We start from the raw sequence: 56,568 nt of genomic DNA, 5'->3' as shown, positions 1-56,568 counted from the left end.
CCTTTCCCATAATGGACACATCCTTTCTTAACTAAATATTATTTTACTTAGTTCGATTTAATGTGTCCACTACTTTATACTAACACCAATAAGGTAAATGTAGATGTAAAATATCTTGTTAAAGAAGATGGATTAATAGAAATAACAGGAGAGTATTTTGGAACCGAGGGAATTCCTAATATACCTGAATTTGGTATGATGTTCATATTAAAATCAGATTTAGATAAAGTATTATGGTATGGAAGAGGGCCAAGTGATAATTATACAGATAGAAAAGATGGATGTAAAATAGGAATATATGAAGGGTGTGTAAATGACTTAGTTCCATATTTAAGACCACAAGAGTATGGAAATAAATCAGATGTTAGATATGCAAAGGTATTTTCAGATAATGGATTTGGTTTAATATTTGAAGGTGAGAATCTTAACTTTAGTGCATTACCATATACTCCACATGAGATAGAAAATGCAGCGCATAGTTTTGAATTACCACCGGTATATCATACTATAATTCGTGTATCACAAGAACAAATGGGAGTTGGAGGAGATGATACATGGGGAGCTCCAGTTCATGAAGAGTTTACTATTTCAGGAGAAGAAAATCACAAGTTTAAATTTATATTTGGAGTAGATTTAGAGAAAAATCAAGGTTAAAACACAATCTTTTTAGCTAAAAATTAAAAATGACAAGTGGCAAGTTACGGAATAAAATCAATCTCCATGTATAACTTGCCAATTGTCACTTGCAACTAAATAAAATCTTTTTCGATTTATTATTAATCGTAGTGTAGATTCATTTTAGCACAGTATTCTTCAGAGCATTTTTTACAAAGTACCTTTAAGTTTTCATCTGAACCAGAAGAATTAATATTATATACATCAATATTTGCAATACTACCACATTCTTCACACATATATTTAGCATTTTCGAATGCTAAATGACGTTTTTCTTTTGATAAGACTATTGGATTAAATTCAATAGTGTCTTCAGATAATTCTTTTTTATTATGCTTTAGTACGAAAATATTGTTTTTTTCTGATAAAGTATTTTTAAACTTAGAGAAAAGTTTTGTAACTAAGTGAGTTTTTTCTTTAGTACGAGTACTTTTCATTTTCATGTAATATTCTTTTAAAACAGTTACAACGAGACTAATAAAATAAAGTCCTAGTATAACATAAATTAAATTAAACATAATAATCACCAATAATATTTTTACCAGGAATATCATTTTTAATACATATATTTAAATATGTAATTAAATTAATTAGAAAGCTAAAATTAAATGATTAGAGTTTAGGGGGAGTAGGTACTAGGATGACTTTAAAAGTATAATAATTAGAACGGAGAATTTGAGCTTGCTATTAATAAAAGTAAGCATTAATAGTAGTTCAAATATTAAAAATAGACTTGTCTTTTTTGAAAATATTAGTATAATAATTATATTGATAAATTAATTAATATAATTGAATATACTTTGTGTTCATCGGAGGGTATATATTACATTGGTAAATATGCTGGATAAGATGCGGAGATAATCCGTTCTTATCCAGCTTTTTTAATTTTTCTAATTATATAAGCTTTCTATTTTGAAATAAAAAAACTTACTATAATGGGAAGCTGTAATTATTATAAATTTATATTTTCGGAGGTCTTTATGAAACAAAAAACATTATCATTAACTGAAGGGGCAATAGGTTCAACACTTTTAAGGTTTGCAGTACCGTTTTTATTAGCAAGTTTATTACAAGCTTTATATGGTGCAGTTGACTTATTTGTTGTAGGACAATATGCTGATTCCGCTGCTGTTTCTGCTGTAGCTATAGGGAGTCAACTTATGCAAACTATAACAGGTATCGTACTTGGAATATCTATGGGAGGAACTGTTTTAATAGGTCACTGTATAGGAGAAAAAAATGATAAGGGAGCAGCGAAAGCTGTTGGTACAATAACTATTTTATTTATTATGATAGCTGCTATTTTAACTCCAATTATGATATTTGGAACTAATTTATCAGTATCTTTAATGCATACACCAACTGAAGCTATAAACTATGCTAGACAATATATCTTTATATGTGCTTGTGGGATTCCTTTTATAGTAGGATATAATGCAGTAAGTGGTATATTTAGAGGCGTAGGAGATTCAAAAACACCTATGTATTTTATTGCTATAGCATGTGTAGTAAATATAGTCTCTGACTTTATATTAGTTGGGAAATTTAACATGGGGGCTTCAGGAGCGGCTATAGCAACTATTTTAGCACAAGCTATAAGTTTAATAATATCATTAATATTTATTAAAAAGAGAGGGTTTTCTTTTGAATTTAATAAGGAATATGTAAGAGTTGATAAATATTCATTAAGACGTATTTTAAAAGTAGGGTCACCATTAGCACTTCAAGATGCATTAGTAAATATATCATTTTTATTAATAACTGTAATAGTTAATAGTATGGGATTAATAGCGTCAGCATCGGTAGGGGTTGTTGAAAAGATAATAATATTTGCAATGCTTCCACCAACGGCTTTTGCATCAGCAGTAGCAACAATGACAGCTCAAGATATGGGAGCAAATAAACCTGACCGCGCAATAAAAGGATTAAAGTATGGAATAGGATACTCACTTATATGTGGAATATTAGTATGTGTATATTGTCAGTTCTTACCTCATACAATTACAAGTATATTTACTAAGGATGTAGAGGTTATAGCATCAGCAGCTATGTATTTGAAGTCATATTCTTTTGATTGCATATTAGTAGCATTTATATTTTGTATGAATTCATATTTTAGTGGGTGTGGTAGGTCTATGATTGCTTTTATTCATAGTATGATTGCAACATTTGTAGTTCGTATTCCAATGTCGTATTTAATGAGCAAAGTGCCTAATACGTCATTATTTAAAATGGGCTTAGCTTCACCAGTAGCATCCATTGTCTCAGTAGGTATATGTTTTGGATATTTTATATGGTTAAAAAAATATAATAGCCAGGCTAAATCTACAGAGGAATATATTACTATGCCATAAAAAATGGTTGTTTATAAAAAATACCTTCGGCATGAATATTATTTCTGCCAAAGGTATTTTAAGTTACACTAAGATTATACTTCTTTTACTTTAGTTAATAATTCTTTTAGTAACTTAACTTCTAATATACCACCTTCTTTTTTGATTAAATTGCAGTGATATTTATTTAAAGGTGCTATTTAATAAGGTGTATCTTAGTAAGGTATTTTTTATTTATCTGAGCTATGAAGTAATTTTCTAAGTTTAAACTTTAAATTTTTGAATCTAGGATTAGATCTTAGATTTGATATTTTCATAAATAATCATCTCTTTTCTAAATATTAAAGTATTCAATTTAAAGTGATTTATTATTGAATTTCAATTTTAGTATTATTCACAGTCTTTTCTTGTTTAGGTAATCTAATACTTAAAACTCCATTATCAAACTTAGCTTGAATTTGTGCTTTATCTATATTATTTACGCAGAAGCTTCTTGAAACTTCACCATAATGTCTTTCTTTTCTTATGAAGTTGTCTTTAGTCTCTTCATGTTCTTCTTTTCTAACTGCATGAATAGTTAAACAGTTGTTATTGTATTCTATATTTATATCATTTTTTTCTACTCCTGGTAATTCAGCTTGAATTAAATATTCGTCTGGAGTTTCTCTTATATCAGCTTTAAAGTGATTAGCTTCAGTAAATGGTGATAATATATCATCATTAAAGAAGTCTTGGAACATATCATTGATTGTTAATCCTCTGTTTCCTCTGTTATTAAATTTGAAAGGTACTAAACCATACATACAAAGACCTCCTTTAATAATTTATTTTTTATATCTTATTTCTTTGTACAGTTATATTATACGAATAAGGTCAAAGAAAGTCAAAGTTGAAATGGAAAGCTTTTGTAAGAAAGAATAATCAATTAAAAGTTATATGTATTTATTTAGTATTTTTAATTTTTTTCAATAAATTTTGCTTAAATTTGAGATGGAAAAATAAAAATCATTAATAAATATTTTTTTCATAGAATTATTAATATAGAACTATACAGGGAGAATAAGTTATGGATAAATCGATAAAATATTACGAGGTATTAATGATAAGAAGAAATAGTGAATTTTTTAGAAAGTATAAATTGCCAGTAGGATATACAATTAAACCTTATGAAAAAGGGATGGAAGAAGAATGGAGCAAGCTTCAAACAGAAGTGGGTGAATTCAAAGATGTATCCGATGCTAAAAGATATTTTGAAGATGAATTTATTAAGGAAAATGTTGATTTAAGTAATTATTGTTATTTTGTAGAGAGCCCTAAAGGAAAAGTAGTTGCAACTGCATCATTATGGTTTGGAAAGCATTTTGATGAAGGAATAAAGTATAGATTACATTGGCTTTCAGTTCATCCTGATTATAGAGGAAAGGGATTAGGAAAAGCTCTTATATCATATATTTTGAAAAATGAAAAATTAAAAGGTGAAAAGTATGTATATTTAAAAACACAAACTTGGAGTTATAAGGCTATAGCTTTATATTTAAAGTTTGGATTTAAGCCTTATTCAGGAATTAAACCTGATAATTGGGATTGTTGTCATATGGATTTTGAAAATTATAATAATGAGGCATGGGAACTTATATGGAGCAAAATTAAGTAAATGTAAATGAAAAAATAGCAGACTACTTAATAAATTTTTATTATAGTAATCTGTTTTTTTATTTAACTTTAGTAAAACATAATTGGAATATAAATATTAGAAACTCAACATATAATATATAAAGTTATAAATTAGGGGGAGGAATTATGGCTATAAATATAGGTATTAAAGGACTTAGAGGGTTATTCCCAGAGTATTATCTAGATATGTTATATGAGATATATACTCCAAAAGAAGTTGACTTAATATTAAAAAGTTATTTAGTAGGAAGAAGGACAACCTTTAGGATAAATAGGTTAAAAAAAGGTAGCGATAAGACTTTGGAGGAACTAAAAAGAAAAAATATTAAAGTAGATAAAAGCACTTGTTTTAAAGACGTATATATATTGAAAGAAAAGCAAGAAAGATTACTACAGAGGTTAGAATCATATAGAAAAGGATATATATATATGCAAAATTTATCTAGTATAATGCCAGCAGAAATATTAGATGTAAATGAGAAAGATAAAGTACTTGATATGTGTGCGGCACCAGGTGGAAAAACTTTGAAGTTATCAGAAAAGATGAATAATAAAGGTGAAATAATTGCAAACGAAGTTAACAAAATTAGATATGAAAGATTAAATTTTAATATAGAAAAGCATGGAGCTAATAATGTTACTACATTAAATCTAGATGGTAGAAAGCTAATGAATATTTATAAGGAATATTTTGATAAGATATTATTAGATGTACCTTGTTCAGGAGAGGGGACAATTAATATTAAAAATACTAAGAAGCTTAAATTGCTAAAGAATGGACCATTTATAAAAGTACAGAGAGAACTTATTCAATCAGCTTTTGCAACATTAAAAAGAGGTGGTGTTATGATGTATTCAACTTGTACAATTTCACCACAAGAAAATGAGGAAGTAGTAAATTATTTATTAAAAAAGAATAAAGATGCAGATATTTTGCCTATAAATATAAATATTCCTAATTATAAAAAAGGAGCAATTTTTTATAAAGATAAGGTGTATGATGAGAGAATAAGTAGATCTATCAGAATTATTCCAAATGAATTTATGGAAGGATTTTATCTTTGTTTAATATGTAAAAAATAATAAAATACAATTTTGAGAAGTGATTACGGTAAATTATTGCTTACTGTAATCACTTTTGTTCTTAGTTTATAACTTGCTGGACTAATTTTTCGGTGATACAATTATTTAATAACTTATATTAGTTGGGGGAAGAAAATGAGAGTTTTAAATAAATTTATTAAGATAGTATGTGGAATACTTATATTTATACTTTTATTGACATTAGGATTTTACATTGCTCAAAAGATTAGAGTATTTGGAAAAACATCAACAGATATAATCAATCCACAAACACAGACTTTTGAAGAAATAATAGAACTTTCTGATGAAATTACTATGGAGAAAAAATTATTTTCCTTTAGAAAACATTATTATATTCTTAGTGATGGAGTTTTAATAGGCGAAGTTAAAGGAAAATTCTTTCCTATCTTTGGAGATACTCTTCAGTTAAAGGATATTCATGGCAATCTTATAAAGAAGGAAAGTCAAATAAAAAGGTTAGGATTAACACAAGTAAAACTTTTTAATATATCAATTAATAGATTAGCAAAGGTAGAAGATGCTAACGGAGATACAACTGGATATATAGGTGAGGAAAAGCAAAGAGACTTTTGGAGATTAAAGCGTGTACAATACTTCTATGATGAAAATCATAATAAACAGGGGAGAGCTATTCCAGATGCGATACTGTTCTGTAAAGATTATAAAATTTATGATAATGAGAATAATGTAGACTATGTCATAGATGGAAGATTTTTTAGTCCAACACATAGATATAATATTGAGATAAGAGATAAAAGTGATATTGATGTAGAAGAGGCTATATTTTACACTATAATTGAAAATTCTATAATAAGTAGTAAAATGAAGGAGTCTTCTTCAAGCTCTAATAAAAGTAAGTAAATTGTAGAAACTATTTTTAATGAAGAAGTGTAATAGTTACTATTTTGTCTATAAGATAAAATAGTAACTATTAATATTTTAAGATATATAACATATGAAATATAAAATTAACGAAGGTTAGGATAGTGATAAAAATGAAAAAATGTTTATTTTGCAAAAAAGAATTATCAAAAGATTATTTTGAAAATAAGATTGGATACTTTTGTTCAGAAGATCACTTTGATGAATACTTAAAATCACTTAGTAAAGAAGAATATGTAGAGCTACAAAATTCATTCTGTGTATGTAGCGACGATTAGAAGTAAAATTCTTATTTCTTAAGTTTATTTAGCTTAATTATAAATAGTAATTCTATCTAAAAATAATGGAGTAAAATTCATCTATATCTTCAAAAAAGTTAAACAAAATTCAAATTTGGAACAAATTACATTATTAAATGGATATTTTTGTCTTGGGAGTATTAACTATTCTTGCTATATTAAGAAAGAAAAGATTACTAACATAGGAGAAAATTTCTTAAGATATGAAAGAAGAAGATAAAAATTGCATATTAGATAAACTAAAGAAGATGACCTACAATAAGGAAATATATTTAATCAAGGAAATATTAAATGAAGCTTATATACATATTAAAGGAAAACTATTTGAGGAGTATTTAGCATTTCTTTTTGAAGGTAATGGATTTATAGCAACAGTTAATGGAGGCTCATGGGATGGGGGAGCAGATATACTTTTATCAAGAAAGAATAATCCTAATAAAGTAGTATGGATAGTACAAGCTAAAAATGTAAATAAGCCATTAACTAATACAGTGATAAGAGAAGAATTAGTTAAGTTTGAAAAAGAATCTAGCAAAAGATATAACTGCAAATATTTTATGATAATATCCTTAAATGGATATGTTGAAAAGATTAATATATTTAATAAAACTAACATGACTTTAGAAAGTTTTGATTACATTGAAGAGCTTATAAATAATTTTTCAGAAGTTGATAATGGGCAAGTATTATTGCCAGATTTAAGACCTCATAATAGATATACATATAAAGAAATAAAGGCAATATTAGAAAATAAAAATAGAGTAGCTGTACCTAATGCTACGGGAACAGGAAAGAGTTTTATTATACTTCAATTATTATTTGACTATATAAAGAAAGATTCTATTCTTTTAGCACCTACAAATGAAATTATTGAGAGATTGAAGAGACTAGCCCCTTGGAGTATGACAAGGTGTAAATTTTATACATATAGTAAGTTTTCAGCTATGTACTCTAAAGGGAAGATAGATAATTTAAAGGTAGATTTAATAATTTTAGATGAGCTTCATAGAGCTGGGGCATTAAACTGGGGGAAAGCTGTAAGCTACATTTTAGATAAAAATTCAAGTGCAAAAGTTGTAGGATTATCAGCAACTCCAATAAGATTTTTAGATAATAATAGAGATATGATTAGTGAGCTTTTAGATGGTGTATCTACAACACCATTAAGCCTTTCAGAAGCTATAGTAAGAAGGATTTTACCTAGTCCTATATATGTTTCAGCTATGTATAATCTTGATAAAGAAATAGATAAAAAGATGAAGCTAATGAAAAAATATAATATATCTACAGAGGATAGAAAAAAGTATATAGAAGAGCTTAATATTTATAAAGCTTTATACGAAAAAGAAAGTAAAGCAGAGCATGTTATTAAGAAGCATTTACCTAAAGTAGATAATCTAAAATTCATAGTTTTTTGTGAAAATAATAAACACCTAAATGAAATGAAGGATGAGGTAATAACTTGGTTTAATAATATTTTAGAACCTACTGTAAAAGTTAAAGAGTACATAGTGACATCAGAGAATAATAATACTTTAGAGCTTTTTGATTTTGAAAATAATGATTGTAAAGAAGAAGTAAAACTATTATTTTCCATAAGTAAATTAAATGAAGGAATTCACATTAAAAATATAAGTGGAATTATTATGCTTAGAACAACTAAATCTCCAACTATATATTATCAGCAACTTGGACGATGTCTAACAGCAGATTCAGCTAATAAAACTCCTATTGTGTTTGACTTTGTAGATAATATAGATAATTTAGAGCTTATGAAGTTTAGAACTCAGTTAGAAGAAGCTAAAGCTTTACATAATGAGTATAGAAAAAGTATAGGGGTAGAAAGTGATGAGGTGCGTTTAGCGTTATATGATGAGCATTTTGAACTAATATCGCAACTTAAAAATATAGAGAAAAAGATAACATATAATTGGGAAGAGTATTTTGACGCATTATGTGAGTTTAAAAGCTTATATGGGAACATAAATGTACCTAATTCAGAAGAGTATAGTAGATTATATAGTTTTATAAGTCTTCAAAGAACTCTTTATAATAAGAGAATTTTAAATCCAGAATTCATAGAAAAGCTTGATTCAATAGGGTTTATATGGGATCAGAGATTTTATAATTGGAAAGAAAATTTAATTAAATATGATAACTTTATTAGTAGTTGTTATAGAAAAAGGATTCTTTACTACAAATTAATTAATGATAAATACTATATTCCAGTTTATGAAAGTGATGTGGATACAATAAATAATACAGCTTTGATAAAGTGGATGGATAAACAGATAAAAGAGTATAAATTAGGAGTTTTAGATAAAAGAAAAGAAGATTTATTAATAAATGAATTTAAGGTTATTTCTGAATTTGAAGAAAATGCGTGGATTTTAAGTCTTTATAAAATAATAGAATTTTATAATTATATAAAAGAAAAGTACAATATAGATTGTTATGTTAATAAGATAGCCCCACCAAAAGAAAACTTTATAAATTTACTAGTAGCGTTATATGGTAATGAAAATATAGTAAGAAATACTGTAGATAAATCATTACCAAAAGAAGGACAAGTTATTAATGATAAATATATAAATGATGAAAGCTGGAATAGAGGTTTCATTGTAAATTTACTTAAATCAGAAGAATTTAATGAGGTTTTAAATGGTTTTATTGATGATTTAAATATTGTATATTTTCAAGATTTAATAGATTCAAACGAAGAATTTATGAATAGATGGTATAGCTACAATAATGATAATAATAATTTAGAAGTCAATAAGCTAAGGCTACTTAGTATAATTAATATGGATTCAAAAGCTAGTTAATAATATTGTAACGAATTAATAAAATTAATAGTTAAAAGAGAAGAGTTAATAATTTAGTATTTAAATTATTAACTCTTAATTGTATTAGTTTGCACTTTATTTAAATTTTTCTTTCTTTTCTTGTGTTTTCATTTCTTTTTCTAACACAAAAGTCATAATAATTCTTATTATAAATACTACAGCAAGGATTACTAGTTCTTCCTTGCTTCTTATTATTACGGTTTTTAAAATTTCAGCTGATAATTTAAAATCTAATGCTGTAACCATAACATCAGCAAATTCATATTTAACCTTATAATCTTTTTTTGAGAATTTACCTCTAAAGTAGTTGATAAAGGCAGTGAAAGTACCTAGAGTTAATATAATAATTCCCATTAATTCAAAAAGATGAATTAAAATCGGTAGATAAATATCAAATAATTCTTCAAGCATAATTACACCTCAAAATAAAGTTATATTTTAATTTGCCCTAATATAAAAAAAGTATGAGGCTAAAAGAGTATAAAAGTAATATAGTTTTATATTAGCCATAATGATATATTTATATAGAGAGGTATTTTAGTTTTCATAATAAGCAAGGGTATAAATTTAAAAGGTGGAGAAATAGGGATGAGAATAGATAGTATTATATTTGATTTAGATGGGACGTTGTGGGATGCAACTTATAGTATTTTAGACGTATGGAATAATGTATTAAAAAATAATTATCAAGAAATTAATAAGGTTATTACAATTGAAGAGATTCAAAGTATAATGGGATTAACATCTGAGGAGATAGTTGAAAGATTACTACCAAATATTGATAAAAAATTAGGATTAAAAATATTTGATGAGTGTGCAGCAGCTGAATGTGATTATTTAAGAGTAAATGGTGGGAATTTATATGATAATGTTGAAGAGGTGCTTATTGAACTTAATAAAAAGTACAAGCTATTTATTGTTAGCAATTGTCAAAATGGTTATGTTGAAGCCTTCTTGGAAGCTCATAACTTAGAAAAGTATTTTATTGACTTTGAGAATTATGAAAGAACTGGCTTACCTAAAGGGGAGAATATAAAGTTAGTAATTGAGAGAAATAATTTAAAAAATCCTATATATGTTGGAGATACAGAAGGAGATTATAATGCAACAAAGTTATGTAATATTCCATTTGTTTATGCAAGATATGGATTTGGCAATGTAGAGGATTCACAATTAATAATAGATAGATTTGAAGAATTAAAGAGCTTAATAGAAAAATAAAATATTATTAATATAGGTTAAGGAAGCTAAGCAAAATGCATAGCTTCTTTTATTTTATAAATAATCATTAAATTATAAAATAAAAAATTTAAATTTTAATAAAAAAGTACCTAAATAAAAAATCTTAATTGTATTTAATAGTGTCAGAAGGAAATGAAATAAAAAAGTTCTTAAACATTGTATTAGACAATGTAAAAATAAATTGATGAAAATGAGAAAAGTGATACCTAAATAAAAAATACATTAGGTATTTAATACTAAAGAGAGTAAATGGAGGAATTTAAAATGAAAATGAATAAAATTTTAGCAGGATTAGTATTAGCAGGGGTATGTGGAGTTGGGTTAACAGCAATGGCTTCAAGTAATGATGGATCAATGAATAAAACAGTAGAAGTAAAGCCAGTAAATACAAATACTTCAAAATATACTGGAGGAAATGTTACTACATCAGAAATAGAAAATTATCTTGTAAATAAGTATGGAGCAAATTGGGCAACAGATTTATTAGCAAAAAATGGTGACAGATGGGATGAAGTTTTAGAAAATGAGTTAGAAGCATATTTTGGTATAAAGTATGATGATTTGATTGATTATGTTATAGAAAGAGAAGAAAATGAGTTAGGTATTGATGATATAGATGACTATGATTATTATACATCAGAAGAAATAGGTAAAAGAGATGAGATAATAAAAGCTATAGAAAGTAAATATGGAACAAATTGGGCTAATGATTTATTTGCTAAGAATGGTGAAGCATGGGATGAGATTTTAGAAAATGAATTAGAAAATCAATATGGACAAAAATATGATGATGTAATAGAGGATATAATTGACTTAAAAGAACATGAAGCAGGATTAGATTTAGATCATGATGATTATGACTATGATGATTATGATGACATTGATGATATAAATGACTTTGATGATATAGATGATCACTATGATAATGATTAATTGAATTTTAGCAGAGTATTATGTTAACAATATCTCTAGGAGGATACTCCTAGAGTTTTGTTGTAAGGAAAAATAGAGAGGTGGTATAGATAATTAAATGGAATTTATAGAAGAGAATATTAATGATATTAAAAATACTAGTATAGATAAATTAATCCAAGACTATATGGCGTTTATAGTAAAAACTGTAAGTTCAATTACTGGGAGATACGTATCCGTAGAAAATGATGATGAATTAAGTATAGCACTCATTGCATTTAAAGAGGCTATAGATAAATATGAAGAGAGCAGAGGCAGTTTTTCATCTTTTGCAAAGCTTGTCATAAGTAGTAGAGTGAAAAATTATCTAATAAAAGAGAATAGAAATAATAAAGTTGAATCAATAGAAGCTCTTAAAGATAAAGGGATTGACATATCTGAAGTAGCAGAGACAGTGGTTGAAGAAAGTGATGAATTATCAAATGAAATAGGTAAACTGAAAAATGAAATAGAAGCCTTTGGCTTTACTTTTGAAGATTTAGTGGATGAGGCGCCTAAACATGAAGATACAAGAAGAAATGCCATAGAATTATCAGAAAAGGTTAGCAAGGAAAAGCCATTAACTAGTTTTATGTATGAAAAAAGAAGACTTCCTATAAAGCAAATTTCAGTAAAGTTTTCTGTTACAGAAAAAGTGATTAAAAGAAGTAAGAAATTTATAATATCCGTAGTAATTATTATTGATAAGAATTTTAGAAACTTAAGATTATGGATAAAGAGATAGGAGGTGCAGTATGTTTAAAGGGATAGTTATGGAAATAAAAGATGACTATGTTATTGTTATGAAAGAAGATGGAACATTAGCTAGAATAAAGAATAAAGATGGATTAAAGATAGGAAACCCTATATTCTTTTTTGAAGAAGACATTTATGTGAAAAAAGAAGCAGCTAAGGTAATTCCATTTAAAAAGTATATAGTACCATTAGGCGCAATTGCAGCTTTATTTATAATTTTAATTAATCCAATAATGAATATTTTCACTACTAAAATGAATAATGTTTATGCAGTTTTAACTTTTGATATAAATCCTAGTATAGAATTTAATTTAGATGAAAAAGGAATTATAAAGAGTGTAAAAGGTATAAATGATGAGGCTATTGCATTAGGTTTAGATAAAATAAAAGGAATGACTTTTGAAGAAGGAACAATAGCATTAAGAGATTTATTAAGTCAAAGCAATTATTTAAATAACAATAATGCAGTTTTAGTAGGATTTTCTTTTATTGGAAATGAGAATATTGATTATGAAAAAGATATTCAACAGGTTATTAAAAATACATTTAAAGGTACTGATGTAGCATTTTTAAAGGGAGAAAAATCAGATTTAGAAAAGGCTCAGAGCCAAGGAATTAGCTTAGGTAAATATGAGGCCTTAGTAAAACTTGATGAGGATAATTTTGAAGATGCAATAGAAAATTTAACAACTCAAGAGATGTTAGAATTATTGCGAAATGTTGATGGAAGCATATTTTTAGATGAAGATCAGCTTGAAGAACTACAAGATGAGTTAGAAGATAGGCTTGAAGATGAAATAGAAAATGAAGATGAAGATGAAAATGAAGATGAAGACGAAGACGATGAATATGATGAGAATGATGATATTGATGATGACGAAAAGAATGAGGATTAATGGTTGATCTAAATTCTTTAACTTGATATGATTAAAGCATTAAAAGGTTAGAGTGATTTTAAAAATTACCCTAACCTTTTTTATTGAAAAAATATATTTATATAAGGTTTGTCAAATTTCCATTTGACTAAGTCAAACTTTTCACCAAATTGCTATGAAATTTACTTAATTGATGATTTTCCTGTTAAATAGTCAATTTCTATTTTGATAACGGTAGTTGAGGCTTTAGCTTTTTCTACGTAAGCTTTTCCTTTTTCTAAATATTCTGGAGAGTATTTTTTTATAAATTCTATAAGAGCAGCTTCTTTAACTGTTCCTATAACCCAAGAAGCAGTACCGAAGGCAACTACACTTTTATATTTAGTGGTGAATTTCTCAGGGATTATACATGTATCAGTAACTACACAAAAAGATACTTTAGAATTATTAGCGATATTATCAAGTTTATGGCCGTAAGGAGAAGAATGAAAATATATAGCATTATCATAGTATACATAATTTAATGGAGTAGCATATGGCATACCATATTCATCCACTGTAGCTAGAGTTCCATATTCAGCTGAATTTAAAATAGTAGTTATATCATTATCAAAAATTTCTCTAGATTTTTTACGAATTTCTCTAAACATAATTTGACCTCCCAAAACTCATAAGAGATATTAATATAATTATATTTATTTTAAAATAATTAAATTACTTAAATAGAAGTATAGTATTATCTTATAAGTATAAGATTTATATAATAATAAAGTTGTTAGAAAATTCAATAATAAGAATAATTAAATTGCAAAGTCAATTCATAAACGGCTGTTAAAGTATTAAAAAAAGTATTATTTTATTATAAATATAATACGAAAATGAATGTTACCCACAAAATTCTTGTAGACAAATGACGAAAAATGATATATCTTTTAATTAGATATTATTAAGGGGGGAGACCAAATGGTACTTATAGGAATTTTAATAGTAATAATCGGATTTGCGTTGAAGTTTGATAGTATTGCAGTAATAATAATTTCAGCTATCGCAACAGGATTAGCAGCACATATGGACATAAATGAGATTTTAATAATCTTAGGAAAGACTTTTGTTAATCAAAGGTTAATGACTATATTTATTCTTACCTTACCGGTAATTGGTATATCAGAAAGATATGGTTTAAAAGAAAAAGCAGTTCAATTAATTAAGCAAGTTAAGAATCTTTCAACAGGAAAATTATTAACACTTTACTGCTTATTAAGACAAATTGGAGGAGCAATGAGCTTAAGAATAAGTGGACATCCTCAATTTGTTAGACCTTTAATAAACCCAATGGCTCAAGGTGCAGCTATAGGTAAATATGGTGAAATCGATAAGAAGACTGAAGAGAAAATTAAAGCTGCAGCAGCTTCAATGGATAACTACGGTAACTTCTATGGACAAAACCTTTTCTTAGCAAGTTCAGGAGTTTTACTTGTTGCAAATACTTTAACTGAATTAGGATACCCTACAAACGGTATTGATGTAGCAAAAGCTTCAATAGTAATAGCAGTAGTTGCATTTGTATTTGTTCTTGTACAAAATATGATGTTAGACAAGAAATTAGACAAGCAATACGGAATTAACAGTAAGACTAAGAAATAGGAGGAGACGTAATATGGATTTCGCAGCATTTTCAAATATGTTATTAGAGTTATTTTACATAATAATTGGTATTATGATGCTTAATACAGCAGTAGTAACTTTAAAAGATAAGAATCATAAAGCAAAATACGGAACAGCATTATTCTGGTCATTACTAGGAATAATATTTATATTCGGACATAAATTACCTTACAATGTTGTTGGAGGAATGCTTGTTGTTATAGGTATCCTTACTTTAGCCAAACAAGTTAATCCTGGAACTATAAAAGCATTAGATGCAAAGTTCGGAGAAGAACAAGCTAATAAATTAGGGTTAAAGGTATTTATACCTTCACTAGTAATAGCTGTATCAGCTTTACTTATAGCACAATTTACACCAATATCAGGAACAGCTTCAATAGGGGTTGCAGCAGTTCTTGCAATAATTGTAACATTCTTCATAACTAAAGCTTCACCAAAAGTATTAGTTGAAGAATCAGATAGAATGATTCAATCAGTTGGATCAACAAGTATATTACCACAATTATTAGCAGCTCTTGGAGCTTTATTCACAGCAGCTGGAGTAGGTGATGTAATATCATCAGGTATATCAAGTGTACTTCCACAAGGAAACTTATTAATAGGTGTAGCAGCTTATTGTATAGGTATGGCAGTATTCACTATGATAATGGGAAATGCATTTGCTGCATTCTCAGTTATAACACTTGGAATAGGTATACCATTCGTATTTTCACAAGGTGCTAACGTTGCAGTTGCAGGTGCTTTAGCATTAACAGCAGGTTACTGTGGAACGTTATTAACTCCAATGGGAGCTAACTTTAACATAATGCCAGCAGCGCTTTTAGAAATCGAAGATAAGAATGCTATAATAAAGAACCAAGCACCAGTTGCTTTAGCTTTATTATTCGCTCACATTGTATTAATGTACTTCTTAGCATTCTAATAATAATATTTAATAGTTATAATTTTAAATTAGGTTAAAACTGTTTTAGCAGTTTATATAAAACTAAGGATAAGGTCAGCCTAAGCTGGCTTTATTCTTAAAATTTTATACTAATAAATTAAATCTAGAAATGTAGAATTTAAAATTGATAGTAAAAAGAAACTATATTTAAGTAGTTTTAGTGGTAATTTTAATTCTTCATTAGAAAAAAGGAGATATAAATATGAAGGTTTTAATAACAGGTTTTGATCCATTTGGTGGAGAAAGTGTAAACCCAGCTTTAGAAGCTGTTAAATTACTACCTGAAACAATATCAGGAGCGGAAGTAATTAAACTTGAAATACCAACAGTATTCAGAAAGTCTTTAGCTAAGATTGAAGAAGCGATGGAGCTTCACAACCCAGATATAGTAATTTCAATAGGACAAGCAGGTGGAAGATTCCAAGTTACTCCTGAAAGAGTTGCTATAAACATAGATGATGCTAGAATAAAAGATAACGAAGGAAATCAACCGTTAGATATAATTATATTTGAAGATGGTGAAGCAGCTTACTTCTCAAACCTTCCAATAAAGGCAATGGTTCAAGAGATGAAGGAAAATGGAATACCAGCAGCTGTTTCTAACACAGCAGGTACTTTCGTATGTAACCACGTAATGTATGGAATTTTATATATGATAGATAAGAAGTTCCCAAATGCGAGAGGTGGATTTATACACGTGCCATATATACCAGCACAAACTTTAGATAAACCAGATAAGCCAGCTATGAACATAAATGATATTGCAAAAGGATTAGAATTATGTATAAAAGCAGCAGTAGAAAATTCAGAAGATATTAAAGCTGTAGGCGGAGCTGTTTGCTAAAATGTTAGAACCTAGAGAACAAAAGAAGATATTTGTTTATGGTAGCTTAAGAACTGGTTTCTATAATTACGATAAATATTTAAAGGGCAAAATTGAGAATGCTGTTTTAGGAAAAGTTAAAGGGAAGCTTTATCATATGCCTCATAAAGGATATCCAGCGTTATTAGAGGGTAATAACGTTGTACTTGGTGAAGTTATGACTATAAAGAACTTTGAAGAAGTAATGATTCCTATGGATAAGATGGAAAATTATTATGGAGTTAATGACAGCAGAAATGAGTATAATAGAGTAGTAATGGATGTTGAGCTAGAAAATGGTGAAAAGGAAAGCTGTTACGTATACTATTATGCTATGAATGATAAAGAAGTCTTTGAAAAAAATAGCGTATATGTTGACCATGGTGATTGGGCAAGCTTTATGACAAAGTAAGTATATAAATTAAGGAGATGTTTAGGCATCTCCTTTTTTTTATATAATTATTAAAAAAATTAATAATTTGTTAGTAGTAGGAAAAAATAAGAAGAATAATTTACAAATAAAAGTAGTTGACAATTGTTATCAATAGCAATAAAATTTTAGTTAGATATCTAATAGTTAGCTATCTAACTATTTTAAAGCATATAATAATAATTAAGAAGAGAGGTGTAATTATGGAAAGAGGGGAAGTGCACAAGTCTTTAATGAAGACTTTAAGATGTCATCATAAAATATTTAGAAGTGAATTTGCAAAATTTAATATAAGCAAAGGTCAACCTAAAATATTAAGTTATCTATCAGAAAATGATGGGTGTAGTCAGAAAGATATTGCTAAAAACTGTGATATAGAAGCGGCTACAGCTACTAATGTACTATCTACTATGGAGAAGGTTGGATTTATAGAAAGAATACCTAATAAGAATGATAGAAGAATTCTTAATGTATATCTTACGGACAAAGGTAAGGAAGCCCAAGAAAAAGCTAAAAGAACTCTATGCGATTTAGAGGAAATTTGTTTTAGAGGATTTAGTGAAGAAGAAATGACTATGGCAAAAGATATTTTTGATAGAATATATGATAATTTAAAGAAAGGAGAAAAGTCTTTAGATGATTAGATTATTAAAATATCTTAAGGGTAGTGCAGTATTATGTGCCATACTTGCACCTATAATGATGTTTATAGAAGTTGTTATGGATTTAAATCAGCCTAAGCTTATGTCAAATATAATAGATATAGGTATAGCGAATGGTGATGCCCATTATGTGCTTACTGTAGGTATAAAAATGATAATTATTGCAGTAATAGGTGCTTTTGGAGGAATGGCATGTGGGTATCTGGCTAGTATTGCAAGTATGACCTTAGGAAAGAACGTAAGAAAGGATTTATTTACAAAGATACAGAGCTTATCTTTTAGAGAAATAGATGAATTTAAAACATCATCGTTAATAACAAGGCTTACAAATGATGTAACTCAAGTACAGCAGATGATACTTACAGGATTAAAGATAATGGTAAGAGCACCGTTACTTTGTATCGGTGGCATAATTATGGCTTTTTCATTAAGTCCTAAATTATCATTAGTATTTTTAATAGCTATCCCTTTAGTTTTAATTTCAATTATATATATTACAAGCAGATCAATTCCTGCATTTACAAATATGCAGAACAAAATAGATAGAGTAAACCTAGTAATGAGAGAAAATCTTTTAGGTATAAGAGTCATAAAGGCTTTCGTAATGGAAAAGAAGGCTAAAGAAAGATTTGATATTTCTAATGATGAACTTATGGATGCAAGTATAAAAGCACAGAGTATAACAGTAATTCTTTGGCCTCTTGTTACTCTTGCAATGAATTTAAGTGTTATTGCAGTGCTTTGGTTTGGTGGAAATATGGTAAATAAAGGCTCATTAGAAATAGGGAAAATAATGGCTTTTATAAATTATTTAATTCAGATAATGAGTTCATTAAATATGATGCTGATGATTATAATAAGTATTTCAAGAGCAAAAGTATCTGCCGCAAGAATTAATGAAGTTTTAGATACAGAAACATCTATAGTTGAAGCTAAAAATCCAAAAGCTATAAAAAAATACGATATAGAATTTAGAGATGTATGTTTTAAATATAATAAAGAAAGCGAAAACGTGTTAAACAATATATCATTTAAAATAGCTGAAGGAGAAAAGGTAGGAATTATAGGTGCAACTGGAAGTGGTAAAAGTTCATTAATAGCGCTTATTCCAAGACTTTATGATGCTACTTCGGGAAAGGTATTAATAGGTGGAACTGATGTAAGAGATGTAAGTGAGAAAGAATTAAGATCACTTATTGGAATAGTCCTTCAGGAATCAATACTGTTTTCAGGAACAATAGAGGATAACTTAAAGTTTGGTAATAATCAAGCTACAAAAGATATGATGGATAATGCAGCTATGGATGCAGAAGCTTATGAATTCATATGTTCAAATGAAGAAGGATATGAAAGAAATGTGGAGCAAAGAGGTAAAAATCTTTCAGGAGGGCAGAAACAACGTCTTTCTATAGCTAGAACTTTACTTAGAAATCCTAAAATTTTAATACTAGATGATTCTACAAGTGCATTAGATATGGCTACAGAAGCTAAACTTCAAAAATCATTAAAGAGAAGGCTTGAAGGTTCAACTACAATTATAATTGCTCAGAGAATTTCAGCTGTAATGGACTGCGACAAGATAATAGTATTAGATGATGGAGAAGTAAGTGCTATAGGAAAGCATGGTGATTTATTGAAAGATTGTGAGATATATAGAAGTATAGCTATTTCACAATTAGGAGAGGAGGAAGCTTTAAATGGCATCTAAGGTATCAGCAATACCGTCAAGACCTGGCGGAGGACCTCACAGGCTATTTAAAGAAAAGCCTGAAAAACTTAAAGATTTAAAAGGCACAATAAAAAGGATTTTAAATTACCTAGGAAATAATAAAAAGTCTATTATCCTTGTGTTTGGATTATGTTTTATAACTACATTAATAAGTATTTTAGGGACAAGACTTAATGGACTTACTATAGATAATTATATTGAAACTGGAGATATGAGAGGTTTAGGGATAATATGTATAGTTCTTTTACTTATGTATGCAGTATCGATTTTCTCAACATATTTTCAAAATATAATAATGGTGAATATTGCCCAAAAGGTATCACGTGATATAAGAAAAGATTTATTTTTTAAGCTTCAGAAGTTACCTATAAAATATTTTGATACCCATTCAAGTGGAGATTTGATGAGTAGGCTTACAAATGATGTAGATAACATAAACTCTACTCTTTCTCAAAATATAACACAGTTATTTTCAGGAATAATAAACATTTTAGGAATGTTCATTGCGATGCTTTTATTAAGCCCACTTTTAACTCTTATAGCTATGCTTGCTATACCTTTAATGTTTTTAGTAAGCAAGATACTTGTAAAAATTACACAGAAATACTTTGTTAGACAGCAGAGAGAGTTAGGTAAGCTTAATGGATATATAGAAGAGATGGTTTCAGGACAGAAGGCTGTACTTCTATTTTCAGAACAAGATAATGTAATGAAAAACTTTGAAGAGATAAATGAAAAACTTGCAAAAAGCTCTATATTAGCTCAAGGCTTATCTGGATTTATGGGACCTTTAAATAACTTTGTAAATAATATTTCATATTTAATAATTGCAGTATGTGGCGGATTTTTTATATTAAAAGGTATGAACATAACTGTAGGTATAGTATTTACATTTATGCTTTATATGAGAAATTTCACTAGACCAATAAATGAAATTATGAATCTATTTAATACAATACAGTTAGCCCTTGCTGGCGCTGAAAGAGTATTTGAAGTAATGGATGAAGAACCAGAAAAAGATAAGGCAGAAGCAGAGGATTTAGAAAGATTTGAAGGTAAAGTGGAGTTAAAAGATGTTAACTTCTCATATGTTAAAGATAAGAAAGTTTTAAAACATGCTGATATAAAAGCAAAACCAGGAGAAACTATTGCAATAGTAGGACCTACTGGAGCAGGAAAGACTACTATCATAAATCTTTTAACTAAGTTTTATGATATTGATAGTGGTGAGATATTAATAGATAATAAAAATATTAATGATATTACTAGAAAAAGTCTTAGAAAATCTATAGCAATGGTGCTTCAAGACACGTATCTTTTCTCAGAAACAGTAAGAGAAAATATAAGATATGGAAATCTTTCAGCTTCTGATAAAGAAGTAGAAAAAGCTGCTAAACTTGCAAATGCACATCATTTTATAATGCAGCTACCTCATGGTTATGATACGGTACTTTCAGATAATGGAGGAAACCTTTCTCAAGGGCAGAGACAACTTTTAGCTATAGCAAGAGCTATACTTTCAGATTCATCAATATTAATATTAGATGAGGCTACATCTTCAGTAGATACAAGAACAGAAATAAAAATTCAAAAAGCATTATTAAATCTTATGAAAGGCAAAACAACATTTGTGATTGCTCATAGATTAAGTACTATTAGAAATGCAGATAAAATACTTGTAGTAAATAATGGAGAGATAATTGAGAGAGGAAATCATGATGAACTTATAGAGAAAAATGGGTTTTATGCTAACCTATATTATAGTCAATTTAAGTAAATAAGAAAGCCTATGTTAGATGAGTATCTGACATAGGCTATTATAATATATAATATCAAGCGTATTTAATAAAAATAAATTTCTTTTGAATTACGTAATGGCAATAAATCAACTTTAATATAATGAAGTGATTATTATCATCAATTAAGGGCAATTTATTATGCGTTTGTATAGAAGCAACGCTTTGGTGAAGTTATACTTCCATCTGTTTTTAATTCTTTTATTGCTTTATCAACTTCTTTTTTATCTATTGATAATGCAGCAGCAATTTCTCCAGCCTTCATTGCTTCTGAATTTTCTTTTAATAAATTTAAAACTTGTTCTTTAGCACTCATTTTATATCTCCTTTAAATAAAATTTTAATATATACCAAATAGATATATATGGTCATAATACGAATTCACTATTGGAATCAGATGTAAATAATGAATTTTCTATTTGTATATTTTATCCATAATATAACATAATATACCGTGTAAATCAATAATTATTTTTATATAATAATTAATATTAGATTATTAAGTAAGCGATTTCATATTTTGAAAAAATTAGTACTCATATAATGATAAAATAATAGGGAACAAAGTAAATAATTGTAGTTATAATTTAAGGGGATGAAATTTAGTGAGGGTGATAAAAGCAATAATAGGCGGATTTATAGCAGCGCTAGTAATAAATGGAGTATGGGGAATATTTACAGAAAATTTAGGGACTTTAGGAGGTATATTAGCAGCTGTATTTTTAGTAGGAACTATGTGGTTTTTAAATCATTATATTGGACTGATACCGAATGAAAAAAATAGTGCATTTATAGATATGGGGATTTCAATAGGGATAGCATGTATAGTTAGAGATATGATTAGAATAGGTAATGTTGATGAGATTTTAACTTCTATACCAACATTGATTTTAGTAATTGTGGGAGGAAGTATTGGAGGAACTCTATCTGTATTTGTAAAAAAAGATATGAAAAAAGATAAAGAAAGTTCTGAAACAATCAAAGATATAGATAGTATTGAGAGCTTAGTTTAGAATTTGATAAATAGTAAAAGTTGGAGTGAAATATGACAATTGAAGAAGCAATTAAAACACTATTAGGAGCTATAATGTTTCCTTTTATAGTAAGGTTAGTATGGGATGAACTAGTTAAAATTTTTGGACCATTAGGTGGATGGATATCAGCAGGACTTATTGTAGGAACTATGTGGATATTAAATCATCACTTGGGGTTAATTAATCAATCAGGTGAGGTTTGGATAGATATGGCTTTAGCAGTTGCTAGTGGAGTATTTATTGCAACTGCTTTAGAAAGTAGAAATATAAAGAAATCTTTACCGGTTTTATTAGGCTGTTGTATTGGGGGAGTTTTAGCTGGTATAGTGTTAATAAATTTATAAAATATAAAAAAATATAATAAAATATTGACACATTATCAAAAAAATAATAATATAGTATACAAATTAGATAATTGAGATGCAGTGATAAGAAGAGTAGCTATTGAAAGAAGTTTATAAGCGAGTGGGTGGCGGTGAAAGTCCCATAATGGAAGCTATAGTGAAAAACATCTTTGAGCACCTAACCGAACTTGTGAGAGTAAGTACCTTTTCATTATGTCAAAGGTGTAAGTTCGACTAACTAAATTAAAAGTCACTCTGTGAAAGTTTATTTAACTAGATTACAGATTTAGAATTTCAATTTTGAAGTCTCACTTAAGTAGGCCTAGGCGGAATAATACCGTTAAAAATTCAGCAGTATAATTATGTACTGTTAATGAGTGAGCTTATTTTTAGCTAATCTGGGTGGTAACGCGGAATATACCTTTCGTCCCTTTTATAGGGATGGAAGGTTTTTTTAGTTTTAATCTATGATTTGATAACTTGAAGTTAAATAGGATGCACACCTACGAATATAAATTAGTAGTACGTTTTATTAACAAATTTTTATTTTAATATAGGAGGTCATTTATATGAAAAAAACAACGATTATACCAAAAGGATATAAACCTACACTAAATCTAATAGAAACAGAAGTAGCTATAAAAAAGATAAAGGATTTTTTTGAAACTAATTTAGCAGAAAGTTTAAACCTTACGAGAGTATCTGCACCAATTTTCGTAAAAGGAGGACAGGGAATAAATGACAACCTTAATGGTGTAGAAAGAGTAGTAAGCTTTGATGCAATGGAAATAAAAGATTCACAAATGGAAATAGTACAGTCATTAGCTAAGTGGAAGAGAATGGCTTTAAAAAGATATAAATTTGAAGTTGGACAAGGTCTGTATACAGATATGAATGCTATTAGAAGAGATGAGGAATTAGATAATTTACATTCTCTTTATGTTGACCAATGGGATTGGGAGAAAATTATTAGAAAGGAAGATAGAACAGAAGAAACTTTAAAAGAAGTTGTAAATAAGATATATGAAGTTTTTAAAGTTACAGAAAGCTATATGCACTTAACTTACAGGCAGTTAACACCAATATTACCTAAAGATATTAAGTTTATAACATCTCAAGAGTTAGAAGATATGTATCCAAAGTTAACAGCTAAAGAAAGAGAAGATGCTATTACAAAGAATTTTGGAGCAGTATTTATAATGAAAATAGGTGGAAAATTAAAGTCAGGTGAAAAACATGATGGACGCTCTCCAGATTATGATGACTGGCAATTAAATGGAGATATATTATTCTGGTCACCAGTATTAGATAGAGCTATAGAAGTATCATCAATGGGTATAAGAGTAGATGAAGAAGCATTAGCAAAGCAATTAGATGAATCAGGATGTAATGAAAGAAGAGAGCTAGATTTTCATAAGGCTTTATTAAATGGAGAATTACCATATACTATGGGGGGAGGAATTGGACAGTCAAGAATATGTATGTTCTTTCTAAAGAAAGCTCATGTTGGAGAGGTACAATCTGCGGTATGGACTGATGATATTATTAGAGAATGTGAAGACGGTGGAATAGTACTATTATAGTTTGCTTCACTAAATTTTATGGTGTGGTATAATTGGGGATATAATTTTATTATTAGGAAATGAGGAAATGCTAGATGAAAAATATAATTATATCTTCTAATTGTAGTGGTGGTGGAAAGACTACTTTTACTTTAGGATTAATGAAATTATTAAAAAATAAAGGATATGATGTACAGGGATATAAAGTAGGTCCTGATTATATAGATAGTGGTTTTCATAGTGAAATAACAGGAAAAGAATCAAGAAACTTAGATTTACATCTTATGGGAGAAGATGGAGTAAAAGCTAGTTTTTCAAGAGGTAATGGTGATTTTGGAGTAATAGAAGGGGTAATGGGCTTATATGATGGAATTGGTATTACTGAAAAAGGATCAACTTATAATATCTCAAATATTCTAGGTGATATTCCGATAGTTCTAGTTTTAACACCAAAAGCTCAGGTGGCAACTTTAGCTGCAGAGATTAATGGAATAAAGAACTTTAAAAATGCTAATATTATTGGAGTTGTTTTTAATGCTGTTAGCCCAAAATTTTATGAACTTCTGAAATCTACAGTGGAGCTTAATTGTGATGTTAAGGTACTAGGATATATACCTAAAGATGAAAGTATAAAACTTGAAAGTAGACATTTAGGACTAGTTCAAAGTATTGAAGTTAACAATATGATAGAAAAAATAGAAAGATGTGCTCAATTAATTGAAGAAAATGTAGATTTGACTTATATAATCAAAAATTCTAAGGAAGTCAAATTAGAAACGAAAGATGAATTTCATTTAGAAAATAGAAACTTAAATATAGCTGTTGCATATGATGAGGCTTTTAGATTTTACTATAAAGAAAACTTAGAGCTTTTAGAAGAACTAGGAAATGTTACTTATTTTAGTCCAATAAGAGATGAAAAACTACCAGAAAATATCGATTTTCTATATCTTGGTGGTGGGTATCCAGAAGTGTTTAAAGAGCAATTAAGTAAAAATATATCTATGAGAAATAGTATCAAGAAAGCATTAGAAGAGGGCTTAAAATGCTATGCTGAATGTGGTGGATTGATGTACTTAACAGAAAAAATAGAAGATTGCGAAATGGTAGGTTTCTTAAAAGGATATACTTATATGACTAAATCACTACAACGCTTTGGTTATGCCAATGTAGCAATTAAAGGTGAAAACATAAGTATAAATTGTCATGAATTCCACAAGTCAGATGTAGAGCTAAATGAAGAGAGTATATATAATGTTACCAAAAAAAGCTGGAGTGGAGATGCTTTAAGCTGGAATTGTGGCTATAAAAAGAAAAATACTATAGCAGGATATCCTCATATTCATTTCTTTGGTAATATGGAATTTTTAAGATTTATAACTAAATAAAATTATAGAAAGGAATTCAAATATGAATTTCTTTTTTTATAGTAACACTATTTTTAAGTTACTTTCTAAATTAATTAATATTTAAAATTAGTTAATTTATTAAAGGATAATTAAGATTAATCTTTTTGATTTAGATAATAGTAATATGATACTATATTACTATTGGATTAAACTAATAGTAAAGGGTGATTGTATGTTAAAAGAGATTGGTCAAAAAATTTTTAGAGAAAGAATAATTAATGATGAGTTTTTAGATGTTGTACATGAAAATATGAGACATATGAATGAACTTATGACATATTATAGATGTGCAATAATGGAAATTGAAACTAAGTTTAATGTATTAAACGAGGAATTCTCATTGCAGTATGATAGAAATCCAATAGAACATATAAAAACAAGATTAAAGTCTCCTGAGAGCATCGCTAAGAAAATTAAGAAGAAAGAGATAGAATTTTCAATAGAAGCAGTACAGGAACATATAAAAGATATTGCTGGCGTAAGGGTAATTTGTTCATTCCCAGAAGATATTTATATGTTAGCAGAATGTTTATTAAATCAAGATGACATTAAGTTAATTGAGAAAAAGGACTATATAAAGAATCCTAAGAAAAGCGGATATAGAAGTTTACATTTAATTATAGAAGTGCCAATTTTCTTGCAAAGTGGGAAAAAATCTATAAGTGTTGAAGTTCAGCTAAGAACAATAGCTATGGATTTCTGGGCAAGTTTAGAGCATAAATTAAGATATAAAAAGAATATTGATACAGATGAAACTGAGATAATAGAACGAGAATTACTTGTATGTTCTGAAATAAGTGCAGATTTAGATAAACGTATGGAAGAGATACGAAATAGGATTGAAAATAGATTATAATGTAAAGATAATATGCTATTGAATAAACTTTATAAATAAGTATATTTTTCATAAACTTTAAATAAAAAATAAGTATGTTGACTAATATGAAATTTGGCCAATATACTTATTTTATTTTTTTAATTATAAAAGTATTAAAAATTATTATCAATTTAATTTATTTAGGTATAGTCTATAAATTTTATATATTACTAACAGCTTTACTTAAAACTTTACCAATAGAATCACGAATGACTAAGTTAGCTTTAGAATCAGCTTGAGTTGTACTTTTATTTATAAGAACAAGGTTTTTACCTCTAAAATAATTTATAAGTCCAGCTGCTGGATAAACAACAAGTGAAGTTCCACCAATAATTAATGTATCAGCATTAGCTATAGCATTAACAGCTCCTCTAATAACATTATCATCTAAGCCTTCTTCGTAAAGAACTACATCAGGTTTAACTCTGCTACCACATTTGATGCAGGTAGGAACCCCTTTAGATTCTAAAATAAATTTTTCATCATAAAAAGCATGACATTTAACACAATAATTTCTAAGAACAGAGCCATGAAGTTCAAAAACATTTTTTGAGCCTGCTGCCTGATGAAGACCATCAATATTTTGAGTCACTATTGCTTTTAGTTTACCCATTTTTTCAAGTTTAGCTAAGGCTATGTGACCAGCATTTGGTTTTGCATCAGGATAAATTAGCTTTGATTTATAAAAATTAAAGAATTCTTCTGGATATCTCATATAAAATGAGTGTGATACTAACTGTTCAGGAGTAAAGGTTAAATTAAGTTTTTCATTAAATAGACCATTAGAACTTCTAAAATCAGGTATCCCACTTTCTGTGCTCATTCCAGCTCCCCCAAAGAATACTATATTATTACTTTCCTTAAAAATCTTTGAGAGCACTTCTATTTCATTAGTCATAAAATCATCTCCAAAATATATTTTTATAACTTATTATATCATTTTAATAAAATTATTTATAAATTTTTTACTTACATTAAGTTATTAAAAGTGATATAATAATATTACAACGAGTAGTTTTAACAACGTAAGTCCAGTTGTTAAAGCTACTTTTTTATTTTTCAATATAATTATTAACTGCTTTAGTCTTATATATTTTAGTAAACTACAAGCGAATTTAAAGTTAAGGAAGGTGAAGCTTAAATGTTTAAAGTTAATGATTATATAATGTATGGAACTACAGGAGTTTGTAAAGTTATAGAGATAAAGAAAGAGAAATTTTTAGGTAAAGAGGAAAGAGAATACTATGTATTAGAGCCTGTTTACTCAAAAAATACAGTGATAAAAATTCCGGTTGATAATACAACTATTAGGATGAGAGAGATTCTTTCAAAAGAGGCTATTGAAGAGTTGATAAATATTGTACCAAATGCAGATACTACGTGGATTGAGGATGATAGAATCAGAAATGAGCAATTTAAATCAATGCTAAAAAGTGGTGACTGTGAGGAGTTAATTACTTTAATAAGAACAATATATTTAGGTAAAAAGACTAAAAAATCAATAGGTAAAAAGTTATATAAAGGTGATGATGAAATCATGCAAGCAGCAGAAAAGCTTTTAAATGAAGAACTTGCCTTTATATTAGATATAGCTCCGGAGGAAGTTCCTAATTATATAAAAGAACAAGTAGGTCAATAGATATAATTATCAATCCATAAGATTGTTAAGTTTGGAATATATAAATATGCAATAGATATTTTAAAGTAGTTTAAGATGATAAGCAAGAGTAAATTATAATTTTTTTAAGATAACAGATGATAGCAAAGTAAAGATAGATATTGAGAAATATATTTGAGATTTTACTACGGATAAGTAGAAAAAAGGTCAAGTCCAAATTGTGACTTGACCTTTTTATATTTATGCTATAACTTCAACAGAAGTATCATATTTAGCTAACAATTTTTTTATAGTAATATAATAATAGATTGCTAAAGGAACTGCAGCAGCAATCCATGCAACAGGATCCGCTAAGCATATACCAAAGAATCCTAAGAATGATGGAAGTGTGAAAGCAACTAAAGCTCTCGCTCCAAGTTCTGCAACACCAGCCATCATAGGAACAAAGCTTTCGCCAATACCTTGAAGCGCATTTCTAAATATAAATATTAATCCTAATGGTATAAAGAATATTCCTGAAATAGTAAGAACTTGCTTTGAGTAAGCGATAATTTGTGCATCAGGATTATCTATAAATAATTTAACAAATTGTGTACCGAATGCTATAAGTACAAAGCCTGCAATTAAACTTGTTATTATAGAAATCTTTACAGCCTTGTTAACACCATCACTTATACGATCATATCTTTTTGCACCAAGATTTTGTCCACAATAAGTTGCCATTGTTACACCATAAGTAACAGCAGGTTGCATTACTAATTGTAGTGCTTTTGATGAAGCAGTATATGCTGCTATAACAGTTGAACCTAATACATTTAATGCGCCTTGTACTGTAAGTAAACCTAATGCAGTTATTGAAAATTGTAAAGCCATAGGAATACCTATCTTTAAATGTCTTATATACATGCTCTTTTTAACGTTATAATCTTCTCTAGCTAATTTTAAAATAGTATATTTATTTAAGATGTATATAAAACAAAGGATAGCAGATACACCTTGAGAAATAATTGTTGCATAAGCGGCACCAGCAACACCCATTTTAAAGTTTATTATAAATACTAAGTCTAATATTATATTTAATACAGAAGAAATTATTAAGAAATATAATGGAGATTTACTATCGCCAAGAGCTCTTAATATACTTGCCATCATGTTATAAGCTACTGTAGTTATTATACCAGCAAATATTATAGCCACATAAGTATAAGCATCATTAAAAATATTATCCGGAGTATTCATCAAATGAAGTAATGGTTTAGCAGCTATTAAGCTTATTGTAGTTAATATAATAACTAATGCTGTACATAATACAACAGAGCTTGAAACAGCTTTTCGTAATCCTTTTTCATCATTTGCGCCGAATCGTTGAGAAACCATAACAGAAAATCCACTAGTTAAACCTAATGCAAATCCATTTATTAAAAATACTAATGAACCAGTAGAACCTACGGCAGCTAGTGCATCAACGCCTACAAATCTACCAACTATTATAGTATCTACCATGCTATAAAACTGTTGGAATACATTTCCTATTAATAAAGGTATAGAGAAAAGCAAAATATGCCTTACTGGACTACCTTGAGTCATATCTTTAGTCATTTTTTACCCCCCAAGTAATTAAATTAATTTACTTCACAATTACATAGAATATCATCTTTCTATACTTTAAACAAGAAGAAAAAAATAATTTTCATAAAATGAAAAAAATAGCTTTAGTAATTTAAATGACTTTATTAAATATAAAAAAATATATCTAATAATTCAGCTTTTATAGTAACTAAGATTGTGGAGAATAATAGAGAACCTAATCTATTTATATTGACAGCGATATTTGTTACAATTACAACTAAGAGATAATATAAGACTATTATATAGGTTAAAGAAGAATAAGGTGATAAAATGAAAAAAACAATTGGGATACTAGCTCATGTTGATGCAGGAAAAACTACATTCTCAGAGCAAGTACTATATCATACAAAGTCAATAAGAAATAGAGGAAGAGTAGATCATAAAAACTCATTTTTAGATAGTCATAATATTGAAAAAGAAAGAGGAATAACGGTATTTTCAGACCAAGCTATTTTCGAATTTAATGACAATAGCTATTATTTAGTTGACACTCCTGGACATATAGATTTTTCTACAGAGATGGAGCGTGCTATAGGAATAATGGATTATGCTATTGTTATAATAAGTGCAGTAGAAGGGGTACAAGGTCATACAGAGACAGTATGGCAATTATTAAAGAAGTATAAAGTGCCTACTTTTATTTTTATTAATAAACTTGATAGAGTTAACGCAGATAAGGATAAGGTTATTAATGAGATAAAGAGAGTTTTATCAAAAGATTTATTTTATATAGATGGGGATATTAAGAGAGAAGAATTAACTCAAGACCTTATTGAGTTTATAAGCGAGTATGATGAGCATCTATTAGAAAGATATTTTGAAGCCGATTACGATAAAGAGACTTGGGTTAATACATTTAAAAATTTAATAAAAGAATCGAAAGTTTTTCCATGCTTTGGAGGTTCAGCACTTCAAGATGAAGGAATAAGAGAATTTTTAGAAAATCTTGATGAGTTAACATATACAGAATATGATGAAAAAACTGAATTTGCAGGTAGAGTATATAAAATACGTCATGAAGCTAATGGAAATAGAATAACTTTTATAAAAGCCATAGAAGGTACATTAAAGGTTAGAGATGAAGTAATTTATAGAGATAATACTAAGGAAAAGATAAGTTCAATAAGAATATATAATGGTAATAAGTTTAAAACAGTTGATGAGGTTAAGGCAGGAGATATATTTGCTGTAACAGGATTATCTAAAGCTAAGATTGGAGATGGACTGGGAAATTTAGCAGAAAATATAAAATATAATATGATACCTACATTGATGTCTAAAGTAATATTTGATCCATCAAATAATATAAAAGAAGTTCTTGGATATTTTAAGCTTTTAGATGCTGAAGACCCAGCTTTAAATGTAGTATGGAATGAACAATTACAGGAGATACATGTTCATATTATGGGGAAAATTCAATTGGAAATATTAAAGGAAGTAGTTAAGGAAAGATTTAATTTAGATATTGAATTTGGGACATGCAAAATTTTATATAAAGAAACTATTAATAATGAAGTAAAGGGATATGGACATTTTGAACCTTTGAAGCATTATGCAGAGGTGCATTTAAAGCTAGAGCCATTAAGCAGAAATTCAGGGATTGACTTTGAAAATAAGTGTCATGCAGATCATTTAAGTACTGGACATATGAATTTAGTTAGAACACATATTTTTGAAAGAGATCATCATGGAGTTCTTACAGGTTCTCCTTTAACAGATATAAAAGTAACGTTATTAACAGGAAGAGCTCATAATAAGCATACAGAAGGTGGAGATTTTAGGGAAGCTACATTTAGGGCTTTAAGACAGGGATTAGAAAAAGCAGAAAATATATTATTAGAACCTTATTATAAATTTAAAATAGATGTGGAACTTGATTATATGGGAAGAGTTTTATCAGATATTCAAAGATTAAGTGGTTCTTTTAATCCACCTGAAATTAATGAAAATAGAGTAACTATAACAGGAAGAGGACCAGTTAAGACTTTAATGGATTATAGTGCCGAAGTTATAGCCTTTTCTAAAGGAAAGGGAAGTATTAACTTAGTTTTTGATGGGTACGATGAATGTCATAATACAGAAGAGATTATTGAAGAAATAGGGTATAGAAGAGATGCTGATATAGAATATAGCTCAAGTTCTATTTTTTGCTATAAAGGACAGGGATATGTTGTACCTTGGGATAAGGTAGAAGAAGAAATGCACTGTGAAATAATTTAAGGAATAAACGCTGAGATAAGATGATTGTCAGCTATGTTGATATGCTGGGTTACCTATATTTTAGATAAATCTTTACAATAGGTAACCTAGCATTATGTTTTCAAAGCAAAACTAATAGTTTTTATAATCTTTATGTTCTATCTCTTCGCGTTTTTTTTCTTTAATTCTAGTTGTAATAGCCCAGATTAAAAGACATATTGAGCCTATAATAATAGCTAGATAAAATAATATAATTAAGGCAACTATAATCATATCATAGGTACCTCTAACTAATTACAACTGCAGTTCCGTAAGCGACCATTTCAGCAGCTCCAGCAGCTACAGAAGAAGACATAAGTCTCATTCCTATTATAGCATTAGCACCCATAGATTCAGCTTCATCAACCATTCTACCAATTGCTATTTGTCTAGCTTCAGTAAGCATATCATTGTATCCTGTCATTTCTCCACCAACAAGGTTTTTAAAGCCAGCAGTTATATCTTTACCAATATTCTTACATCTAATAGTACTTCCTTTTACTAATCCTTTGATTTCTATAATTTCTTTTCCTGGAACTGTATCAGTAGTTAAAATAAGCATTGTTAAATCCTCCTAAAAATTTCTATGTATTAATAATAGCACAAGTTAAAATAAAACACAATAAGAGTTATTTAAAAACTTATAAAAAGATTTTTGGTAGCTTATGAATTGTGGAAAAATAATAAATTTTTAGTTTAAAGAATTTTTTTAGAGAAAAATACAAACATTATTTTTATAGAGATGATATTTAAGGAGGCTAATTATGTTTGGAATACCTGTTATTGAGTGGGTAGGATATGCAGCATCAATTTGTATCGCCATATCTCTACTGATGACTGATATGTTTAAGTTGAGAATTATAAATACTATAGGATGTATTTTATTTGTAATATATGGTTTTAATATAAAAGCATATCCAGTAGGAGTAATTAATCTATTTATATTTTTTGTTAATATATATTATATAATTAAGATGAAAAAAGATAATAAAAAATAAAAGGATTATGAAAAGTATTTGCTTTTCATAATCCTTTTTAATTTAGTGATTTACAACTCAAGTTTTTCTTTTATAGCTCTAACAACACCATTATCATCATTAGATTTTGCTATAAATCTAGCAACCTTTTTTAGATCAGAGTGAGCATTTTCCATAGCATAACTATGGTATGCATTTTGCATCATTTCAAGGTCATTTAAGTAATCACCAAAAACCATAGTTTCTTCTTGTTTAATATTTAATAGTTTTTGTATTTCGCTTATTGCAAGACCTTTATTTACACCTTTGGCCATCATATCAAGCCAAATTTCACCAGCTACAGCTATTTGAACTTTGTCATTATAATTAGCAAAATATTTATAGCTATTATTTTCTGAACCACCGAAGTCACAGATAGTTACTTTTAATATGTCATCATGAACTTTTGAAAGATCATCTACAATTTTTACTTTTGCATAGTATTTGTTAACTTGGTCCATAAATCTTTTATCAGTTTTATCTATATAAGCTGCTTTTTTACCACAAAGAATAACATAGGCATTTTCTATAGTTTGTCCAATTTTTATAAGCTCTACAGCAATTCTTTTATCTAAAGAATTAAGAATAATTTCCTTACCTTTATGCATAACGAAAGTTCCATTTTCTGCAATAAACATCATATTATCTTTGATATCTTCAAATCTATCAACAAGATTATAGTATTGTCTTCCAGATGCAGCAGCAAAAATAACATCTTTTTCTTTTAGTTTATCAAAAACTTCATAAAACTCTGGATTGATTTTATTATTTGAATCTAATAGTGTTCCATCCATATCTGTTGCAATTAATTTTATCATTTAAAATCCTCCGAGAATAATTAAATATATTTTATTAAGTTTTATTGTTTGATTACATTTTATATTGTTTTTTATTGTTTTACAAGGTGATTATTTGAAACAAATATAAATTATTTTGGAAAAATAGTAAAATATACTTTAGAAGTATATAATTATAAAAGTGCAAATTATAAGTACATAGAAAGGGATAATTTATGGAGAGAAAAATAAATGTAATAGATTTAGAGTTTAATGAAGAATTAATAGCTATGGATAAGCCAAGGCAAATAATTATTCATCATACACATAATCCTAACTTAACTGTTGAATCTACTCATAAACTGCATATAGAAAGATTTAAATGGGCTGGAATCGGATATAATTATTTTATTGAGAAGAATGGTGATATATTTCAAGGTAGGGGTATGTACGTAGGAGCTCATGCAAAATATCACAATAAAGATTCTATAGGAATAGCTTTAGCTGGAAATTTTGATGAAACTTTACCGACTGAAGAGCAAATGAAAAGCTTAGTAGATATTTGTTTGGATTTTATGATACGTTACGATATTGAACCAAATAGAGTAATAGGTCATAGAGAGATTGAAGGAGTAGAGAAGACTTGTCCGGGATTACTATTTGATATGAATAAATTTAGAGAAGTATTAATTGAGAAGTTATATTAAAATTAAAAAGTTATTATTTAAATAGCAAAAAGTAAAAGATAGGATAACCTATCTTTTTTTTGCATAATAGAATAATAGATTACTAAAAATAAGATAATGACAGAGGTGGTAAATAAAATGAAAGTAAAAATACCGGTTAAAAGGTTTGATGAAATATTAGTTGCTTTGAAGAATTATTACAGGATTTTTGCACCTGTTTCTATACCTTATAGAGGAACATACTCTGATACTGATGTAATTAGATATGAAGAAATAAATAGTATTAAGGAAGTAGAGTTTGGAAGAAAGTCGCAGTTTTCAGCAAAAGATGTGGTAATGCCAGTAACAGAAACATTATTTTATTTTAGTGAAGATGAATATAAAATACCAAAGATAGATGAGCGTAAAATTTTAGTTTTTATGAGATCTTGTGATATACACGGTTTAGATAGAATTGATAATGTCTATTTAAGAAATGGTAGCGAGCCTGATTTTTATTATAAACGACTTAGAGATAAGGTTAAAATTGTAGCTATGGGCTGTGAAGAGAGTTTTAGAAATTGTTTTTGTGTAAGCTTTAATACTAATAAGACAGATAATTATTCTTTAGGGATAAAAGTAGATAAAGAAGATGTTTATATAGAGATTAAAGATAAAGAGTTTGAAGATATTTTTAATGGAGAAAAAGTAGATTTTAATATTAACTTTGTTGAGTCTAATGGGGTTTATGTAAACTTACCTAAGGATATAGACCCATTAAAGGTATCACAAGCAGATTTTTGGAGAGATTATGACTATAGATGTATAGCTTGTGGAAGATGTAACTTCTCTTGTCCAACTTGCTCATGCTTTACAATGCAAGATATTGTTAGTGTTGATAATCCTAAGGTTGGAGAAAGAAGAAGAGTAGGAGCATCTTGTCAAGTAGAAGGATTTACTACAATGGCTGGTGGTCATGACGTAAGACAAAAAAATGGTGATAAAATGAGGTTTAGAACTTTACATAAGATGTATGATTATGGTAAAAGATTTGGAGTTCAGATGTGTGTAGGATGTGGAAGATGCGATGATGTTTGTCCACAATATATTTCTCTTTCAACAGCAATGAATAGAGTTACGGATTACGTAAGAGATATGGAGGGAGAGAAATAGTATGGAAAACTTATATATACCAAAGCGTACTAAAATATTAAAAATAATAAAGCATACAGATAAAGAGTGGACATTTAGAGTGTATGCAAATTCTAAAGATGTAAGGCCAGGCCAGTTTTATGAAATTTCTATGCCTAAGCATGGTGAAAGTCCTATATCAGTATCAGGGATAGGAGAGAATACATTAGATTTTACTATCAGGGCTGTAGGAAAGGTTACTGATGAAATTTTTAAATTAGAAGAGGGAGATAATCTTTTAATTAGAGGTCCTTATGGTAATGGATTTGATGTAAATCAGTATAAAGATAAAGAGATAATTATAGTTTCAGGAGGTAGTGGATTAGCTCCGGTAAGAGGAATTATAGAGTACTTTTATAATAATTATGATGAATGTAAGGGTTTAACTTTAATTTGTGGATTTAGATCACCTAATGATGTACTTTTTGTTGAAGATATAAGAAGATATGATGACAAGATGAATGTAATTCTTACTGTAGATGGAGCAGATTCAAATTATGATGGCAATATTGGATTAGTTACAAAATATATACCTGAACTAAAAATTAAGAATATAGATAATGTGGCAGGAATAGTAGTAGGTCCGCCAATGATGATGAAATTTGCAATTATAGAACTACAGAAGTTAGGGATTAAAGATGAAGATTTATGGGTATCTTATGAAAGAAAAATGAGCTGTGGATTAGGAAAATGTGGCCATTGTAAGATGGATTCAACTTATATATGTGTAGATGGACCAGTATTTAATTTTAGCTTTGGAAAAACTTTATATGATTAGGAGGTGAAAATATGATTAGAGATTTAGATACTGGGAAAGTGATGAAAAATGCATTTAGAATAACTAAAAATAAATATATTACTGCTCTTAGAGTTAGAATTCCAGGCGGAGCATTAAGTGCAGAAACATTAAAAATGGTAGCTGATATAGCTAATAAATATGGTGATGGATCTGTTCATATGACAACAAGGCAAGGGTTTGAAATACTTAATATACCTATGGAGTATATGGAAGAGGTAAATAAAGCAATACAACCTTTGATAGATAAAACAAAAATAAATCAACCTATAGAAGGAGAAGGGTATCCAGCGGCAGGTACAAGAAATATAGCAGCTTGCATAGGTAATAAAGTATGTCCTAAAGCTCAGTATAATACTACTGATTTTGCAAGAAAAATAGAAAATATAGTTTATCCTAATCATCTTCATGTAAAAATAGCTTTTACAGGATGTCCTAATGATTGTATAAAGTCAAGGATACATGATATAGGCGTAATTGGTATGTGTTTACCAGAGTATAACTCCTATAGATGTATATCTTGTGGCGCGTGCGTTAAAAAATGTAAACAGGTATCTACAAATGCCTTAAAAGGTGTTAACTATAAAGTTGTTAGAGATCATGACAAATGCATTGGCTGTGGAGAGTGTGTTTTAGTATGCCCGAACAATGCTTGGACTAGAAATCCTAAAAAGTATTTTAGAGTTTGTATCATGGGTAGAACAGGAAAGAAAAATCCAAGAATAGCACAAGATTTTATTAAATGGGCTGATGAGGATTCAGTAACAAAGATAATAGAAAATACATATAAGTTTACAGAAGAATACATAGATCCTAATGCTCCGATGAGAAAGGAGCATATAGGTTATATAGTTGATAGAATGGGATTCAAACTATATAAGAATTATGCTTTAGAAGGTGTGAAATTACCAGATATCGCGGAAGTAAAAGATTTCGTTTATTGGGACGGAATACATTATCGTTAGAAGGAGTAAAATTTTATGAAAGTAGTACAATCAACTTGTAATTATTGCTCTATTGCATGTAACGTAGATTTTCATGTAGAAGATGATCATATTGTAAAGGTGGTACCTACAGTTGGGTATCCTGTAAATAACGGATTTTGTTGTATAAAAGGATTAAACTTAGATAAGCAAAATACAAAATATCATAATCCAGTATTACCGCTATTAAGAGATGAAGAAGGTAATATGAATCAAATATCATGGAATGAAGCTTTTAAGTATTTTGCAAAGAGGATTAATGAAATTCAAGATCAGTATGGTAAAGAAAGTGTTGCATTTATTAGTACAGGTCAACTTGCTACAGAGGAAATGGCACTTATAGGTCATATAGGAAGGAATTATCTTGGAGGTAATGGTGATGGTAACACTAGACTATGTATGGCAACATCTGTTGTAGCTTATAAGCAAAGCTTTGGTTTTGATGCACCACCGTATACTCTTCATGATTTAGAAGTATCAGATGTAATAATATTTATTGGAGCAAATCCAGTAGTTGCTCATCCAATTCTTTGGGGAAGAGTTAAGAATAATCCAGGAGCAAAAATAATTACTATTGACCCTAGGCGTTCAGAAACAGCAAGTAATTCTGATATATGGATAGATATAAAACCTAAAACAGATTTATATTTGTTATATGCATTAGCAAATGTATTAATAGAAAAAGGGTGGATTGACGAAGAATTCATTCAAAATCATACTGAAGATTTTGAGGGATTTAAAGAGCATGTTAAAAAATATAAATTAGAAGATATAGAGGAGAAAACAGGAATATCTAAAGGTAGAGTTTTAGAATTAGCAGAAATAATACATAATGGAAAGAATGTATCATTCTGGTGGACTATGGGAGTTAACCAAAGTTATCAAGCGGTAAGAACTGCTCAAGGAATAATTAATTTAGCTCTTATGACAGGAAATATAGGAAGAGAAGGCACAGGAGCTAACTCTATAACTGGTCAATGTAATGCTATGGGGTCTAGAGTTTATAGCAATACTACAGGACTTTATGGTGGTGGAGACTATGACAATGAAAATAGACGTAAAGCTGTAGCTAAAGCATTAAATATTGATCCAGAGATGTTACCTAAAAAGCCTACACTTCCTTATAATGTAATAATTCAAAAGGCGATTGAAGGAGAGATAAAAGCTTTATGGATAGTTGCTACTAATCCAAGATCATCATGGATTAATAATGAAGAATTTAAAAAAGCAGCAGAAAAAGTTGATTTCTTAGTAGTTCAAGATATGTATGGCGAAACTGATACTATAAAGTATTGTCACTTATTACTTCCATCTACAGGAGGACTTAAAAAGAAAGGTGTTCTTATAAATACAGAGAGAAGATTATCAACTATAAATCCTGTTCTTGAAAAGAAAGAAAATGAACTTACTGATTATGATATATTCCTAGGAATTGGGGAAGCTCTTGGAATGGGTAGTTTATTAGATAAATGGAGAACTCCAGAAGAGGCTTTTAATACATTAAAAGAATGTAGTAAAGGTATGCCTTGTGATATTTCAGGAGTTACTTATGATATGATTACTAATTCAAAAGGAGTACAATGGCCTTTTAAAGAAGGGGATGTATTAGAGTCAAATGAGAGAAGATTATTTGAAGATAAAAAGTTCTATACTCCAAGTGGTAAGGCAAAGTTTATATATGAAGATGTAGCAGAATGGCCAGTGAAATTATCAGAAGAATATCCTTATGTATTAAATACAGGAAGAGGTACTGTAGGGCAATGGCATACTCAAACTAGAACTAGAGAGATTGCTACTGTAGAAGCTATAGTTCCAGAACATGCTTATATAAATATTAACCCTGAATTAGCAGAGGAATTAGGAGTTAAGGAAAATGATAAAGTAAGAGTAAGTTCATCTAATGGAGTTGCTAGAGAATTTATTGCGAAATTATCTAGAACAGTAAAGAAGAATGAAATATATGCACCTATGCATTATATAGAAGCAAATGCTTTATTACCATCATTTTTTGATACATATTCAAAGGAACCATCATTTAAGCTAGCTGCTGTTAATATAGAGAAAGTAGGTTAAGAGTATATGAAGAGAATTAAGATAGATAGAAAAAAATGTATTGGATGTCTTACTTGTACTACAGCATGTATCGTATCTCATGGTTCAGAAGATACAAGAAGTAGGATAGCTATAAATAGTGATGGTAGATATTCACCAATATTTTGTAGACACTGTGATAGACCAGAGTGTGTATATACTTGTATGACAGGAGCCATGAGAAGAGATGATGATACTGGACTTGTTCTATATGATAAGTCAAGATGTGCAAGTTGCTTTATGTGTATCATGGCATGTCCGTATGGGGTGTTAAAGATGAATCACCTAAATAATAAGGAAGTTATGAAGTGTGATATGTGTAGAGAAACTGAAAGTGGAACACCTCAATGTGTAGCGAAATGTCCTATGGCAGCAATAACATTAGAGGAGGTAGATGAAGTATGAGATATATAGTTGTTGGAGCATCTGCAGCTGGTATAAGTGGAGCTAAAACATTGAGAGAACTAGATAAAGAAGCTGAGATAATATTAGTTTCTAAAGATGATTATGTATACTCTAGATGTATCCTTCATCATTATTTAGATGGGAGAAGAACTATTGAAGATTTAGATTTTACTCCAAGAAAGTTCTTTGATTTATATAATATAAAATGGATGAAAGGTATTGAGGTTATAGGGATAAAGCCTAAAGAACATAAATTAACATTAGATAATGGAGAAGAATTAAGTTATGATAAGGTATTATTAGCTACAGGTTCATCATCTTTTATTCCGCCTGTACCTGGATTAAGAGAAGGTAATAATGTGGTAGGATTAAGAAATCTAGATGATGCTATTAAAATTAAGGATGTAGCAGAAAAGTGTAAAAATGTAGTTATACTAGGAGCTGGATTGGTAGGAGTAGATGCTTTAGCAGGACTTGTGGATTATGATATTAAACTAACAATGGTTGAGATGGGAGATAGAATATTACCTCTTCAATTAGATAATTACGCAGCTAAAGTTTATCAAGATATGCTTACAGATAAAGGTGTAGATTTAAAACTTGGAGTGAGAGCAGAACAACTTGTTTTAGATAATGATAATAATCCCGTAGAGTTACTTTTAAATACTGGAGAAAAAATTCCTTGCGATTTAGTTATAGCTTGTACTGGAGTAAGATCAAACGTTGGATTCTTAAAAGATAGTGGAATAGAAACAGATAAATTTGGTCTTATCATAAATGAAAAAGGTGAAACTGATACTAAAGATGTTTATGGAGCAGGAGATATAACTGGTAGAAATCCAATTTGGCCAACAGCTGTGAAAGAAGGAATAATAGCAGCTAATAATATGTACGGAAAAGAACTATATATGACAGATTTCTTTGGTAGTAAAAATACAATGAATTTTTTAGGATTAGCGACTATGTCCTTAGGAGTTGTAGTTAAACCAGATGATTCATATGAAGAAGTAATAGATTGTGATGGTAAGGATTATAAAAAAGTTATATATAAGGATGGAAAGATTTACGGGGCTATAATCCAAGGAGATTTATCATATGCAGGTGTTTTAACTCAGCTTATAAAAGAAAAAATAGATGTATCAAAAGTAAAGAAACCATTATTTGATATAGATTATGCAGATTTTTTCAATATAAAAGAAAACCTTGAATATACATATTAAACATTTATCAAATAAAATAAAAATAGTGAAGAAGTACTTTAAAGTAAATGGTTAAAAGTAAAAAAGTATAAATTACTTTATTTAATAGAAAATGATAAATGTAGAATGGCAAATTAATAGAAACTGCTATGGCAGTTTCTATTAATAAAATTCTATATATTTAAATAAAGTATTGTTTTTATTTCTGAAAGTATTATTAAAATTAAATAGTTTGACAATCAAAATAAAATACTTTATTTTAAGTAGGAGGGTATAGAGAGGAGGATAATATATAAATTTAACTGAATAACTAGGAAAGGCATGTAATGAAAATTCAATTAATTTTTATAGGACAAGCCTTTATTAATATTTAGTATGATTATGAAAAAAGTGTACCTTCATCATTTTAGATATGAACAAAATATTATTGCTTTTTAAAAATAAAATTGTTATAGAAGGAGTGTTTAAATAAATGATTAATATTGAAAAAAGAAATAAAGTTAGAGATATAACAGCTATTGGATTAATGGTAGCACTTTTATGTATATCATCATATATAGCTTTTCCAATTCCGTTTACACCAATAATGATAACATCACAAACTATAATAATTAATTTGATAGCTCTTATCATGAGTACCAAAAATGGTATGTTATCAATAATAGTGTTTTATCTTATTGGAGCAATTGGATTACCTGTATTTTCAGGAGGAAAATCTGGTATTGGAACTTTAGTAGGACCTAGTGGAGGTTATTTTTTAGGTTTTCTATTAGCAGTACTTATTATTACTTTAATTAGAGGTAAGGCTTTAGATTTAAAAAAATCTATTATGTTAACAGTTTTAGTAGGCATGGTAATTATTTATATTTGCGGAGCTACATGGATGGGATATTATAACGGATTATCATTTGTTGAAAATGTAAAAGTATCTATTATACCGTTTATTCTAGGAGATCTTATTAAATGTGTTTTAGCATCTTTTATAGCTATAAGAATTAATAAGATATATGGGTGTTGAAAAATATCTAATAAATAAAAAAATATTGATTATTTAACAGAAAGTTAAAATGTATTTAGCAAACTAGTCATATGATATTAGTAGGGGAGGATTGAGAAAAATAAATATCTAAAATTACAGATATAAATGAGGGGGATAAGGATGGGAAAACTAAATTACAAAAAGACGTTTTTACTTGGCTTTGGATTTTTTGCAACTAGTATAACTTGGTCAGTGTATAATGCATTTATGCCTAAGTTATTAAGTAACTTTATTACAAGCTCTGCAATTATAGGATTTATTATGACATTTGATAATTACTTTGCGTTATTTATTCAACCAGCTGTTGGGATGTATAGTGATGGAATTAGGACAAGGTTTGGTAGAAGAATGCCTTTTTTAATGGTTGGAATGCCATTGGCAGTATTATTTATATTTTTAATTCCCAATTATAAGGGATTGGCAACACTTATAGCAGCATTACTTTTAATGAATCTTTCAATGAGTTTATTTCGTTCGCCAGTTATTGCTCTTATGCCGGATATAACACCAGAGGATCAGAGGAGTAAGGCTAACAGCATAATTAATTTTATGGGAGGAATAGGTTCTCTTATAGCCTTTTTTATAGGCTCAATTTTGTGGAAGTTAAGTCCGAAGTATCCATTTTATCTTGCAGGTGTTTTAGTATTATTATCTTTTGTAATTTTGTTTACTTGTATTAAAGAAAAGAGAGACGTAATAAATTATGAACAAGCAGAAAAGAAGGTTAATTTTAAGGAAGGATTTAAAGTAGCGTTTAAAAATCCAAGTACTAAGTTTTTACTTATGGCAATATGCTCTTGGTTTATTGGATATAACGGGATAGAAACTTTTTTTACTAGATATAGTGAAATGTATCTTGGAATAGATGTAAGTGCAGCAGCATTTAGCTTTACCTTTGTATCTTTAAGTTTTTTAGTTTTTGCTATTCCAGCAGGTATAATTGGGACAAAGCTAGGCAAGAAAAAGACTATAACTATTGGATTAATAGGTGCGATGGCTATATTTTGTATATTAATTTTTGTTAAGAATATTTTAATAATAAGAGCATTTTTCCTTGCTCTTGGAGTTTTCTGGGCAATGATTAATATTAATTCATATCCTTTTGTAGCTCAGATGTCACCACTTGGATATTTAGGAACATTTACAGGTATGTATTATTTATTTTCATCAATAGCAAATATAATATCACCACCACTTCTTGGACTTTTATTTGATTTAATAGGATATAATTGTATGTTTGTATACGGTTTATTCTTTATGATATTAGCATTTTTATTTATGAGAAAAGTAAAGTAGTTTGCTAAGTAAAGAGAAAAAGCTTGAATATGTGAAAAGAAAAGGAAACTTCTCTTTTAATAAGTAAAAAAAGTGCCTAATTAGCACTTTTTTACTTATTTATTTATATGTGAAATATTATATCTTCACTTAGAATAGCTACGTTGCATCTAGTATAGCTAACTTTAATCTTATGAAATAATCTTTGCCTTAGCATAGCTACTTTTATCTTGATGCAGCAACAGCATTGTAGTTTCTTTCTGCTTGTTCCCAGTTTACAGTATTCCACCAAGCGTCTATATATTCACCACGTCTATTTTGATATTTTAAATAATAAGCGTGTTCCCATACATCTACTCCTATTATAGGAATTAAGCCTTGAGTTATAGGAGTATCTTGATTTGCAGTACTTATAATTGACAAGTTACCTTCTTTATCTGAAACTAGCCATGCCCAACCTGAACCAAATCTATTTAGAGCAGCTATTTTAAATCGAGTTTTGAAATCATCAAATGTTCCAAAAGTTTTACTTATTGCTTTCGCTAAGTTACCCATAGGAACTCCAGGTTGTTCAGGAGCCATTATAGACCAGAAAAACTCATGATTATAAACGCCACCAGCATTATTTATAATAGCTTGCTTAACATCGCTAGGAAGAGAATCTACATTAGTTAATAATCCCTCTAAACCTTTAGAATACAATTCAGGATATTTAGAGATAGCATTATTTAAATTGTCTACATAAGCTTTTTGATGTTTATCATGATGGATAATCATAGTTTCCTTATCAATGTATGGTTCTAAAGCATCATATTCATATGGCAATGGATTAAGAGTAAATTTATTTTTTTCTAATTCTTCACCATAGCAGATAGATGACGTTAGGCTAAAGAAAGTTAAAAATAAACATAAGAACGTTAAAAATTTTTTCATTTGTATCACCTCTATTATTAGTATGGATTTAATATATAAATTTATAAGAATTTTTCTACGAAGTGAAACTTTTTATAAGAGCAAGAGTCTAAGATTATATAAGACAAACTTGAAGTTTATGGTAAAAATATATTAAAATATGTAGAGAATATTATTTATTGCAGGAGAGAAAATATGGAGATAAATATAAGAGAAGAGTTAGAAAAAGATTATGAAGTAGTAGAAAGACTAACTGAAGAGGCTTTTAAAAATGCAGTGCATAGCGATGGAACAGAACATTTATTAGTAAATAGACTAAGGAAAAGTGATGACTTTATAAAAGAACTTTCATTAGTTGCAGAGGATAATGGAAAAGTTATTGCTCATTTAATGCTTACTAAAGCAAAAATTAATAATGGAGATATGAGTGTTGAAACATTAGCATTAGCACCTGTATCTGTAATACCTGAGTATCAAGGTAAAGGAATTGGAAGTAAGCTTATAAATGTTGCATTAGAAAGTGCTAGAAGATTAGGATATAAGTCTGTTATAGTTTTAGGGCATGATAAGTATTACCCTAAATTTGGTTTTGTTCCTGCAAGTAAATATGGAATAAAAGCTCCTTTTGATGTACCAGATGAGGCTTTTATGGTTAAAGAGCTAAACGATGGTAGCTTAATCGGAGTTAGTGGAATTGTTGAATATACAAAAGAGTTTTTTGAATAGAAAGATATAAAGTGTAACTTAGGTTGCACTTATTTTTTTGTTCATTAATTTTTTATATAGTAGTTACTTGTATTTTGATATAATAAAATTATGTAAATTTACTAAGTATAAGGAAGTGAAATAGATGAAAATAATCCATACAGGAGATTGGCATATAGGAAAAATTGTAAATGAGTTTTCTATGATAGAAGACCAAAAATTTTATCTTGATAGATTAATAGAATTATTAGAAGAAGAAAGACCAGATGCTTTTATAATAGCAGGTGATATATATGACCGTTCAGTACCACCAGCAGAGGCTGTAGAACTATTGGATAATGTATTAAGTAAAATAATTTTAGAATTAAACATACCTGTTTTAGCTATTTCAGGGAATCATGATAGTCCTGAGAGATTATCATTTGGAAGTAAGTTGCTAAAAGATAAAGGGTTATATATAGAGGGAACGTTTAAGAAGGAAATAAGAAAGGTAACTATAAAAGATGAATTTGGAAATGTTAACTTTTATTTATTACCATTTGTTGATCCAGCAAAAGTTAGATTGATTTATAAAAATGATGAAATAAGAACTTATGATGATGCTATGAAGTTTTTAGTTAATGAGTTAGAAAAAGATATAAATAAAGATGAAAGAAATGTTTTAATAACTCATGGATATGTAACTTTTAATATGGAAGATAAAGAGAATAAAGGTGATTTAGAACTTTCAGATTCAGAAAGACCTTTATCTATTGGGGGTACAGACTTAATAGATGGAAGAAATTTTGACTTGTTTAATTATGTTGCTTTAGGACATCTTCATAGACCTCAAAAGGTTGGAGGAAACAGAATAAGATATTCAGGTTCTCTATTGAAATATTCAGTATCAGAGTGTGAGCAAAATAAAAGCATACCTATAATCACGTTAGATGAAAAAGGAGAAATAGAAGTTGAATTAAGAAAGCTACAGGTATTAAGAGATATGAGAGTTGTTGAAGGACCTTTAGAAAAACTTATAGATAGAGATACACATAAAGGTGAAAATTTAAATGACTATATATTTGCAAATCTTACTGATGAGGGTGAAGTTATCGATGCAATATCAAAGTTAAGAGCTGTATTTCCAAATGTAATGGGATTAAAAATGGTAAATTCGAGAGAAAAAAATGTGGATAGTAAAACTTCAGCAGGAAATAATTTTAGAGATAAATCAGAATCAGAGCTGTTTACAGATTTTTATTTAAGCATAAAAGGGAAAGAGATGGATCAAGAAAGAATAGAAGTTTTAAATAAAGTTTTAGAGGAAATTGGAAGGGGGTAGTGATATATGAGACCATTAAAGCTTATAATAAATGCTTTTGGACCTTATGCAGGAAAGGAAGAAATAGATTTTACTAAAATAAAAGGGAGTAATATATTTGTTATATCAGGACCTACTGGAGCAGGAAAGACCACAATCTTTGATGCTATATCATTTGCATTATTTGGAGAGGCAAGTGGCACAAGTAGGACTATGGAGTCATTAAAAAGCCATCATGCTAAAGGAACAGATATTGCATATGTAGAATTAGAATTTTTAGCAAAAGGGAAAAAATATAAGATAATTAGAAAACCAACTCAAACTGTAGATAAGGTATATAAAAATGGTACTATTAAGCAAATAGATAAAAAGCACGAAGCAGAATTTTATTTAGATGATGAAACAGTAATATCAAGACCATCAGAGGCAACAGAAAAGATACAGCAAATTTTGGGGTTAAATGCCAGCCAATTTAAACAAATAGTTATGCTTCCACAAGGGGAATTTAAAAAATTATTAGAAGCTGAAAGTAAGGATAAAGAGCCGATATTCAGAAATATATTTGGAACAGAAAGATTTCTTAGTATTCAAAAGAAATTAGATGATAAAAGTACAGAACTTAGAAATAGAGTTTTATCGGAAAAACAAAGAAGAGATGCTTTTATTAGTAAAATAGATCCAGTAGTAAATGATGAGCTAAGAAAATTGATAAATAGTGTAGACAAAGATGTATTGGAGATTATTAAATTAACTAAAGCTCTTATTGAAAAAGATAAATCTGATGAAAAAGAAATTAACACAAAGATAGAAAAATTAAATGAGGACAAAAAGAGAATAGAAGAAAATAGATTTAAAGCTGAAGAAGATAATAAAAAGCTTCTGTTAAAAGATAGGGTATCTAATGAACTAGAGTTATTAAATTATAAGGAAGAAGAGATTAAGAAAGAAGAGGTTTTACTAGAGAAAGCTAAAAAAGCAAAGGATATTATTCATCTAGAAAAATCAGTAGTTGAAGCTGAAGAAAAATTAAAAGATAATACTACAAGATTAGAAAGTAGTAAGAAAGCTTTAGTTGATAGTGAAATTATTTTTAATGTTAAAAATAAAGCTTATGAAAAGGCAGAATTAGAAATAAAGCAAAAGGATGCTTTAATAAAGGAAAAACTGGAAGTTGAAAAGAAACTTGAGAAGTTTAAGATTTATAAGGAAAAAGAAATATTAGTAAAACAACTTACAGATGAACTAAATAGACAAACAAAAAATATTGAGCTTTTAGAAAATGACTTAAAGGGCGATAAGGAAAAGCTTGAAAAGGATAGAGAAATACAACAAAGTATAGCTGAGAATGAAGTATTATTTGTAAGAGTTAGTAACTCTTTAAGAGAAAAGGAAGCTTTAATATTAAAAGCTAAGTCAGTATTTAAGAAGATTCTAGCCTACGAAAATGGAATTAAAATATATAACGAAGAAGCTTTAAGGGTAGTGAGTTTAGAAAAAAAATACTTAATGAAAAAAGAGGAATATGAAAACGGCGATCTTTTATTTAGAAAGGGATTGGCTGGAATCTTAGCTTTAAACCTAGATGATGGTAGTCAGTGCCCGGTATGTGGTTCAACTAGTCATCCTAATCTAGCTAAAATGCAAGAAAATGTACCAACTGAAGAGAAGCTTAAAGAATTAAAGGATATTTATGAAGCTGAAAAGAATGTTTATGATAAAGCGTTGAAAGAGCTTGCAATAAAAAAAGCTACTAATGATTCAATGCTAGAAGAAGGTATTAAAGCAGCATTAGATGAAATAAAGGATGTTGTTAATTTTAATGGTGATATAAAACTTCAATTTGATGAGATGAAAAAAGCTGTAACTGAAAGCGGAATAAAGCTTAAAGGTGAGATTGAAGAATTAAGAGAAGAAAAAGATAAAATTTCTAAAGTTATAATAAATAAAGATAATGTTAATAAAGAGATTAAAGCATTAGAAGAGAGAATAAAGATAGAAGAAAGTAAAATTGAAGAAGCTAAAAAAAGACAACAAAATAGCTTAGGTAGTCTAACAAGGGAAGAAGGTCTTTTAGCTGAGGCTAAATCAATATTACCAGAGGATATAAAAGATGATAATTTACTTAGAATGCAAGATGTTAAAATTACATCTAAAATAAGAGAATTAGAAGAGAGCTTAGAATTAACTAAAAAAGAATTTAATGATATTAAAGATACGTTAACAAAATTAAAGCAAGATGTAGTCAATTATACTGAGCTTAATGAAAGATATTTAGATGAAGTAGGTAATAAAAATATTATATTTAATCAAAAGATACAAGAAAGCTTATTTAAGGATATAGATGATTATAATAACTCTAAGAGAAGTGATAATGAGATAAATGTAAAAGATACATATATAAGAGAGTATTATAATAAGTTAACGTCTAAAAAGGATGAGTTTAAAAGAATAAGTGAAGAAACTCAAAACATGATAAAAGTAGATTTAAAAGAATATGATATTTTAATAAATGAAAAGCTTAATGAAATAACTTTATTAAATAAAGAATCAAAAGAAATATATTCAAGAATAAGTAACAATAGGAGTAGTTTAAGAAGTATAGAGGATATTACAACTAAAATACAAGGAGATGAGGCAAAATATAATGTTATAGGCGAACTTGCAGAATTAGCAAAAGGTAATAATGCAGAGAGAATTACCTTTGAAAGATACGTATTAGCAGCATATTTTGATGATATTATAAGAGCTGCTAATAGTAGATTAAGCAAAATGACTAATTCGAGGTATACTTTAAAGCGTAAAGAAAGTAGGGAAAAGGGACAAAAACAATCAGGATTAGAACTTGAAGTAATAGATGCATACACTGGGAAAGAAAGACATGTTAAAACTTTATCTGGAGGAGAAGGATTTAAAGCTTCTTTAGCATTAGCCTTAGGTCTTGCAGATGTTATTCAGTCATATGCAGGTGGCGTACAAATTGATACTATGTTTGTAGATGAAGGCTTTGGAACTTTAGATTCAGAAAGTTTAGATAATGCAATAAGTGCTTTAATGGATCTTCAAGACTTAGGTAGATTAGTAGGGGTAATATCTCATGTTCCAGAGTTAAAGGAAAGAGTGGATGCAAGGCTTGAAATAACGCCAGGAAAAGATGGAAGTCACGCAAATTTCATAATTAAATAATATAAAAAAATAGCACAATTTAAGAAGTTTCATATAATACTATAAATACTAAGGTCATATAATATCAACAAGTGTGGTTAATTAAAAAAATATTAAGTTAAATATAAGGAGGGACTTGATATGGGTGTTTGGGGATTAGATATTTATGATGATGATTTAGCAGTTGATATTAAAGAAGAATTTGAACGTTACTTAATGGAAGGAATGGATGAAGCTGAGGCTATAGATGAGTTAATAGCTAGCAATGATAACCTTCTAGATGATCCACAGGATGTGGGGACTTTTGTTTTAACAGTTGCAACATTAGCAAGAGATAATGATGTAACTAGTAAGAAAGTAACTAAAATGCTAAAGGCTTTACACAGGAATAGTGAATATTGGAATGACTTAAAAGAAAATGAAGAAGAATTATATGAAGCAAGAAAAGATTTATTAAGAGAATTTTTATAATAGAGTATGATGAACCTTAGGAAAGTTTAACTTCATCAAAGGTGAAAAGGCACTGACGCGACAGTAGTCTTTTCACCTCGATGTAGTTGAATTTTAACCTGTGGTTTAGATTACATTTTTTTACTTGTTACATAATAATTGATATAATTTAAATTAAGAAAGGATAATAGATGTGGATTTAAAAAGGGGCAGTATTTTAGAATATATTTCTCAAGATTTTATAAATTGGGCAAAAAAAGTTGTAAAATTTTTAATAATATATACATTAGGATTTATACTTTTAGCTGTTAGTTTAAAATATGCATTTCCTTTTGTAATAGCTTTTATAATAGCGATATTGCTAAAACCTATAAAGAATAAAATATTATCATTAAATAAAAATAGTAAGAAAATTAAACTAACAAATGGATTTGTTTCATTTTTATTGACAATAACAATAGTTATTCTTATGTTATCAGCATTAGGTGCAATTCTTTATGAAATAATTTTGCAGACAGGAAAGCTTTTAGAGTATTTAACTAATCCATCAACAGTGGAGGAAATAATAAATGCTATAGATAGTTTTGTTGGTAGCATATTAGCAGGATTAAATAATTTAGACCCAAGTATTGTTGAAAAAATAAATGAAGGCATTATGACTATAGTAAAAGTTATTAGTAGTTTTGCAACAACTTTAGGAAAGAAAATGCTAAGTCTTGCTGGCTCAATTCCAGGAGCACTTATAACAGTTATTGTTACATTGATATCAACGTATTTTTTTACAAAGGAAATAGAAAACATTCAAATAGGAGTTAAAAACATATTTTCTGAAAAAGGACATAAGCTATTTTCAACTGTTAAAGATAAAATGAATTCTGTTTTTGGTGGATATATTAAAGCATATTTATTAATTATGCTAGTGATAGCTTTTATAAGTTCTGTAATATTTACATTAGCTAGAGTAAGTTATGCTTTACCATTAGCAATTTTAACTGCCGTTTTGGATTTTTTACCAATAATAGGAGCTGGTCTTGTATATGGAATTTTAGCAATAATTATGTATTTTAGCGGAAGTAAAACAGCAGCAATAATACTTTTAATTGGATATGTGATTGTTGCATTAGTGAGACAGTTATTAGAGCAAAATCTTGTAGCTTCATTCATAGGTGTTCATCCTATAGTTATGATAATTGGGTTATTTATAGCAATAACTCCATTAGGGTTTTTAGGAATGTTTTATTTTATAGGAGCCTTTTTATTATACCAGACAGTAAAATAGTAGTGAATTAAAGTAGTAAAAATGGATAAAATATTCTATGAAATATTTATTTTTTTACTTGGAGGTTTAATTTTATGGCTCACGAAAAGTTAGAAAAGAAAATAAATGGATTGATGAAAGTGATTAAAAAAGGAAGAATGACTGAGGAAATTGCAGATGAAGTATCCAATGTCATTGATGAGATAGAAGATTTAGGAGATGCTGTAAAGAAGAATTTTTCTTCATCATTAAATGAAATGAAAAAGGCATTAAAGAAGATGAAATAAAAGTAAGTAATATAAGGAGCTGTTGCAAATGCATAGCTCCTTATTTAATTAATAATAAATAAGTTTAAATTAATATATGATTATGATGAACTTTATTACGATAATGAGTATTTTCACAATGAATATGGAAAAAATATAAAAAGTATTGTGTATTACACAGTATAGTAATATAATATACTGTGTAATACACAATAAGTTGTGAAGAGGTGAGGAAATGAATACTCAGTTCAAAAAAGGAATTATAGAGTTATGTGTTCTATCTCTTATTTCAAAGAAGGATATGTATGGATATGAGGTAGTTAAGGAGATAGAAGCAGATATGGATGTTACAGAAAATACTATATATCCTATATTGAGAAGACTTACAAAGGAAGGTAATTTTTCGACTTATACTAAAGTTTGTGAGGGTAGCAAGGAGAGAAAATACTATAAGATTACAGAAGAAGGAAAGATTCATTATGAGAATATGGTAAAAGGGTGGAGTGATTTTGTAGTAAGTGTTAATAAGGTTTTAAGTTATGAATATAAAGATAGTAAGGAAGGTGAATAAAATGACTAAAGGTGAATTCTTATATAACCTTAGAAGTAATTTATCAATATTACCAAAAGAAGAAATAGAGAATATAATCGAAGATTATAGTATGCATATAAATGAGCTATTAGATGAAGGTGAATCTTTAGAGCAAATATTAAATAAATTGGGAGATCCAAAAGAAATAGCAAAACAATATATAGAAGAGCTTGGCTATGAAGATAGTAGTAAAGAATATAAGAATACAGAGGCTCAATATAGAGTAAATGAAAGTAATTATGAAGCTAAAAAAGTTAAAAGTGGAAATATTGCCTTGTTTGTATTTATGCAGATAGTTAATTTTTTATTTTTAGCATGGGTAGTATTTGGAGTTGGAGTAGCTGTATTTTCAGTAGGGGTAAGCGGAATTGCAGTAGCTGGAAGTTCTTTAGCAATATTATTTTTAAATACTAGTGTAAATATTGGAATTAGATTATTAAAGACTTTTGTTATGGCTGGTGTAGGAATATTATTATTTAATGCTGCACTTGCAATAGCTATTGGAATGGTAAAATTAATGATTAAATATGTTAAGTGGAATATAAGCTTAATATCTTAGGGGGGATAAAAGGTGAAGAAGTATTTTTTAATATCGTCTATACTAGCGGTTATTATGTTAATTGTAGGAAGCATTGGACTATTAGCAACAGGAGAAGCTTTTACAGGAATCAGTTTTGGTAATTATGGAGTAAAGTTTAATGGTGTAGCTGAATCGTTTACGCAAGAAATAGATGTAGTTAGTAGTAATATTAAATTTAACTTAAATGTTCCCAATACTAAGGTTGAAATTTATAGTGGAACTAATAAGAGGATAATAGTTAATTGCTGGTATAATAATGAAAATGATAAATTTACAATAGATAGTAATGAAGATACAATAAATATAAAAAGAAAAGAAAGCTATGGCACTATAAATCTTTTTGATTTTTCAAGTATTGCTGGTACTGTAGAGATAATTGTTCCAGAAAGTATAATTGGGAACTATACTGTAGAATCAACTAATGGAAATATAGAGATAAATGATATTAAAGCAAGTAATATTGATATTGAAACTACAAATGGAAACTTTGAAATAGGTGATATAACAGTTGAAGGTGAAGTTAAAATAAATACTAATAACGGTAGAGTTGTAGCTGAAGATATAAATGCAGAATCTATTAGTTTTGAAACTACCAATGGATTAGTTGATATAGAGGATATAAAAGCAAATGATATAAGAGTAAGAACTACAAATGGTCTTATAAAAGCATATAATTGTTATAGTAAGGATATTATACTTAGAACTACAAATGGAGCTATAACATTAGAAAATGAAGATAAGAATTATCAAATAGAAAACTTAGATGTTAATACAACTAATGGAAAAGAAACTGTAAATGCAAATTATAAAAATAGAAAATAGAACTTATGCCTACGGCATAGATAAGTTTATCAGCCGAAGGCATATTTCTTTTTAGTGTTAGTTAGAATTTTATTTTCCTAGTGTATTAACGACCTCTTCAAGTTTTTCTCTAATTCTAATGCTTTGAGGACAAAGCTTCTCACATTTACCACATTTTACGCAAGAAATTGCTTTACTTTCTTCAGACATTGAATTGTAAGATTTTTTACTGCTTTCTATATCTTCAAATAATGAAGCCTTATTTAATAAATCAAAATTTCTAGGGATATTTACACCAACTGGACAAGGCATACAATATTTACATTCAGTACAATTTACTTTAATTTTTGCTTTATAAGAAGATGTAACCTTACTAATTAAATTAAGCTCTTCTTCATTTAGACAATTAGGAGTTGATGTTTCTGCAAAGTTAATGTTATCTATAATATTAGAAAAACTGCTCATTCCAGACAAGACTACGCTAATTCGCGAATCATTCCATAAGTATTTTAATGCCCATTCTACAGGATTTCTTTTATTATTTGCTGTATCCCATAAATCTTGGATATCGTTAGGAATATTGGAAGCAAGTTTACCACCACGTAAAGGTTCCATTATAGCTATACCAAGTCCTTTGTTAGCAGCATACTCTAAACCTTCAGTTCCAGCTTGATAATCTGTATCTAGATAATTATATTGGATTTGACAGAATTCCCAATCATAAGAATCAACTATTTCTTTAAAAACATCCAGAGAATCGTGGAATGAGAATCCGATATGATGTGCTTTACCACTTTTCTTAATAGAATCAAGAAACTCAAATAAACCATTATCCTTTAAATTTGTGAAATACTCTTTATTTAAAGCATGTACTAAATAAAAATCTATATAGTCAGTTCTTAGCCTATTTAGCTGCTCATTAAATATTCTATCCATATCATCTCTACTACTTATTAACCAACTTGGCAATTTAGTAGCTATAAATATATCTTTACGGCAATGCTCTAAAGCTTTACCAACAAAAGATTCAGATTCGCTATTATGATAAGTATAAGCAGTATCAAAATAATTAACTCCTTTAGATAAAGCGTATTGAATCATTTCTGTAGATTTTTCTTCATCAATTTTATTATCTATTGTTGGAAAACGCATACATCCAAAACCAAGTATAGATACTTTCTCATGAGTTTGACCATATTCTCTATATAACATAATTTCCTCCTAAAACAATAGTATAAAAATCATTATAACATAAAAGGATAAAATTAAATATAAAGTAAAATAATGTTTAACAATAAAGGTTATTATATTATAATTATATAAAATTATTATAATAATAAAATTAAGGTTTAAGGATTGAAATAGGAGGCAATGTATGATAATTAGAAAAGCTGAACTTAAAGATTTAGAAAGAATTGTAGAATTTAACTATAATTTAGCTTTTGAGACAGAAGACAAGAGATTAGATAAGAATATATTACGTAGCGGAGTAAGAGCATTACTAGAAGATAAAAGAAAAGGTGTGTATCATGTCTGTGAAATAAATGATGAAGTAGTGGGGCAAATTATGTATACATATGAATGGAGTGATTGGAGAAATGGTTTATTTATATGGGTACAAAGTGTATATGTAGATAAGGAGTATAGAGGACAAGGGGTATTTAGAAGATTGTACAATCATGTAAAAGAAATGTGTGATAAAGATGAAAATATATGTGGTGTAAGGCTATATGTAGAATTTGAAAATCATAATGCTCAAAAGACTTATGAGTCTTTAGGTATGGAAAAGTGTAATTATTATATGTATGAATATGAGAAATAAGTATTAACCTAAGTGATGTAAATTAATTAAGGTGATTATATGTATATTTATAAACAAATAATAATATGATTTATATAAAAAGGGGTGATTTTATGGAAAGATCAGAATTAAAGTTTAGAGCTAAGGAACAATTAAGAGGCAATTGGGGAATAGCCATTGGAGCAGTATTATTAGCAGCAATTTTTACAGATTTTGATGTGATTTATAATATCGGTGAAAGATTTGGATTAGATGGATTAACATTTTCTGTTCCTGTTAATCTATTATCTTTATTTTTAGGTGGAGTTATAACTACTGGATTATGTAAATTATTATTAAATCTTGCAACCAACATAGAAAAACCAAAGGTAGAAAATCTATTTTCATACTTTAATATATATCTTAAAACATTAGGATTAAATATCTTGATTTCACTTGCTGTTGCTATTGGAACTATTTTATTTATAGTACCAGGGATAATTGTAGCATTAATGTTTTCACAAGCATTCTTTATACTAGCTGAAGATAGTAGCAAATCAATAACACAATGTTTAAGTGAAAGTACAGAGATGATGAAGGGTTATAAGGCAGATTTTTTTGTTTTAGAATTATCATTTATAGGATGGTGGATAGTAGCTGCATTGACATTAGGGATAGGAGGGCTTTGGGTTGCCCCATATCAGAAACTTACTGAAGCTAATTATTATTTAAGTTTAAAAGGGAATAAAATGTATTAGATGATAGGGGCTGTCTCTGAAATGATTTTTAAAATCATTTCAGTAGACGGTCTTTTTATTTTTTATTCATATATTTATATGAAATTATTTCTAAATGAACAAGTTTTTTGACACGACAAATAGGAGGTTATAA

At 28.3% G+C, this 56,568-nt stretch carries 58 protein-coding genes; 46 read left to right on the top strand and 12 right to left on the bottom strand.

The genetic code is table 11. The features are described from left to right. Positions 1–60: 60 nt before the first annotated feature. The gene (locus ARA56_RS14660) at positions 61–654 is read left to right on the top strand and encodes a beta-galactosidase small subunit (protein WP_055268007.1); all 594 of its coding nucleotides are present in this window, start codon (positions 61–63) and stop codon (positions 652–654) included. 122 nt (positions 655–776) lie between these two features. Here the strand turns inward: ARA56_RS14660 and ARA56_RS14655 are convergent, their stop codons facing one another. Beyond that, a complete protein-coding gene (locus ARA56_RS14655) occupies positions 777–1,193 on the bottom strand; it encodes a hypothetical protein (RefSeq protein WP_055268005.1) in 417 nt (138 codons plus the stop codon). A 462-nt stretch (positions 1,194–1,655) separates the two neighbouring features. On the opposite strand from ARA56_RS14655, the gene ARA56_RS14650 reads away from it, so the two are divergent. Further along, entirely contained in the window at positions 1,656–3,029 is a 1,374-nt protein-coding gene (locus ARA56_RS14650; RefSeq protein ID WP_055268002.1) for an MATE family efflux transporter, read from the top strand. 347 nt (positions 3,030–3,376) lie between these two features. Here ARA56_RS14650 and ARA56_RS14645 read toward each other — a convergent pair whose 3' ends face one another. Continuing rightward, complete coding sequence (locus tag ARA56_RS14645) at positions 3,377–3,811, bottom strand: Hsp20/alpha crystallin family protein (protein ID WP_055268000.1); 435 nt, start codon at positions 3,809–3,811, stop codon at positions 3,377–3,379. A gap of 263 nt (positions 3,812–4,074) precedes the next feature. Here ARA56_RS14645 and ARA56_RS14640 point away from each other — a divergent pair, with 263 nt between their 5' ends. From ARA56_RS14640 to ARA56_RS14625, 5 genes are all read left to right on the top strand, one after another. Further along, positions 4,075–4,662: a GNAT family N-acetyltransferase gene (locus tag ARA56_RS14640; protein WP_055267998.1), complete on the top strand. Its 588-nt coding sequence runs from the start codon at positions 4,075–4,077 to the stop codon at positions 4,660–4,662. Positions 4,663–4,808: 146 nt separating this feature from the next. After that, positions 4,809–5,765, top strand: a complete 957-nt coding sequence (locus ARA56_RS14635) for an RsmB/NOP family class I SAM-dependent RNA methyltransferase (protein ID WP_055267996.1) — start codon at positions 4,809–4,811, stop codon at positions 5,763–5,765. A gap of 135 nt (positions 5,766–5,900) precedes the next feature. Then, the gene (locus tag ARA56_RS14630; RefSeq protein ID WP_055267994.1) at positions 5,901–6,647 is read left to right on the top strand and encodes a hypothetical protein; all 747 of its coding nucleotides are present in this window, start codon (positions 5,901–5,903) and stop codon (positions 6,645–6,647) included. 134 nt (positions 6,648–6,781) lie between these two features. Continuing rightward, entirely contained in the window at positions 6,782–6,946 is a 165-nt protein-coding gene (locus tag ARA56_RS16845; RefSeq protein WP_172675778.1) for a hypothetical protein, read from the top strand. Between the two features lie 224 nt (positions 6,947–7,170). Next, positions 7,171–9,792 carry a DEAD/DEAH box helicase family protein gene (locus ARA56_RS14625; protein WP_055267992.1) on the top strand — a complete coding sequence of 874 codons (2,622 nt, stop codon included), beginning with the start codon at positions 7,171–7,173 and terminating at the stop codon, positions 9,790–9,792. A 96-nt stretch (positions 9,793–9,888) separates the two neighbouring features. Here ARA56_RS14625 and ARA56_RS14620 read toward each other — a convergent pair whose 3' ends face one another. Continuing rightward, positions 9,889–10,224, bottom strand: a complete 336-nt coding sequence (locus ARA56_RS14620) for a DUF1622 domain-containing protein (protein ID WP_055267990.1) — start codon at positions 10,222–10,224, stop codon at positions 9,889–9,891. A gap of 177 nt (positions 10,225–10,401) precedes the next feature. On the opposite strand from ARA56_RS14620, the gene ARA56_RS14615 reads away from it, so the two are divergent. The 4 genes from ARA56_RS14615 (at position 10,402) to ARA56_RS14600 (ending at position 13,658) form a co-directional block, all read left to right on the top strand. After that, positions 10,402–11,034: an HAD family hydrolase gene (locus ARA56_RS14615; protein ID WP_055267988.1), complete on the top strand. Its 633-nt coding sequence runs from the start codon at positions 10,402–10,404 to the stop codon at positions 11,032–11,034. Positions 11,035–11,319: 285 nt separating this feature from the next. After that, positions 11,320–11,988, top strand: a complete 669-nt coding sequence (locus ARA56_RS14610; protein WP_055267986.1) for a hypothetical protein — start codon at positions 11,320–11,322, stop codon at positions 11,986–11,988. 97 nt (positions 11,989–12,085) lie between these two features. After that, the gene (locus ARA56_RS14605) at positions 12,086–12,751 is read left to right on the top strand and encodes a sigma-70 family RNA polymerase sigma factor (protein WP_055267984.1); all 666 of its coding nucleotides are present in this window, start codon (positions 12,086–12,088) and stop codon (positions 12,749–12,751) included. Positions 12,752–12,761: 10 nt separating this feature from the next. Continuing rightward, on the top strand, positions 12,762–13,658 hold the full coding sequence (locus ARA56_RS14600) for an anti-sigma factor domain-containing protein (protein ID WP_055267982.1): 897 nt from the start codon (positions 12,762–12,764) through the stop codon (positions 13,656–13,658). A 161-nt stretch (positions 13,659–13,819) separates the two neighbouring features. Here the strand turns inward: ARA56_RS14600 and ARA56_RS14595 are convergent, their stop codons facing one another. Next, positions 13,820–14,287, bottom strand: a complete 468-nt coding sequence (locus ARA56_RS14595; RefSeq protein ID WP_055267980.1) for a pyridoxamine 5'-phosphate oxidase family protein — start codon at positions 14,285–14,287, stop codon at positions 13,820–13,822. A 313-nt stretch (positions 14,288–14,600) separates the two neighbouring features. Between ARA56_RS14595 and ARA56_RS14590 the strand changes: the two genes are divergently transcribed. The 7 genes from ARA56_RS14590 (at position 14,601) to ARA56_RS14560 (ending at position 21,705) form a co-directional block, all read left to right on the top strand. Further along, a complete protein-coding gene (locus ARA56_RS14590; RefSeq protein WP_055267978.1) occupies positions 14,601–15,281 on the top strand; it encodes a DUF969 domain-containing protein in 681 nt (226 codons plus the stop codon). Between the two features lie 13 nt (positions 15,282–15,294). Further along, positions 15,295–16,224, top strand: a complete 930-nt coding sequence (locus ARA56_RS14585; protein ID WP_055267976.1) for a DUF979 domain-containing protein — start codon at positions 15,295–15,297, stop codon at positions 16,222–16,224. 223 nt (positions 16,225–16,447) lie between these two features. Further along, on the top strand, positions 16,448–17,089 hold the full coding sequence (pcp, locus tag ARA56_RS14580; protein WP_055267974.1) for a pyroglutamyl-peptidase I: 642 nt from the start codon (positions 16,448–16,450) through the stop codon (positions 17,087–17,089). 1 nt (position 17,090) lies between these two features. Next, entirely contained in the window at positions 17,091–17,519 is a 429-nt protein-coding gene (locus ARA56_RS14575; protein WP_055267972.1) for a gamma-glutamylcyclotransferase family protein, read from the top strand. A gap of 221 nt (positions 17,520–17,740) precedes the next feature. Continuing rightward, positions 17,741–18,181, top strand: coding sequence for a MarR family winged helix-turn-helix transcriptional regulator (locus ARA56_RS14570; RefSeq protein ID WP_055267969.1), 441 nt, complete (start codon positions 17,741–17,743; stop codon positions 18,179–18,181). After that, the gene (locus ARA56_RS14565) at positions 18,174–19,907 is read left to right on the top strand and encodes an ABC transporter ATP-binding protein (protein WP_055267967.1); all 1,734 of its coding nucleotides are present in this window, start codon (positions 18,174–18,176) and stop codon (positions 19,905–19,907) included. Before ARA56_RS14570 ends, ARA56_RS14565 begins: the two co-directional genes overlap by 8 nt. Continuing rightward, positions 19,897–21,705: an ABC transporter ATP-binding protein gene (locus ARA56_RS14560; RefSeq protein WP_055267965.1), complete on the top strand. Its 1,809-nt coding sequence runs from the start codon at positions 19,897–19,899 to the stop codon at positions 21,703–21,705. Before ARA56_RS14565 ends, ARA56_RS14560 begins: the two co-directional genes overlap by 11 nt. 158 nt (positions 21,706–21,863) lie before the next feature. On the opposite strand, the gene ARA56_RS14555 is transcribed toward ARA56_RS14560, so the two are convergent. Next, entirely contained in the window at positions 21,864–22,040 is a 177-nt protein-coding gene (locus ARA56_RS14555; protein ID WP_055267963.1) for an HTH domain-containing protein, read from the bottom strand. A 289-nt stretch (positions 22,041–22,329) separates the two neighbouring features. Between ARA56_RS14555 and ARA56_RS14550 the strand changes: the two genes are divergently transcribed. The 5 genes from ARA56_RS14550 (at position 22,330) to ARA56_RS14530 (ending at position 26,929) form a co-directional block, all read left to right on the top strand. After that, on the top strand, positions 22,330–22,737 hold the full coding sequence (locus tag ARA56_RS14550; protein ID WP_055267961.1) for a Lin0368 family putative glycerol transporter subunit: 408 nt from the start codon (positions 22,330–22,332) through the stop codon (positions 22,735–22,737). Positions 22,738–22,769: 32 nt separating this feature from the next. After that, positions 22,770–23,102, top strand: a complete 333-nt coding sequence (locus tag ARA56_RS14545) for a Lin0368 family putative glycerol transporter subunit (protein ID WP_055267959.1) — start codon at positions 22,770–22,772, stop codon at positions 23,100–23,102. A gap of 569 nt (positions 23,103–23,671) precedes the next feature. Next, the gene (gene asnA / locus ARA56_RS14540; RefSeq protein WP_055267957.1) at positions 23,672–24,685 is read left to right on the top strand and encodes an aspartate--ammonia ligase; all 1,014 of its coding nucleotides are present in this window, start codon (positions 23,672–23,674) and stop codon (positions 24,683–24,685) included. Positions 24,686–24,759: 74 nt separating this feature from the next. Next, entirely contained in the window at positions 24,760–26,052 is a 1,293-nt protein-coding gene (locus tag ARA56_RS14535; RefSeq protein WP_055267955.1) for a cobyrinic acid a,c-diamide synthase CobB, read from the top strand. 193 nt (positions 26,053–26,245) lie between these two features. Next, the gene (locus ARA56_RS14530) at positions 26,246–26,929 is read left to right on the top strand and encodes a GTP pyrophosphokinase (RefSeq protein WP_084759054.1); all 684 of its coding nucleotides are present in this window, start codon (positions 26,246–26,248) and stop codon (positions 26,927–26,929) included. Positions 26,930–27,110: 181 nt separating this feature from the next. Here the strand turns inward: ARA56_RS14530 and ARA56_RS14525 are convergent, their stop codons facing one another. Continuing rightward, the gene (locus ARA56_RS14525) at positions 27,111–27,848 is read right to left on the bottom strand and encodes an NAD-dependent protein deacylase (protein WP_055267951.1); all 738 of its coding nucleotides are present in this window, start codon (positions 27,846–27,848) and stop codon (positions 27,111–27,113) included. A gap of 243 nt (positions 27,849–28,091) precedes the next feature. Here ARA56_RS14525 and ARA56_RS14520 point away from each other — a divergent pair, with 243 nt between their 5' ends. Beyond that, on the top strand, positions 28,092–28,589 hold the full coding sequence (locus ARA56_RS14520; protein WP_055267949.1) for a CarD family transcriptional regulator: 498 nt from the start codon (positions 28,092–28,094) through the stop codon (positions 28,587–28,589). Between the two features lie 219 nt (positions 28,590–28,808). On the opposite strand, the gene ARA56_RS14515 is transcribed toward ARA56_RS14520, so the two are convergent. Next, entirely contained in the window at positions 28,809–30,167 is a 1,359-nt protein-coding gene (locus ARA56_RS14515; RefSeq protein ID WP_055267947.1) for an MATE family efflux transporter, read from the bottom strand. Positions 30,168–30,467: 300 nt separating this feature from the next. On the opposite strand from ARA56_RS14515, the gene ARA56_RS14510 reads away from it, so the two are divergent. Beyond that, complete coding sequence (locus ARA56_RS14510; protein WP_055267945.1) at positions 30,468–32,417, top strand: GTP-binding protein; 1,950 nt, start codon at positions 30,468–30,470, stop codon at positions 32,415–32,417. A 111-nt stretch (positions 32,418–32,528) separates the two neighbouring features. On the opposite strand, the gene ARA56_RS16840 is transcribed toward ARA56_RS14510, so the two are convergent. Together ARA56_RS16840 and ARA56_RS14505 are read right to left on the bottom strand one after the other, a co-directional pair. After that, a complete protein-coding gene (locus ARA56_RS16840) occupies positions 32,529–32,669 on the bottom strand; it encodes a hypothetical protein (RefSeq protein WP_172675777.1) in 141 nt (46 codons plus the stop codon). A 13-nt stretch (positions 32,670–32,682) separates the two neighbouring features. Next, complete coding sequence (locus tag ARA56_RS14505) at positions 32,683–32,997, bottom strand: heavy metal-binding domain-containing protein (protein ID WP_055267943.1); 315 nt, start codon at positions 32,995–32,997, stop codon at positions 32,683–32,685. A gap of 202 nt (positions 32,998–33,199) precedes the next feature. On the opposite strand from ARA56_RS14505, the gene ARA56_RS14500 reads away from it, so the two are divergent. Continuing rightward, positions 33,200–33,433, top strand: a complete 234-nt coding sequence (locus ARA56_RS14500; RefSeq protein ID WP_055267941.1) for a YgjV family protein — start codon at positions 33,200–33,202, stop codon at positions 33,431–33,433. A 50-nt stretch (positions 33,434–33,483) separates the two neighbouring features. Here the strand turns inward: ARA56_RS14500 and ARA56_RS14495 are convergent, their stop codons facing one another. After that, positions 33,484–34,269 carry a Cof-type HAD-IIB family hydrolase gene (locus ARA56_RS14495; RefSeq protein WP_055267939.1) on the bottom strand — a complete coding sequence of 262 codons (786 nt, stop codon included), beginning with the start codon at positions 34,267–34,269 and terminating at the stop codon, positions 33,484–33,486. A 194-nt stretch (positions 34,270–34,463) separates the two neighbouring features. Here ARA56_RS14495 and ARA56_RS14490 point away from each other — a divergent pair, with 194 nt between their 5' ends. From ARA56_RS14490 to ARA56_RS14450, 9 genes are all read left to right on the top strand, one after another. Beyond that, the gene (locus ARA56_RS14490; protein ID WP_055267937.1) at positions 34,464–34,934 is read left to right on the top strand and encodes a peptidoglycan recognition protein family protein; all 471 of its coding nucleotides are present in this window, start codon (positions 34,464–34,466) and stop codon (positions 34,932–34,934) included. A 117-nt stretch (positions 34,935–35,051) separates the two neighbouring features. Next, a complete protein-coding gene (asrA, locus tag ARA56_RS14485) occupies positions 35,052–36,065 on the top strand; it encodes an anaerobic sulfite reductase subunit AsrA (RefSeq protein WP_055267935.1) in 1,014 nt (337 codons plus the stop codon). Position 36,066: 1 nt separating this feature from the next. Continuing rightward, the gene (gene asrB, locus ARA56_RS14480) at positions 36,067–36,861 is read left to right on the top strand and encodes an anaerobic sulfite reductase subunit AsrB (protein ID WP_055267933.1); all 795 of its coding nucleotides are present in this window, start codon (positions 36,067–36,069) and stop codon (positions 36,859–36,861) included. Between the two features lie 11 nt (positions 36,862–36,872). Next, a complete protein-coding gene (gene asrC, locus ARA56_RS14475; protein ID WP_055267931.1) occupies positions 36,873–37,844 on the top strand; it encodes a sulfite reductase subunit C in 972 nt (323 codons plus the stop codon). Between the two features lie 15 nt (positions 37,845–37,859). Then, complete coding sequence (locus ARA56_RS14470) at positions 37,860–39,935, top strand: molybdopterin oxidoreductase family protein (protein ID WP_055267929.1); 2,076 nt, start codon at positions 37,860–37,862, stop codon at positions 39,933–39,935. A gap of 6 nt (positions 39,936–39,941) precedes the next feature. Then, positions 39,942–40,358 (top strand): 4Fe-4S dicluster domain-containing protein, encoded by a 417-nt coding sequence (locus tag ARA56_RS14465; RefSeq protein ID WP_055267927.1) that lies wholly within the window; start codon positions 39,942–39,944, stop codon positions 40,356–40,358. Further along, a complete protein-coding gene (locus tag ARA56_RS14460; protein ID WP_055267925.1) occupies positions 40,355–41,578 on the top strand; it encodes an NAD(P)/FAD-dependent oxidoreductase in 1,224 nt (407 codons plus the stop codon). The genes ARA56_RS14465 and ARA56_RS14460 overlap by 4 nt, the downstream gene beginning before the upstream one ends. A 451-nt stretch (positions 41,579–42,029) precedes the next feature. Continuing rightward, complete coding sequence (locus tag ARA56_RS14455) at positions 42,030–42,575, top strand: biotin transporter BioY (RefSeq protein ID WP_055267923.1); 546 nt, start codon at positions 42,030–42,032, stop codon at positions 42,573–42,575. Between the two features lie 141 nt (positions 42,576–42,716). Then, positions 42,717–43,892 (top strand): MFS transporter, encoded by a 1,176-nt coding sequence (locus tag ARA56_RS14450; protein ID WP_055267921.1) that lies wholly within the window; start codon positions 42,717–42,719, stop codon positions 43,890–43,892. Between the two features lie 204 nt (positions 43,893–44,096). On the opposite strand, the gene ARA56_RS14445 is transcribed toward ARA56_RS14450, so the two are convergent. Next, positions 44,097–44,804: a superoxide dismutase gene (locus tag ARA56_RS14445; RefSeq protein WP_084759052.1), complete on the bottom strand. Its 708-nt coding sequence runs from the start codon at positions 44,802–44,804 to the stop codon at positions 44,097–44,099. Positions 44,805–44,978: 174 nt separating this feature from the next. On the opposite strand from ARA56_RS14445, the gene ARA56_RS14440 reads away from it, so the two are divergent. The 9 genes from ARA56_RS14440 (at position 44,979) to ARA56_RS14400 (ending at position 53,918) form a co-directional block, all read left to right on the top strand. After that, a complete protein-coding gene (locus ARA56_RS14440; protein ID WP_055267918.1) occupies positions 44,979–45,509 on the top strand; it encodes a GNAT family N-acetyltransferase in 531 nt (176 codons plus the stop codon). A gap of 124 nt (positions 45,510–45,633) precedes the next feature. Continuing rightward, positions 45,634–46,809: an exonuclease SbcCD subunit D gene (locus ARA56_RS14435; protein WP_055267916.1), complete on the top strand. Its 1,176-nt coding sequence runs from the start codon at positions 45,634–45,636 to the stop codon at positions 46,807–46,809. A 6-nt stretch (positions 46,810–46,815) separates the two neighbouring features. Next, positions 46,816–49,971 carry an AAA family ATPase gene (locus ARA56_RS14430; RefSeq protein ID WP_055267914.1) on the top strand — a complete coding sequence of 1,052 codons (3,156 nt, stop codon included), beginning with the start codon at positions 46,816–46,818 and terminating at the stop codon, positions 49,969–49,971. A 120-nt stretch (positions 49,972–50,091) separates the two neighbouring features. Further along, the gene (locus tag ARA56_RS14425; RefSeq protein WP_055267912.1) at positions 50,092–50,421 is read left to right on the top strand and encodes a hypothetical protein; all 330 of its coding nucleotides are present in this window, start codon (positions 50,092–50,094) and stop codon (positions 50,419–50,421) included. Positions 50,422–50,593: 172 nt separating this feature from the next. Beyond that, positions 50,594–51,679: an AI-2E family transporter gene (locus tag ARA56_RS14420; protein ID WP_055267910.1), complete on the top strand. Its 1,086-nt coding sequence runs from the start codon at positions 50,594–50,596 to the stop codon at positions 51,677–51,679. Positions 51,680–51,753: 74 nt separating this feature from the next. After that, on the top strand, positions 51,754–51,945 hold the full coding sequence (locus tag ARA56_RS14415; protein WP_055267908.1) for a hypothetical protein: 192 nt from the start codon (positions 51,754–51,756) through the stop codon (positions 51,943–51,945). A gap of 214 nt (positions 51,946–52,159) precedes the next feature. Then, positions 52,160–52,495, top strand: a complete 336-nt coding sequence (locus ARA56_RS14410; RefSeq protein WP_055267906.1) for a PadR family transcriptional regulator — start codon at positions 52,160–52,162, stop codon at positions 52,493–52,495. Between the two features lies 1 nt (position 52,496). Continuing rightward, complete coding sequence (locus ARA56_RS14405) at positions 52,497–53,075, top strand: DUF1700 domain-containing protein (RefSeq protein WP_055267904.1); 579 nt, start codon at positions 52,497–52,499, stop codon at positions 53,073–53,075. A gap of 12 nt (positions 53,076–53,087) precedes the next feature. Then, positions 53,088–53,918 (top strand): DUF4097 family beta strand repeat-containing protein, encoded by an 831-nt coding sequence (locus ARA56_RS14400; protein WP_055267902.1) that lies wholly within the window; start codon positions 53,088–53,090, stop codon positions 53,916–53,918. Positions 53,919–53,987: 69 nt separating this feature from the next. On the opposite strand, the gene ARA56_RS14395 is transcribed toward ARA56_RS14400, so the two are convergent. Then, positions 53,988–55,109: an aldo/keto reductase gene (locus tag ARA56_RS14395; RefSeq protein WP_055267900.1), complete on the bottom strand. Its 1,122-nt coding sequence runs from the start codon at positions 55,107–55,109 to the stop codon at positions 53,988–53,990. A gap of 163 nt (positions 55,110–55,272) precedes the next feature. Here ARA56_RS14395 and ARA56_RS14390 point away from each other — a divergent pair, with 163 nt between their 5' ends. Next, complete coding sequence (locus ARA56_RS14390; RefSeq protein ID WP_055267898.1) at positions 55,273–55,719, top strand: GNAT family N-acetyltransferase; 447 nt, start codon at positions 55,273–55,275, stop codon at positions 55,717–55,719. 92 nt (positions 55,720–55,811) lie between these two features. Next, on the top strand, positions 55,812–56,435 hold the full coding sequence (locus tag ARA56_RS14385) for a DUF975 family protein (protein ID WP_055267896.1): 624 nt from the start codon (positions 55,812–55,814) through the stop codon (positions 56,433–56,435). Positions 56,436–56,568: the final 133 nt, after the last annotated feature.

The organism is Clostridium disporicum (assembly GCF_001405015.1).
In the GTDB taxonomy this organism is placed as follows: Bacteria; Bacillota; Clostridia; order Clostridiales; family Clostridiaceae; genus Clostridium; species Clostridium disporicum_B.
This window is presented reverse-complemented; position numbering and strand designations above follow the sequence as displayed.

Bases quoted from the DNA above. Each gene is read 5' to 3' on its own strand.
- ARA56_RS14660 (WP_055268007.1), top strand. From the start codon at position 61: ATGTGTCCACTACTTTATACTAACACCAATAAGGTAAATGTAGATGTA.
- ARA56_RS14655 (WP_055268005.1), bottom strand. From the start codon at position 1,193: ATGTTTAATTTAATTTATGTTATACTAGGACTTTATTTTATTAGTCTC.
- ARA56_RS14650 (WP_055268002.1), top strand. From the start codon at position 1,656: ATGAAACAAAAAACATTATCATTAACTGAAGGGGCAATAGGTTCAACA.
- ARA56_RS14645 (WP_055268000.1), bottom strand. From the start codon at position 3,811: ATGTATGGTTTAGTACCTTTCAAATTTAATAACAGAGGAAACAGAGGA.
- ARA56_RS14640 (WP_055267998.1), top strand. From the start codon at position 4,075: ATGGATAAATCGATAAAATATTACGAGGTATTAATGATAAGAAGAAAT.
- ARA56_RS14635 (WP_055267996.1), top strand. From the start codon at position 4,809: ATGGCTATAAATATAGGTATTAAAGGACTTAGAGGGTTATTCCCAGAG.
- ARA56_RS14630 (WP_055267994.1), top strand. From the start codon at position 5,901: ATGAGAGTTTTAAATAAATTTATTAAGATAGTATGTGGAATACTTATA.
- ARA56_RS16845 (WP_172675778.1), top strand. From the start codon at position 6,782: ATGAAAAAATGTTTATTTTGCAAAAAAGAATTATCAAAAGATTATTTT.
- ARA56_RS14625 (WP_055267992.1), top strand. From the start codon at position 7,171: ATGAAAGAAGAAGATAAAAATTGCATATTAGATAAACTAAAGAAGATG.
- ARA56_RS14620 (WP_055267990.1), bottom strand. From the start codon at position 10,224: ATGCTTGAAGAATTATTTGATATTTATCTACCGATTTTAATTCATCTT.
- ARA56_RS14615 (WP_055267988.1), top strand. From the start codon at position 10,402: ATGAGAATAGATAGTATTATATTTGATTTAGATGGGACGTTGTGGGAT.
- ARA56_RS14610 (WP_055267986.1), top strand. From the start codon at position 11,320: ATGAAAATGAATAAAATTTTAGCAGGATTAGTATTAGCAGGGGTATGT.
- ARA56_RS14605 (WP_055267984.1), top strand. From the start codon at position 12,086: ATGGAATTTATAGAAGAGAATATTAATGATATTAAAAATACTAGTATA.
- ARA56_RS14600 (WP_055267982.1), top strand. From the start codon at position 12,762: ATGTTTAAAGGGATAGTTATGGAAATAAAAGATGACTATGTTATTGTT.
- ARA56_RS14595 (WP_055267980.1), bottom strand. From the start codon at position 14,287: ATGTTTAGAGAAATTCGTAAAAAATCTAGAGAAATTTTTGATAATGAT.
- ARA56_RS14590 (WP_055267978.1), top strand. From the start codon at position 14,601: ATGGTACTTATAGGAATTTTAATAGTAATAATCGGATTTGCGTTGAAG.
- ARA56_RS14585 (WP_055267976.1), top strand. From the start codon at position 15,295: ATGGATTTCGCAGCATTTTCAAATATGTTATTAGAGTTATTTTACATA.
- pcp (WP_055267974.1), top strand. From the start codon at position 16,448: ATGAAGGTTTTAATAACAGGTTTTGATCCATTTGGTGGAGAAAGTGTA.
- ARA56_RS14575 (WP_055267972.1), top strand. From the start codon at position 17,091: ATGTTAGAACCTAGAGAACAAAAGAAGATATTTGTTTATGGTAGCTTA.
- ARA56_RS14570 (WP_055267969.1), top strand. From the start codon at position 17,741: ATGGAAAGAGGGGAAGTGCACAAGTCTTTAATGAAGACTTTAAGATGT.
- ARA56_RS14565 (WP_055267967.1), top strand. From the start codon at position 18,174: ATGATTAGATTATTAAAATATCTTAAGGGTAGTGCAGTATTATGTGCC.
- ARA56_RS14560 (WP_055267965.1), top strand. From the start codon at position 19,897: ATGGCATCTAAGGTATCAGCAATACCGTCAAGACCTGGCGGAGGACCT.
- ARA56_RS14555 (WP_055267963.1), bottom strand. From the start codon at position 22,040: ATGAGTGCTAAAGAACAAGTTTTAAATTTATTAAAAGAAAATTCAGAA.
- ARA56_RS14545 (WP_055267959.1), top strand. From the start codon at position 22,770: ATGACAATTGAAGAAGCAATTAAAACACTATTAGGAGCTATAATGTTT.
- asnA (WP_055267957.1), top strand. From the start codon at position 23,672: ATGAAAAAAACAACGATTATACCAAAAGGATATAAACCTACACTAAAT.
- ARA56_RS14535 (WP_055267955.1), top strand. From the start codon at position 24,760: ATGAAAAATATAATTATATCTTCTAATTGTAGTGGTGGTGGAAAGACT.
- ARA56_RS14530 (WP_084759054.1), top strand. From the start codon at position 26,246: ATGTTAAAAGAGATTGGTCAAAAAATTTTTAGAGAAAGAATAATTAAT.
- ARA56_RS14525 (WP_055267951.1), bottom strand. From the start codon at position 27,848: ATGACTAATGAAATAGAAGTGCTCTCAAAGATTTTTAAGGAAAGTAAT.
- ARA56_RS14520 (WP_055267949.1), top strand. From the start codon at position 28,092: ATGTTTAAAGTTAATGATTATATAATGTATGGAACTACAGGAGTTTGT.
- ARA56_RS14515 (WP_055267947.1), bottom strand. From the start codon at position 30,167: ATGACTAAAGATATGACTCAAGGTAGTCCAGTAAGGCATATTTTGCTT.
- ARA56_RS14510 (WP_055267945.1), top strand. From the start codon at position 30,468: ATGAAAAAAACAATTGGGATACTAGCTCATGTTGATGCAGGAAAAACT.
- ARA56_RS16840 (WP_172675777.1), bottom strand. From the start codon at position 32,669: ATGATTATAGTTGCCTTAATTATATTATTTTATCTAGCTATTATTATA.
- ARA56_RS14505 (WP_055267943.1), bottom strand. From the start codon at position 32,997: ATGCTTATTTTAACTACTGATACAGTTCCAGGAAAAGAAATTATAGAA.
- ARA56_RS14500 (WP_055267941.1), top strand. From the start codon at position 33,200: ATGTTTGGAATACCTGTTATTGAGTGGGTAGGATATGCAGCATCAATT.
- ARA56_RS14495 (WP_055267939.1), bottom strand. From the start codon at position 34,269: ATGATAAAATTAATTGCAACAGATATGGATGGAACACTATTAGATTCA.
- ARA56_RS14490 (WP_055267937.1), top strand. From the start codon at position 34,464: ATGGAGAGAAAAATAAATGTAATAGATTTAGAGTTTAATGAAGAATTA.
- asrA (WP_055267935.1), top strand. From the start codon at position 35,052: ATGAAAGTAAAAATACCGGTTAAAAGGTTTGATGAAATATTAGTTGCT.
- asrB (WP_055267933.1), top strand. From the start codon at position 36,067: ATGGAAAACTTATATATACCAAAGCGTACTAAAATATTAAAAATAATA.
- asrC (WP_055267931.1), top strand. From the start codon at position 36,873: ATGATTAGAGATTTAGATACTGGGAAAGTGATGAAAAATGCATTTAGA.
- ARA56_RS14470 (WP_055267929.1), top strand. From the start codon at position 37,860: ATGAAAGTAGTACAATCAACTTGTAATTATTGCTCTATTGCATGTAAC.
- ARA56_RS14465 (WP_055267927.1), top strand. From the start codon at position 39,942: ATGAAGAGAATTAAGATAGATAGAAAAAAATGTATTGGATGTCTTACT.
- ARA56_RS14460 (WP_055267925.1), top strand. From the start codon at position 40,355: ATGAGATATATAGTTGTTGGAGCATCTGCAGCTGGTATAAGTGGAGCT.
- ARA56_RS14455 (WP_055267923.1), top strand. From the start codon at position 42,030: ATGATTAATATTGAAAAAAGAAATAAAGTTAGAGATATAACAGCTATT.
- ARA56_RS14450 (WP_055267921.1), top strand. From the start codon at position 42,717: ATGGGAAAACTAAATTACAAAAAGACGTTTTTACTTGGCTTTGGATTT.
- ARA56_RS14445 (WP_084759052.1), bottom strand. From the start codon at position 44,804: ATGAAAAAATTTTTAACGTTCTTATGTTTATTTTTAACTTTCTTTAGC.
- ARA56_RS14440 (WP_055267918.1), top strand. From the start codon at position 44,979: ATGGAGATAAATATAAGAGAAGAGTTAGAAAAAGATTATGAAGTAGTA.
- ARA56_RS14435 (WP_055267916.1), top strand. From the start codon at position 45,634: ATGAAAATAATCCATACAGGAGATTGGCATATAGGAAAAATTGTAAAT.
- ARA56_RS14430 (WP_055267914.1), top strand. From the start codon at position 46,816: ATGAGACCATTAAAGCTTATAATAAATGCTTTTGGACCTTATGCAGGA.
- ARA56_RS14425 (WP_055267912.1), top strand. From the start codon at position 50,092: ATGGGTGTTTGGGGATTAGATATTTATGATGATGATTTAGCAGTTGAT.
- ARA56_RS14415 (WP_055267908.1), top strand. From the start codon at position 51,754: ATGGCTCACGAAAAGTTAGAAAAGAAAATAAATGGATTGATGAAAGTG.
- ARA56_RS14410 (WP_055267906.1), top strand. From the start codon at position 52,160: ATGAATACTCAGTTCAAAAAAGGAATTATAGAGTTATGTGTTCTATCT.
- ARA56_RS14405 (WP_055267904.1), top strand. From the start codon at position 52,497: ATGACTAAAGGTGAATTCTTATATAACCTTAGAAGTAATTTATCAATA.
- ARA56_RS14395 (WP_055267900.1), bottom strand. From the start codon at position 55,109: ATGTTATATAGAGAATATGGTCAAACTCATGAGAAAGTATCTATACTT.
- ARA56_RS14390 (WP_055267898.1), top strand. From the start codon at position 55,273: ATGATAATTAGAAAAGCTGAACTTAAAGATTTAGAAAGAATTGTAGAA.
- ARA56_RS14385 (WP_055267896.1), top strand. From the start codon at position 55,812: ATGGAAAGATCAGAATTAAAGTTTAGAGCTAAGGAACAATTAAGAGGC.